Source organism: Pelomonas baiyunensis (genome assembly GCF_043555935.1).
Classification (GTDB): domain Bacteria; phylum Pseudomonadota; class Gammaproteobacteria; order Burkholderiales; family Burkholderiaceae_C; genus Pelomonas; species Pelomonas baiyunensis.
This window is the reverse complement of sequence record NZ_JBIGIB010000001.1, coordinates 458,671-514,740: the sequence shown is the minus strand read 5'-3', so window position 1 is coordinate 514,740 and position 56,070 is coordinate 458,671. Positions and strand designations below refer to the sequence as shown.

The window sequence follows — 56,070 nt, the reverse complement described above, 5'->3', positions numbered from 1 at the left end:
TCGGTGGTCTGACGCCCACCCGCCTGTTCCAGGCGGGCGTTCATGCCCGCCGCATTCACAACGTCTTCCTGGGTTCCCATGGACTTCGCCTCCATCGACTGGTCCGCTTGGCTTTCTCCGTGGGTGCTGGGCATCTTCGGCTTGTGCATCGGCAGCTTTCTGAACGTCGTGATTCACCGCCTGCCGCTGATGCTGGAGCGCCAATGGCTGCATGAGTCGGCCGCACAGCTGATCGAGGCGGACGTGATGGCGCGCGCCATCGGAGTGCCGCGCGCGGAGACCGAGAAGCTCGCGAAGGCCGTCGATGCGTATGGCACCAAGATCGAGGCCCTGGCCCCGTTGACGCTGTCCAAGCCGCGCTCGCGCTGCCCGCACTGCGGACATCAATTGCGCTGGCACGAGAACCTGCCCCTGGTCGGCTGGCTCCGGCTCGGCGGCAAATGCGCGGCCTGCAAAGCACCGATCTCGATGCGCTACCCCCTCGTGGAAGCCATCACCGGCCTCGCCTTCGCGGCGCTGTCCTGGCGCTTCGGGGCGCAACCCACCACCCTGCTCTGGTGCGGCTTCGTGGCCGCGCTGCTCGCGCTGGCCTTGATCGACTGGGACACCACGCTGCTGCCCGACGCTATCAACCAGCCACTGCTGTGGGCCGGCTTGATCGCAGCAGCCATGGGCTGGACCATCCCGCTGGACAAAGCCCTGTTCGGCGCCGTGGCGGGCTACATGTCGCTGTGGACCGTGGCCTGGCTGTACGAAAAGCTGCGGGGCCAAATCGGCATGGCCCCGGGCGACTTCAAGCTGCTGGCCGCGCTCGGTGCGTGGCTCGGCGCGTCGATGCTGCTGCCCATCATCCTGGGCGCGTCGGCGGTGGGTGCGGTGGTGGGCGTGGCCATGAAGGCCTCGGCCAGCTTGCGTGAGGGGCGCTACGTGCCCTTCGGCCCGTTCCTCGTGGGGGGCGGCTTGGTGGTGCTGTTTGCAGGCCCGGCCACGGTGATGGGTTGGCTCGGCTGGGCATGAGGATCGGCCTGACCGGCGGCATTGGCAGCGGCAAGAGCACGGTCGCCGGGTTCTTCCGGGAGGCAGGCGCTGCGTTGGTGGACACCGACGCCATCTCGCGACAGCTCACCCAAGCGGGCGGTGCCGCCATGGGCGCCATCGAGCAAGCCTTCGGCGCCGAGTTCATCGCCCCGGATGGTGCGTTGGACCGCGACCGCATGCGCACGCTGGCGTTCTCGGACCCTCTTGCCAAGCGTCGGCTGGAGGCGATTCTTCACCCGCTCATCTCCGAAACCGCACAACGGCAAGCCCAGCAAGCGCAAGCACCGCTGGTGGTGATGGATGTGCCCCTGCTCGTGGAATCGGGCCGCTGGCGCGCGCGGGTGGCGCGAGTGCTGGTGGTCGACTGCGCGGTGGACACGCAGATCGCACGCGTGCTGCAGCGCCCGGGCTGGGATCGCCCCCGGGTGGACGGTGCGATAGCCGCACAAGCGACCCGTGTCGCCCGCCGCGCCGCAGCAGATGTGGTGCTCGTGAACGACGACTTGCCGCTGGATGCGCTCAGAAAGGAAGTTCTGAGCCTGGCTGCGCGTTGGGGCTGTGAAACAATTGCAACGCCCTGACTGAAGATCGCGCTGTGGTCCTGTACGAATACCCGTTCAACGAAAGCATCCGGACGATGCTTCGCCTCGAACACTTGTTCGACCGCCTGGGCACCTTGATGTCCCGCGACATGGCGCTGGATCACCATTTCGCGCTGGTCACTTTGTTCGAGATCCTCGACGTGGCCTCGCGTGCAGACCTGAAGAGCGATCTGCTCAAGGAACTGGAGAAGCACAAGGCCCAGTTCAACGCCTACCGGGGCAGCCCGGGGCTGGATGAAGCGCGGCTGGACGAAGTCATCGCCCGCATCGACGGCGCCTTCCAGCGCCTGAATGCCCTCAGCGGCAAGACCGGCGCGGCGCTGACCGCCAACGACTGGCTGATGAGCATCCGCAGTCGCATCAGCATTCCGGGCGGCACCTGCGAGTTCGATTTGCCGGCTTATTTCCACTGGCAGCAGCTTTTGCCCGTGCGTCGCCGCAAGGACTTGATGCAGTGGGCGCAATCGCTCATGCCACTGGCGGAGGCCCTGCAATTGCTGCTGGGCCTGCTGCGGGATTCGGGCACGCCGCACAAGGTGGCGGCCACTGCGGGCCAGTTCCAGCAAAGCCTGTCGGCTGGCCGCACCTACCAACTGCTGCGCATGCGCATCGACCCGAGCCTGGGGCTGATCCCCGAGATCACTGGCCACCGGCTGATGGTGTCCATCCGCCTGATGCGCCAGGATGAAGAAAGCCGCCTCAAGCTGGCAGCCGAAGACACCAGCTTCGAGCTGACTCTCTGCGCATGAGTTCTCAGAAGCCTTCCTCGGGCCGCATCGTGCGCTGCCCGCAATGTGGCGGCGACAGCCTGTTCGAGCCCAGCAACCGCTGGCGCCCGTTTTGCAGCGAACGTTGCCGCCAGATCGACCTGGGCGCCTGGGCCAGCGAGAGCTTCCGGGTGCCGGCCACCCCGCCGCAGGACCCCGACGAATTCGGAGCGCCGGGCGAACCGGGCACCGTGCACTGACGCGTGGCCTGAGCCGCGGCGGTTCAGCCGTTCAGCAAGCGACGTGACACCAGTTCACGCCGCACGCTGGTCGCATCGGTGAACAGCACAGCTTGCCAATCGCGGGCCAGCGCGGCGGCGATGTTGGCCGGATGGTCGTCCAGGAACAGCAAATCTTGCGGGTCGCCGCCGAAGTGGCGCTCGGCCATTTGGTAGATCTCGGCGTGCGGCTTGCTCTGCTTGATGCGCCCGGAAAACAGCCCCGACGTGAACCACTCCGTCAGCGGGTAGCTGGCGCTCAGATGGTCGGCGTAGGGCTCCGGCATGTTGGACAGGTAGTGCAAGGTGTGGCCCGCGGCCAGCAGGTCGCGAATCAGCACCACGGTGGCCGGCACCGGCATCAATTCATCGGGTACGGCCCGCACCACCGCCGCCACTTCGCCCTGAGGCCAGCCGGTTCGGGCGGCGATGCGGCGCACCACCTCGTCGGCGCCGATCAACCCCTGGTCGAACAAGCCCCAATCGCCCTCGTAGTTCTGGAAGAACTGCGCGGCCACCTCGACGCCCTGCTCCAGGCTGCCCACGCGGTGCGGCCAAACGCGTGCCAGGAAGCTGGCTGGATGCCAGCGGAACACGACACCGCCGAAGTCGAAAACGATCCTCATGCCGACAGCAAGCGACTCAGCAGGCCAGCCGTGGATCCATCCAGACCCGCGGTGTCGCCCGACGCCAGGCGCGGCAGCAGTTGGTTGCACAAGGCCTTGCCAAGCTCCACGCCCCACTGGTCGAAGCTGTTGATGCCCCACAGCGCGCCGGTCACGAAGACCCGGTGCTCATAGAGCGCGATCAACGCACCCAGCGAGCGGGGCGTCAGGGCCTCCAGCAGCAGCGTCGTGCTGGGGCGATTGCCGGGGAAGCTGCGGTGGCGAGCCAGCACCTCGCGGTCCAGCGTGGCGGAGGCCGTCGGCGCCTTCTCGATCAAGGCCTCCGTGGCGGTCTTGCCTTGCATCAGCGCCTGGCTCTGCGCCAGGCAATTGGCCAGCAGCTTGCGGTGCTGGTCGGCCAGCTTCTCAGCCAACTCGCCGACAGCACCATGGTTCGGCCGCTTCACGGCGATGAACTCCACCGGGATCACATCGGTGCCCTGGTGCAGCATCTGAAAGTAGGCGTGCTGGCCGTTGGTGCCGGCTTCACCCCACACAACCGGCGATGTGCCAATGGTCAGCGCATTGCCGTCCAGGTCCACACCCTTGCCGTTGCTCTCCATCTCCAACTGCTGCAGGTATGCCGGCAGGCGACGCAACCCCTGGTGGTAAGGCGCCACGCTGCGGCTGCTGAAGCCGTGGAAGTTGCGGTACCAGATGTCGATCAGCCCCAGCAACACGGGCAGGTTTTGCGCCAACGGCGTGTTGGCGAAGTGCTGGTCCATCGCATGCGCGCCGGCCAGCAGCGCGCGGAACTGCTCGGCGCCCACGGCGATGGCGATCGGCAGCCCAATGACCGACCACAGCGAATAGCGGCCGCCCACCCAATCCCAGAACCCGAAGGCGGTGTCGATGCCAAAGGCCGCCGCCGCCGCGGTGTTGCTGCTGGTGGCCACGAAGTGCCGGGCGATGTCCGTGCCGCCTTGCGCCAGGAACCAGGCCTTTGCGGCCTGCGCGTTGGCGAGCGTCTCCTGGGTGGTGAAGGTCTTAGACGCGATGACGAACAGCGTGTGTTGCGCATCCAGGCCACGCAGCACCGGGGCCAGGTCGTGGCCGTCCACGTTGGACACGAAATGCAGCTTCAGGCCCGGCGCGCGGAAGGCCTCGAGCGCCTGCACCACCATGGCCGGGCCCAGGTCGCTGCCGCCGATGCCGATGTGCACGACGTCGGTCATGGCGCCGCGCTCGCCACGCCGCACGCTTTCAGCGAACGCCAGCATGGCGTCCAAGGAGGCCTGCACCTCGGCATTGAACGGGGCGGCGCTGCCTGCCGGCGCCCGCAACGCGGTGTGCAGCACCGCGCGGCCTTCGGTGTGGTTCACCGGGTCGCCACGCAGCAAGGCATCGCGGCGCGCCTCCAGCCCACAGTCCTGCGCCAGCTTCAGCAGCAGCGCCAGCGTCGGGGCATCGATGCGGTTCTTGGACAGATCCGCAAACACCTCCGGCGCCTCGAAGGACAGCGTCTGGAAACGGTTCGCGTCCGCCTGGAAGGCGGTGCGGATGTCGAAGCCGCGACCACCCGCGGCGCCGTCTTGGTCGAAATGGGCCTGAAGTTCGGCCCAGACGGGCGACTGGTCGCAGCGCAGCGTCATGCTCAGGCTTCCTGGATGAGCTTGTCGAGCTTGCCGGCGTCCACCGCGAACAGGCGGATGCCTTCGGCCAGCTTCTCAGTGGCCATCGCGTCCTCGTTGAGGGCAAAACGGAAAGCGGCTTCGTCCAGATGCACGCGCGGCATGGCGGGCGCTTTGGCGGCGTCGAGCGCGCGCTCCAGCTTCGCGTCGGTCGATTGCAGCTGGGCCAGCAGGTCGGGGCTGATGGTCAGCAGGTCGCATCCGGCCAGTGCCTGAATTTGACCGATGTTGCGGAAGCTCGCGCCCATGACTTCAGTGGCGATGCCGTGTTGCTTGAAGTACGCGTAGATCTGGCTCACCGACTTCACGCCAGGATCATTGACGCCGGCTTGCGCCGCTTCGTCCCAGCTGGCGCCCGCTTGCTTCTTGTACCAGTCGTAGATGCGGCCGACGAACGGCGAGATCAGTTGCACCTTGGCTTCACCACAGGCCACTGCTTGGGCAAACGCGAAGAGCAGCGTCAGGTTGCAGTGGATGCCTTCGCGCTCCAGTTCAGCAGCGGCCTGAATGCCTTCCCAGGTGGAGGCCAGCTTGATCAACACGCGGTCGCGCGAGATACCGGCCGCCTCGTACAGCGCAATGATGCGGCGCGCACGCGAGAGCGACGTGGCCTTGTCGAACGACAGGCGGGCGTCGACTTCGGTGGACACGCGGCCCGGCACCACCTTCAGGATTTCCAGGCCGAAGCGAACCAGCACGTGGTCCACGATTTCGTCCAGCGGCTTGCCGCGATGGGCGGCCACGGTTTCCTTCAGCAGCGGCGCGTAATCGGGCGACTGCACGGCCTTCAGGATCAGCGAAGGATTGGTCGTCGCGTCGCGCGGTGCGAACTGCGCCAGTTGCAGGAAGTTGCCCGTGTCGGCAACAACGGTGGTGAAGGCTTTGAGCTGGTCGAGCTGGTTCATGGTGGTGCGGTCCTCGGGTCGGACTGATTGACCCGGCGAAGAAACTGCTGCATAGTATTTCACGAAACTTAGTTACACAACGGTTAGCGCCAAGCAAGGACGCTGGCCTGGAGACCCCCGCAGATGTCTTTCGATCTCGTGTTCTTTGGTGGCACCGGCGACCTGACTTGGCGCAAGCTGATGCCCGCACTTTTCCAGGCCTTCCGGCACGGCAAATTGCCCGAAGGCGGTCGCATTCTCGCCGTGGCCCGTGACGAGCAGACGGACGAGCGCTACCGCGAATGGCTCAAGGAACGCTTCCGTGAGGTGGACGCTGGCAAGCGCCCGAGCGACGAAGAATTCGAGCGCTTCGCCGCCCTGGTGCACTACAAGCGCATGGACCTGTCGCAGCCCGAACATTACCAGGGCCTGAAGGACTGGTTGGATGCCCGCAATGCCGACACCGTCGTGCTGTACCTGGCCACCAGCCCGCACCTGTTCACCGGCATCTGCCAGCAACTGGGCGCCGTGGGCCTGAATCACGAAAAGGTGCGCGTGGTGCTGGAGAAGCCGCTGGGCCACGACCTGGCCAGCGCGCAAGAGATCAACCGCACGGTGCGCTCGGTGTTCCAGGAGCGCCAGGCCTTCCGCATCGACCACTACCTCGGCAAGCCGTCGGTGCAGAACCTGATGGCCCTGCGCTTCGGCAATGCGCTGTTCGAGCCCCTGTGGCGCCGCGAGAGCATCGCCAACATCCAGATCACGCTGGCCGAACAGCTGGGCGTGGGCACGCGAGGCGCCTTCTACGACGGCACCGGCGCGCTGCGCGACATGATTCAGAACCATGCGCTGCAACTGCTGACCATGATCGCCATGGAGCCGCCGGCCAGCAATGACGCCGACGCCATCCGCGATGAAAAGCTCAAGGTGCTGCGCGCGCTCAAGCCCTTCACGCCCGAGTCGGTCAGCCGCGACGTGGTGCGCGGCCAGTACCGCGCGGGCATGTGCGGCGGCCACGCCGTGCCGGGTTACCTGGAAGAAGTGAAGGTGCCGCAAGACAGCCAGTGCGAAACCTTCGTGGCGCTGCGCACCGAAGTGGAAAACTGGCGTTGGGCCGGCGTGCCGTTCTACCTGCGCACCGGCAAGCGCCTGGCCGCGCGCGATGCGCAGATCGTGGTGAACTTCCGCCCGGTGCCTCACCAGATCTTCCCGGGCGCGAGCCTGCCCAACCGTCTGGTCATCAAGCTGCAGCCCGAGGACGGACTGGAGCTGCAACTGCTGGCACAAAAGGGCACCGGCCACGGCGAACAACTGACGCCGGTGTCGCTGGACCTGGACTTTGACAAGGCCTTCTCCACGCAGCGCGTAGGCGCCTACGAACGCCTGTTGCTGGACGCGATTGCGGGCCGCCTGAATTTGTTCGTGCGCAGCGACGAGCAGGAGCAGGCCTGGCGCTGGGTGGAGCCCATCCTGGACGCCTGGACCGCCGACGGCAACGGCCCCCGCCCCTACGCCGCAGGCTCCTGGGGCCCGGCGGCGGCCAGTGCGCTGGTGGCGCGTGACGGCTACGCCTGGGCGGAAGAGCAATGAGCATCCTGGAACGCGTCAAGGCCGCGCTGCCCGCGCTGCCACCGGCCGAGCAGCGCGTGGCCAAGCTGTTGCTGGCCGACGCCCGCAGCTTCGCCAGCCTGCCGGTGAGTGAGCTGGCCGACCGCGCCCACGTCAGCAAGCCGACGGTGGTGCGCTTTTGCCGCAGCGTGGGTTATGACGGCCTGGCGGACTTCAAGCTCAAGCTGGCCGGCAGCGTGAACGAGGGCGTGCCCTTCGTGCACCGCGCGGTCGACGAAGACGACAAGCCTGCCGACATCATCGTGAAGGTGGTGGACAACGCGGTGGCCGCCTTGCTGCACTACCGCAACGACGCAGCCAGCCACGCGTTCGAGCGTGCCATCGACGCACTGTCCGATGCCGCCCGGCACGGGCGCCGCATCGAGTTCTACGGCGTCGGCAACTCCGGCATCGTGGCGCAGGATGCGCAGCACAAGTTCTTCCGGCTGGGCGTGAACACCGTCGCCACCAGCGACGGCCACGTGCAGCTCATGAGCGCCACGATGCTGCAGCCGGGCGACTGCGCGGTCATCATCAGCAACTCCGGCCGCAGCCGTGATTTGCTGGACGCCGCCGACATCGCCCGCAAGAAGGGCGCGACCATCATCATCATCACGGCCAGTGCGTCACCCTTGGCACAACTGGCGCTGGGCCCCAGCCAGATCCTGCTGGCGGTGGATCACCCGGAAGACTTCGACCGCTACAGCCCCATGGTGTCGCGCCTGCTGCACCTGATCGCCGTGGACATCCTGACCACCGGCGTGGCACTTCGCCTGGGGCAACACCTGCGGCCCGTGCTGCAGGAAATCAAGAAGAACCTGCGCGCCAAGCGCTACGCCGGCTGAACCTGAGACCGCTCCCGCGGTTTCAGGCGAGGCTCAGCGGCCCACAGGTTCCTGCACAGCTCAAGCGCTGGCGGCGGCAGTGGTGGCGGGCCAGAACAGCTCGGCCACGCCGTACACCCGGGCCAGCTCACGCAACTTCTCCGGGGCCGCCTCCAAGCGGAGCACAGCGCCCTGTTCACCGCACTGCCGCGCGGCCGACAACAGCAGGCTGAGCGCCGACGAGTCGAAATCCGTCAGCTCCGCCGCCGAGAGGCGCACCTCACGCCCTGCGGCAGCCAGCACCTGGGCAGCTTCGGCCCGCAATGCAGGCGACATCTGCGCCCAAGCGGCCTTGGCGCCGTCCATGCGCAGCCGCGCAGGCAACTTCAGGCCACTCAAGATCAGCCCTTGGCGGCCGCGCTGCTGGCCTTGGCGTTCTTGTCCGCCAGGCTCTTGATCAGGCCGTCAATGCCATTGGCACCGATCTCCTGCGCAAAGCTGTTGCGGTACTGATCGGCCAGCCAGATGCCCAGCACGTTGACGTCATAAATCTTCCAGACCTCACCGGCCTTCTCCAGGCGGTAGTCCAGCTGGATGGGGTCACCCTTGCCGCGGATCTCGGTCTTCACCACCACCTCGGTGTCCGTCGGCTGCGCGCGCAGCGGCTTCAGGCCGATGGTCTGATCCTTCACCTGCGTCAAGGCGCCGGCGTAGGTGCGCACGAGCAGCGTCTTGAACTCGGCCTGGAGCTTGCCTTGTTGCTCCGGCGTGGCCTGGCGCCAAAAACGGCCCACGGCCGAGGCGGTCATGCGCTGGAAATTGACGTGCGGCATCACCTTGGTGTCCACCAGGGCAATGATCTTGTTGATGTTGCCGCCCTGGATGTCCTTGTCCGACTTCACGGCTTCAATGGTTTCCAGCGACAGCTGGCGGATGAGTTGATCCGGCGCGCTGGCGTCGGCCGCGTGGGCGGCGTGCACCAAGCCCAGACCCAGAGTGGCCACTGTCAGCAGGCGGCGCAGGGGGTTCAGCAGGTTCATGAATGGCTTTCGTGTGTCAGAGGCAGGCACTCAACGCGCCTGACCCGGTTTTGGTTCACCGCGTCGCGTCCGAAGCGGGCTCCGCAGGCTTCTTGACTGAGGGAGCAGGTTCCGAAGCCGCTGGCTCGGGCGCCGACGCGGGGCTCCCGGGCACCAACACCTCCACCTCGTCATCGTCATCGAAGCTGCCGCGGCGCTGCAGGTAGGCGTCCCGGTAGAAGGTGTATTTGTCCAGCGCAATGCCTTCCAGCATCTGCCCCGCGCGCAGGAAATTGGCCCGCGTGTTGGTGATGTTCAAGCTGCTGATCAGCACCTTCTTGCGACCGTCGTCGTACACCACCGCGGGCGAGGCTTGCCAGTCCAGCGGCAGCGCCAGAGAGTCGCGCACCGACGACGGGCCGAACAGCGGCCAGACGATGTAGGCCCCGGTGCCCATGCCCCACTTGCCCAGGGTCTTGCCGAAGTCCTGGCTGTTTTTCTCCAACCCGGCTTCCGTAGCCACGTCCAACACGCCAGCAAGGCCGAGTGTCGAGTTCACCGCAAACCGCATGCCCTGCTCCACACCCGCCTTGAACCGCCCCTGCAGGAACAGGTTCACGGCCGACCATGCGTCGCCGATGTTGCCGAAGAAGTTGTCGATGCCGGTGCGGATGGGCGCCGGCACCAGCTCGGAATACGCCGTCGCCACGGGCTTGAGCACGGTTTCGTCGAGCTTTTCGTTGAACGCAAAGACCTTGCGGTTCCACGACTCCCAGGGGTCCAGCTTCTGGCCTTTGGAGCCCATCACCTTGTCCACCGCACGCTCCAAACGGGTGCCCACGCCCTTGACGGTCTGGCAACCCGCAAGGCCGAGCACCAGAGCCATCAGCGCCAATGCGCGCCACAAGCGACTCACGGCTTGGCTCCTGCGGCGGGTTGGGCACTGCCCATGTCCGACGCCTTGCTGTTGATGAACTGACCGATGAGGTTTTCCAGCACCACGGCGCTTTGCGTCTGACGGATCAGATCGCCCGCCGCGAGGTTCTTTTCGTCAGCCCCCGGCTCCAGGCCGATGTACTGCTCGCCGAGCAAGCCGGCGGTCAAGATCTTGGCCGAGCTGTCCTTCGGGAACAACGTGCCCTTTTGCAGGTTGATCACCACCTTGGCCTGGAAGGTCTTGTCGTCAAAGCTGATCGACTCGACCCGCCCAACCACCACGCCGGCGCTCTTCACCGCCGCGCGCGCCTTGAGGCCGCCGATGTTGTCGAAGCGCGCCGAGACCTGATAGGTGTCGTCAAAGTTCAGGCTCAGCAAGTTGCCAGCCTTCAGTGCCAGAAACAGCAGGGCCGCGCCGCCAAGCAGCACGAAGAAACCCACCCAAGCGTCATACCGAGAAGATTGCATCCTTCTCACTCCCTAAATCGAAAACATCAGCGCCGTCAGCATGAAATCCAGCGCCAGCACGGCCAAAGAGGCCAGTACCACCGTGCGCGTCGTCGCAGCCGAGACGCCTTCCGGCGTGGGGCTGCAGGCGAAACCTTGGAGCAGCGCCACGAACGTGACCGTCACCCCGAACACCACGCTCTTGATGACGCCGTTGCCGACGTCTGCAAAGACATCGACCCCGCCCTGCATCTGCGACCAGAAGGCGCCCGCATCGATCCCAATCAGCGGCACGGCCACCAACCAGCCCCCGAGGATGCCGATGGCGGAGAAAACCGCGGCCAACAAGGGCATGGCGATAAAACCGCCCCAAAAGCGCGGCGCCAGCACCCGCTGCACGGGATCCACGGCCATCATTTCCATGGCCGTCAATTGCTCGCCGGCCTTCATCAATCCGATTTCGGCCGTCAGCGAGGTGCCTGCGCGCCCTGCAAACAGCAGCGCGGCCACCACCGGCCCCAACTCACGCACCAAGCTCAACGCCACCAGCAAGCCCACGGCCTCGGCAGAGCCGTAGCGCTGCAAGGTGTAGTAGCCCTGCAGCGCCAGCACAAAGCCCACGAACAGGCCCGACACGCCGATGATCGACAGGGATCGATTGCCCAGGTAGTACACCTGCTCGCGAACCAGCGAAAAGCGGCTCAGGGCCTTCGGCGACCGGGCCAGCAGGTTGCCGAACAAGCGCGCGCCGGCCCCCACGTCGGCCAGGGTGTGGCGCACGCCGGCGCCCAAGCGATTGGCGAGCGCCTTCATGCCCTCACCCCAAAGTCGGCCGCCACGGGCTGGGCCGGCTGATGGAACCGCACCGGCCCGTCCGCTTGTGCGCCCACGAATTGACGCACCAACGGGTCATCGCTGTGGCGAAGTTCGTCCGGCGTGCCTTGCGCCACAACACGGCCGTTCGCCACCATGGCCACCTCGTCGGCGATCTCGAAGGTCTCGTGCAAATCGTGCGACACGATGACGCTGGTCAGGCCCAGCGCGTCGTTCAGGTCCCGAATCAAGCGCGCGGCCACGCCCAGTGAAATCGGGTCCAGGCCGGCGAACGGCTCGTCGTACAGCACGAGGTCCGGGTCCAGGGCGATGGCGCGCGCCAAAGCCACCCGCCGGGCCATGCCGCCGGAGATTTCACTCGGCATCAGGTCTCGCGCGCCCCGCAAGCCCACGGCGTTGAGCTTCATCAGCACCAGGTCGCGGATCATGACTTCAGGCAATTCGGTGTGCTCGCGCAGCGGAAACGCCACGTTGTCGAACACGCTCAGGTCGGTGAACAGGGCGCCAAATTGAAACAGCATGCCCATGCGACGCCGCACGGCGTACAGCTCCGACAAGCCCAGGGGGGCAAGGTCCTGCCCGTCGAACAGCACCTGCCCGTGCATGGGGCGAATCTGCCGCCCAAGCAGACGCAGGATGGTCGTCTTGCCCCCACCGGACGTGCCAATCAGGGCCAGCACCTTGCCGCGGGGAAGCCGCAGGTTCACGCCGTCCAGGATCACGCGGTCGCCGTAGCCGACGCTGACATTGCGCAGTTCGAGCAGAGGTTCAGGTGCGGAGGAATTCACACGGACAGGCCGGGGCCAGACGAAAGGAGGTGGCGATGATAGGGGAAACACCGAGGGCATCGCCGGCCGCCGGACATTGACCGTCAGGCTGCTGACAAAACCCGACAGCAGCACCTCGGGGTTCGCAGCATCGCCTCAATTCGTGCGGCAGTTCACGTTTGAGCTAACGCCACCGACCAGCGTGCCGTTGACGCCGACGAGCGGCACCTCGCGCAGCACGCCGGATTCCAAAATGATTCATCCCATTCTGTCCTCCGTGCCGCCATGCTCCGCAACCTCCGTCAGTCCCCTTCCCGCACCGTCAGTGGGTTCACGCTGATCGAACTGATGATCGCTGTGGCCATCATCAGCATCCTGGCTGCGGTGGCGATTCCTCAGTACCGCGATTACGTCACGCGAGGCCGTATTCCTGACGCGACGTCCGGGTTGGCCTCCAAGGCGGTGCTGCTGGAACAGTACTACCAAGACAACCGCACGTACGTGAACGCGCCCGCTTGCGCGAATGACACCACGACCAGCCGCTACTTTTCGTTCATTTGCACCGCAAGTTCGGCCACGGCATTCACTCTCACGGCAACAGGCACCGGTGCGATGGCCAATTTCACTTACACGGTGAATCAAGCGGGTGCAAAGGTCACAACGTCAGCTCCAACGGGTTGGGCCACCAATGCAACTTGCTGGGTGGCACGCAAGGACGGGACATGCTGATCCGCTCAGCACAACGGGGCTTCAGCCTCATCGAAACCATGGTGGTGGTGATCATCATGGGCTTGCTGCTAGCTGCGGCTGCACCCAATTTCGCCAGTTGGATCGCCGGGTCGCGCATCCGCGCGACCGCTGAGGGGATCTTGGCAGGCTTGCAATACGCCCGCAGCGAAGCAACCTCGCGCAATGCACAGGTGCGATTCCAGCTCACAACCTCACTGACCAACACGTGTACGCGCAGCACCACTGCCGCCAACTGGGTTGTCGACATGGTGGACGCGGTTGGCGGCGCTGCCGACTCGGTTGAGAACCAGTGCAATGCAGTTCCAAGCGACACCGTAGCGCCGAGCATTCTCCAAGTTCGGTCGGCTGCCGAAACCGGCAATGTCACCGTGACGTCCACGGCATCGCAGATCATTTTCGACGGCTTGGGGCGGCAAGTGCCGATTCCGCCTGCCGCAGCATCAGCCGTGGCAATTGACCTGACGCCCGGGGCAAACGGCGGCCAATGCGCAGCCACCGGTGGGCGAGTCACTTGCCTACGCATCGAAGTTTCCACTGCAGGGTTGGTGCGCATGTGCAATCCCGCCGCCCAAGCCGCCGACCCTCAATCATGCTGAACCTGCAACGCAAGCAATCCGGCGTCATGCTGCTGGAGGTGCTGATCTCGCTGCTTATCTTCGCCCTCGGTGTGCTCGGCCTCGTGGGACTGCAGGCCAATGCAGTGAAGCAATCCGGCCAGTCCAAGTACAGGACCGACGCAACCATGCTAGCCAATGAGTTGATCGGACAGATGTGGATGTCCAACCGCACATTTGCAACGCTCAGTGCCAATTTCGCGAGCGCCAACAACGGCGCGCCCTTCACGAACTGGCGAGCCAAGGTCCAAACCAATCTTCCAGGGGCAACGACATACCCCCCCACCGTGGTCGTCACGCAGATTCAGCCGCTTGACGCCATCATCGGTGCTGCGAGCGCTGTGCCCGTCGGCCTTACCCCGAGCAGCCGAGTCACCATCACTGTGCGCTGGAAGGCTCCCGGGGAACCCGCGGCGGACCCGGCTCACAGTTTCGTACTGATCAACGAGATCAAGTGATGTCACGCGCTACAACTTTGCGCCCGAATCGCGGCTTCACACTGGTTGAATTGATGGTCGGCATCGTGGTTGCGCTGGCCGCGGCCCTGGTCGTCACGGAAATATTCAAAGTTTCCGAGGGTCAACGCCGAGCCACCTCAGGCGGTGATGACGCGCAAACCACAGGCGCCATCGCCATAAGTCTCATGCAGCGCGACTTGCGACAAGCGGGTCAGGGTTTCAGCACCGCGAACCTGCTGGACTGCCAACTGGACTTAGGAAACAGCCGCACCTTCCCGGAACTCGCGCCTGTGTCGATCAACCCGCCAGGCATTGCAGCAGGGGATGCGGACACCGACGTGCTGGTTGTTGCCTATGGGTCGGGCTCGGGGCTGCCCGAGGGCACGCTGATCAACACTCAACCCGGCGCCGCGACGTATGCCGTGGCTGCCCCTCAAGCTTTTCGGCTTGGCGATCGCGTAGTCGCCGCTCCAGCCACGCGGGCAGCCTCCTGCGCGCTGAACCTCACCACCGTCTCGGCAAACCCGACTGCAACAAGCGTTCAGGTGGCCTTCGGAATGGCCAACGCTTCGAATGGCGTTTTGTACAACCTCGGCAACGCGCCGCGTTTCGTGGCGTATTCCGTTCGTGGAAGTCAGTTGACCGTCTGCGACTTCGCGACCCAGGACTGCACCAACAGCAGCTTGACCAACTGGACGGAGGTTGCAGATGGAATCGTCGGGTTGCGTGCTGAATATGCACGGGATACGTCTGTGCCCCGTGACACGATCGCTGACGTGTATGACCGCACTGCGCCAGCGACAGTTTGTGCTTGGTCCCGGGTCGTGGGGGTGCGGCTGGCTATCGTTGCCCGCAGCCGACAAGCCGAAAAGGCAAATGTCGCAGCAAGTGCTCCGAGTTGGTCGGGTTCCGCGCCACTCACGTTGAGCAATGTGAACGCAGATTGGCAGCGTTACCGCTACAAGACGTTCGAAACGACGATGCCTTTGCGCAATCTGCCTGGCGCAACAGATCCGAACTTCGCCGCATGCCCATGAACGCGCAATCTCACCTCTATTCCCGCCAGCAAGGCTTGGTGCTGGTCTTGGCGCTCATCGTGCTGGCCGCGATGTCGTTGGCGGCTGTCGGGCTAATGCGCGGCGTCTTGGGCAGCAATCGCGTCGCGGGCAACCTGGCCAATCAACAGGCCGCAGGGCAGGCTGCCGACGTCGGCGTCGAAACTGCGATCGCTTGGCTCGAGCAACGCACCCAGGAACTGGCCAGCAACGCCCCGCCGACACCAGCCAATCGCCTGTACAACAACATTGCCGTCGGTGCAGGGCAACCTTACGCGTACACAGCGACTCGTCAAGACCCCGTCGCTGGTCAAAGCTGGGAAGCGTTTTGGCAAACGCTTGTGACCAACAACTTGGTGAACACGCTGGCCACCGACGCAGCCGGCAACCGTGTTTCGTTTGTGGTCCACCGCCTTTGCGCCGCCACTGGCGATCCGACAGTGGCGCGGTGCGAAGCCTCGCCAGCGGTGCCGCTTTCGGTCCAAAACAGCAGCAAGTCCAGCTCGATCAAGTTGCGCCAAGCCAGCCAGGTGTACTACCGCATCACGGTTCGCGTGCAAGGCGCACGTAATGCGGCCAGCTTCATCCAAGCCATCGTCGCCATTTGAACGGCGCATCAACGCACTCCGACGAGGTTCCCATGTTCCAACACATGACCCGATTCCTGCCACGTTTTGTCTCAGCCATGCTGGGTGCCGTGATGCTGCAGCAAGCCATGGCAGCTGCAACAGACGTCTCGCAGGCCCCGTTGATTGTGGCAACGCCGAGCGCGGTGAAGCCCAATTTGTTGTTCATCCTCGACGACTCCGGCTCGATGAATTTCGACTTCCTGCCGGACCACATCAATGGCGACGGGTCGCCGGATCCGGCGCTTTGCCGAAGCAGCTCGGCGACTGCGTCCAACAGCGGCTCGTTCAACAACACGTGCTGCATCAACGGAAATTCCAGCAGCGCCTGCTGGCTGGGCGCTGCGCCGTTTGGTACCCGGCGTGGCCAGCCCCCTTACTTGGCTGCGGACTTCAACGGCCTCGCCTACGACCCGGACGTTTCTTATGTGCCCCCAGTCACCGCCAGCGGCAGCTCTTGGCCAAGTCAGACGTCGGCCAACACGGCAGGTTGGACTGCCGTCAAGAACGACGCGTACAACGTCCAGAACACAAACAGCATCGACCTCACATCGCAATACCCGGATACGGAGTGGTGCACTGACAACCTGTATACGGACTGCCTGCGGAACGACAACTACGTGCTGCCGGGGTACGTGAACGGCAAGAACTACGCCTTCTTCCGAGCCACGACAGCCTCTGGCAGCGGCCAAGTGGCTACCGGAGCGCCGGACAACCCCGGCACCGCGAACCGCAACTTCGGCCCTCACTACTACGTCATCAACGCCGCCGAGTACTGTGACGACGTCGATCTGCGGCGTTGCCGATCAACAGCCGGCAGTGGGTACACGTACCCGGCGCCCGTACGCTGGTGCAATTCGGATGCGAATGCACGGGCTGCCAGTCCACCGGATGCGTCCTGCCAGGCCACGCGCAACGGCACGTTTTCGTACGCGCGTTTCCCAACGAAGTTCTTCACATCGGGTTCCGGCGGGACAGCACCGAGCCGAGCCAGCGTTCAGTTCACGATTTCTTCGAACGCGTCGTGCTACGTCTCGGTGACTGCGGTCAACGTGAACAACGTCAACATCTTGGCCGCCCCCACAACGCCCGACTACACGCGCAACGGAATCGGACAGCAAATCGCAGCCCAGATCATGGCGCGTAGCAACGGCCTGACCCCAGGCGCCGCCACGGCGTACTCGGCGGTCACCTCGAACAGCGGGCGGACAGTCACGATTTATGCGCCCTGGGGCGTGAACATCAACTACCAAGTTACGTTCACGACCACCCCTTGCACGCCCAATTTCGACAACGCCACGCCCAGGTTCAGTGGCTACTCTGCAGGCACACCACCGACGCAAAACGGCACGTTTGCCGGTAGCTTCCAGCGTATCGACATCCTGCCGGGTGCCACGTTCAGCCGAGCCTCCACTCGCAAGGATTGCGTCGACATCGCCACCCGCAAGGCGGCAGGCACCTGCACCTATGACGAAGAGATGACCAACTTCGCCAACTGGTGGACGTACTACCACAGCCGCATGCAGTCAATGAAGTCGTCCGCCAGCTTGGCGTTCGGCGCCATCGGCAGTAACCGGCGCGTGGGTTACATGAGTATCAACAACAATACGTCGGCCGACTTTTTGAATTTGGGCATCTTCTCTGGAACGCAAAAGACCAATTGGTTCTCCAAACTGACTGCAGCGATTCCGAGCAACTCCACCCCCCTTCGCACCGCCCTCTCAACGGCCGGCCAACTCTACGCTGGACGATTCAACGGAACGACGCTGAACAGCGTGACGGTCACAGACCCTGTTGAGTACTCTTGCCAGAAGAACTTCACCATCCTGTCTACGGATGGCTTCTGGAACGAGAACGCCACGCCGACGCAGAAGGATGGCAGCACGGCCATCGGGGACCAAGACAGCGGCAGCAGTTTCAGGCCGCCGATTCAGGACGGGAATGCCACGTCCGACACCCTGGCGGACGTGGCGATGTACTACGCGTCTGCCGACCTCCGGACAGGGACGACCGGCTCGGCCGCATGCACCAGCGGCAGCGGCACGGGTGCGGACGTCTGTGGCAACAGCACCAACCTCGCGGTGACGCCGGACGAGAAGCAGGTCATGAAGACCTTCACGCTGGGCCTGGGTGCATCAGGCTACATGCAGTTCTCGCCGACTTACCTGACCGATACGCGCGGCGACTTCTACGACGTCAGCCAAGGGCGTACGCCCAACGCAAGCGCCGGGGTCTGCAGTTGGCAATCAAGCGGCGTTTGCACTTGGCCCATTCCGGCCAGCAACACCCTCACGACCATTGACGACCTCTGGCACGCCGCTATAAACGGGGGGGGCACCTATTTCAGCGCCTCCAATCCCACGACCCTGTACACCGGCCTGACGAGCGCGCTTCAGTCCATCGATGCCCAAGTGGGTGCTGCAGCAGCGGCAACCACCAGCAATCCAAACGTGTCCGCGGGAGACAACCAAGTGTTCGTCTCCAACTTCAAATCTTCGGAATGGTCAGGGGAGCTGCAAAGCCAGCGATTGGACGTCACCACCGGCATCGTTGATACCAACAATGTTGACTGGTCTGCACGGGACAAGCTCAATGCGAACGCTTCGCGAACTGTTTATATGTTCTCGTCGGCCAGCACCAACAACCGCAAGCCGTTCGAATGGAGCCAACTGACGAGTTCCGAGAAGGCGTACTTCACCGGCTCTGCCATTGCCTCTCTTTCGCAGTTTTGCGCTTACGGTGCCTACTGCCTTTCGTCGAGCGATCAAACTGCCGCAGCCGGCGAACCACTGGTGAAGTTCATTGCGGGCGACCGGACCAACGAGGGCGACCTGGCCACCGCCACCAAGTACTTCCGCAAGCGTGCGCACGTGTTGGGCGACATCGTCAACTCGGAAGCGGTCTACGTTAAGCAATCGCTCGTGAACTACGGGGACACCGGCTACGACGCGTTCAAGAACCTGCCCGCAGTAGCCAACCGCCAAGGCGTGGTGTACGTGGGCTCGAACGATGGCATGTTGCACGCGTTCAGCGCGGCAACCGGCGATGAGCTTTGGGCGTTCGTACCGACGGCCGTCCTGCCCAACCTGTTCAAGTTGGCTGACAAGCAGTACAGCACTCAGCACCAGTACTTTGTTGACGGCACGCCGGTCGTTCAAGACGTTTACGTCAATAGCCAATGGATCACGATGCTGGTGACGGGCCTGGGTGCAGGCGGCCGCAGCTATGTGGCCATCGATGTAACCGACCCATTGGATCCGAAGCCGATGTGGGAGTTCACCAACAACAACCTCGGCCTGACCATCGGCAAGCCTGAGATCGGCAAACTTGCCAATGGCACCTGGGCGGTGATCTTCGGGTCCGGCTACAACAACGGTGCCCTCGGCGATGGGAATGGTCGACTGTTCGTGTTGAACGCTGGCACGGGCAGCATCATCCGGACGCTGGAAACCAAAGCCCTGGGGCTGCCGGTTGGCAACTCCAGCACACCGTCCGGTCTGGCTCATATTCGGGCGTGGGTGGACAACAACGACAGCGACAACACGATTCAGCGGGTGTACGGAGGCGATAACCTGGGCAACCTTTGGCGCTTCGACGTCAATGACAACGTCGGCGCTCCCGGCTACGAAGCGCAGCGCATTGCCACGCTGAAGGACGGCGCGGGCAACTCGCAACCCATCACTTCTCGCCCTGAGTTGGGCGACGTCAATGGGATCGCAATGGTGTACGTGGGTACTGGGCGCTACCTCGGAACCACGGACCTGACCGACACCAGCCAACAGAGCATCTACGGCATCAAGGACCGTCTGAACACGATCGATATCGGCAACCCGCGACTGGTCACCAACTCGTTTGTCCAGCAGACGCTGACCGTCGGCACGTGTCCAGTCAATTCCAGCGCATGTTCATCGGGCCAGACCGTGCGCACGAGCACGTCAAACACGGTCAATCTGGCGACCGACGGTGGATGGTTCGTTGACCTGCCTCAAACCCGCGAACGGGTGAATACAGATCCGCAATTGGCGCTGGGCACGTTGGTGGTCAATTCGAACGTGATTGATCCGGGTAACCTGTGCAAGGTCGGCGGCAGCAGCTGGGCGAACTTCTTCGACTACCGCACGGGCGCTCCCATCAGCACAGCTCAGAACGTCACGAGCGTCTCGCTGGGTGACGCTGTCGCGACCCGCCCCTCGGTGGTCAAGTTGCCAAACAACAAGGTCATCAGTATCACGCGGCTGTCCAATGACCGGACAGTGTCCTCACCGACGCCAACAACGAGTCTGACTTCGCCGACCCGACGGCTGTCGTGGCGCGACCTGGTCGCCCAGTGAGTCTGGTCCGCAGGTGAAACGTGCCCACGGGCCCGCTGTCGCATGCATGCTGGTTGCAGCAGCCATGCATGCGATGCTGTTGGTTGGGCATCGCGTCCCGGGCACCCAACACCGGCTGACACATCCCCAACAAACGTCAGTGACGATTCGGTTGGAGGCTGCAGCGCTCGATACGGCTGTATCGAACCCTCCGCCGCTCGCAATGTCAGAGATGCCCCCGGCGACCACCACTGCGGAAGCGTCCGCTATCGCAGGCACTCCGACGGTGCCGCCGAGCAGCGCGGCGGCGCCCGATCAAGTACCGCTGGAGTTTCTAGGCGGACAGACACCCAGAATTTCAGCACCGGATGCGCCGCTGCCCGAAGAGGGCGGCGCTTTGCGGGCTTACATCGAAGTGGAAGACGACGGGACACCGAGCGAGGTGCACCTGACGCCTGCGCCAGGCACCGCCAATCTTCACGGTGCGTTCAGCACGCTCACGAGAGACGGGTTGATCAACGCCCGTCTTGCCCGCAAAGAAACCGCCGGCCCAGGCGCCTATTGCCTTCAGGTGGAGTTCGAGCCCGGCGCTCCCGCGCCGCAGCTGCGTTGGCTGGTGGGCGCAGCCAGCAGCGCAGCGCGCTGCCTGACCGGCCCAGCCGCGGTGGTGCGCGACCTGGGCCGCGCTGCGCCACCTTGAACCGCCGCGCTCAGCGCGGCAGCGTCGTCGAGCCCATCAAGAACTCGTCCACTGCGCGAGCGGCCTGGCGGCCTTCGCGGATGGCCCAGACCACCAGGCTCTGGCCGCGGCGCATGTCGCCAGCAGCGAACACCTTGTCGACGTTGGTCTTGTAGGCGGCAGCACCTTCCGTGCTGGCCTTGCCATTGCCCCGTGCGTCCTTGTCAACACCGAAGGCATCGAGGACGGTTGCCACCGGCGACACGAAGCCCATGGCCAGGAAAGCCAGGTCCGCCTTCAAGACCTGCTCGCTGCCCTCGACCTCGGTCATCTTGCCGCCTTCCCACTTCAGGCGAACCGTCTTGACGCCGGTGAGCTTGCCCTTCTCGCCGATGAACTCCTTGGTGGCGATGGCGAACTCGCGCTCGCAGCCCTCTTCATGGCTGGACGAGGTGCGCAGCTTGATCGGCCAGTAGGGCCAGGTCAGCGGGCGGTCTTCCACTTCGGGGGGCTGGGGCAGCAGTTCGAACTGCGTCACGCTCTTGGCCCCGTGGCGGTTGCTGGTGCCCACGCAGTCGGAGCCGGTGTCGCCGCCGCCGATGACGACAACATGCTTGCCGTCCGCACGGATCTGGCCCTTGAGCTTGTCGCCCGCGTTGACCTTGTTCTGCTGCGGCAGGAACTCCATCGCGAAGTGCACGCCAGCCAGGTCGCGCCCCGGCACGGGCAGGTCGCGCGACTGCTCGGCGCCGCCGGTCAGCAGCACGGCATCGAACTGGCTTTTCAGGTCGTCGGCCGACACGGTTTCCTTGGCCCAGTTGGTGACCTTGGACCCCTCGGGCAACGCAGCGACCATCACGCCGGTGCGGAACTCCACGCCCTCGGCCTTCATCTGCTCGACGCGACGGTCGATGTGGGACTTCTCCATCTTGAAGTCCGGGATGCCGTAGCGCAGCAGGCCGCCGACGCGGTCGTTCTTCTCGAACACCGTCACGCTGTGGCCGGCACGAGCCAATTGCTGCGCTGCAGCCAAGCCCGCCGGGCCCGCGCCCACGATGGCGACCTTCTTGCCGGTCTTCACCTTGGCCAGCTGCGGCTGCACCCAGCCCTCGGCCCAGGCGCGGTCGATGATGGCGTGCTCGATGGACTTGATGCCCACGGCGTCGTCATTGACGTTCAGCGTGCAGGCGGCCTCGCAGGGTGCGGGGCAGATGCGGCCGGTGAACTCGGGGAAGTTGTTGGTGCTGTGCAGCACAGTGATCGCGTGCTTCCAGTCTTCCGGCCGGCCCTTGTAGACCAGGTCGTTGAAGTCCGGGATCACGTTGTTCACCGGGCAGCCGTTGTTGCAGAACGGCGTGCCGCAGTCCATGCAGCGGGCGCCCTGCTGCTTCGCCTGCTCGACGTTCAAGCCGATGACGAATTCCTTGTAGTTCTTGACGCGCGCGGTGACGGGCTCGTAGCCCTCTTCCAGACGCTCGTACTCCAGAAAGCCAGTGACCTTTCCCATGGCTCGACTCCTTAGACCTTGGCGGCCGCAGGCGACTTCGCCTGGGCAATGGTTTGTGCAGCTTCCTTGGCGGCGTTCAGCTCACCCAGGGCGCGGCGGTACTCGTTCGGGAACACCTTGACGAACTTGGCACGCGACTCGGCCCAGTGGTCCAGGATGTCGCGGGCGCGTTGGCTGCCCGTCCAGCGGTGGTGGTCTTCCAGCAGCTTCTTGAGGATGACCTCGTCGGTCTGCGGCTCGCGGTCCACGCCATCCACGGCCTTGGTCTTGTGCCAGATGGCCTTGTCGACCGTGGCCTCTTGCTCGTGGGCGGGCAGCAGCTTCTCGAGCGACACCATGCTGGTGTTGCAGCGCTTGGCGAAGTGGCCGTCCTCGTCGAACACGTAGGCAATGCCGCCGCTCATGCCGGCGGCGAAGTTGCGGCCGGTTTTGCCCAGCACCGCCACGGTGCCGCCGGTCATGTACTCGCAGCCGTGGTCACCCGTGCCTTCCACCACCGCGGTGGCACCGGACAGGCGCACCGCAAAGCGCTCACCCGCCACGCCGCGGAAGAACGCTTCGCCACGCGTGGCGCCGTACAACGCCGTGTTGCCGACGATGATGTTCTTCGTGGCATCGCCGCGGAAGTCGATGCTCGGGCGCACCACCACGCGGCCGCCCGACAGGCCCTTGCCGGTGTAGTCGTTGGCGTCGCCAATCAGGTAGAAGCTGATGCCCTGCGCCAGGAATGCGCCGAAGCTCTGACCGCCCGTGCCTTCCATCTGGATGAACACGGTGTGATCCGGCAGGCCTTCGGGCTTGCGGCGGATCAGTTCACCCGACAGACGCGCACCGACCGAGCGGCGCACGTTCGTCACCTCTTGCATGAACTGCACCTTCTCGCCCTTTTCAAAGGCGGGCAGGCACTTCTCGATCAGCTTCACATCCAACGCACGGTCCAAGCCGTGGTCTTGCACGTCGTTGTGCAGGCGCGAGACGTCAGCAGCCACCGCCGGGCGGTGGAAGATGCGCGCGAAGTCCAAGCCCTTGGCCTTCCAGTGAGAAATGGCCTTCTTGGTGTCCAGCCAGTCACTGCGACCGATCAGTTCGTCGAACTTGCGCACGCCGAGCTGGGCCATGATCTGGCGGGCCTCTTCAGCGACGAAGAAGAAGTAGTTGACGACGTGCTCGGGGCGGCCGGTGAACTTCTTGCGCAGCACCGGGTCCTGCGTGGCCACGCCCACCGGGCAGGTGTTGAGGTGGCACTTGCGCATCATGATGCAGCCCTCGGCCACCAACGGCGCAGTGGCGAAGCCGAATTCATCCGCGCCCAGCAGCGCGCCGATGACGACGTCACGGCCGGTCTTCATCTGGCCGTCGGCCTGCACGCGGACGCGGCCGCGCAGACGGTTCAGCACCAGCGTTTGCTGCGCTTCAGCCAGGCCCAGCTCCCACGGCGTGCCGCAGTGCTTGATGGAGCTCCACGGCGAGGCACCGGTGCCACCGTCGTGGCCGGCGATGACGATGTGGTCAGCCTTGCACTTGGCCACACCGGTAGCGATGGTGCCCACGCCCACTTCAGACACCAACTTGACCGAAACGTCTGCCTTCGGGTTGACGTTCTTCAGGTCGTGGATGAGCTGCGCCAGGTCTTCGATGGAATAGATGTCGTGGTGCGGCGGCGGGCTGATGAGGCCCACGCCCGGCACCGAGTGGCGCAGGAAGCCGATGTACTCGCTCACCTTGCCGCCCGGCAGCTGACCGCCCTCACCCGGCTTGGCGCCTTGGGCCATCTTGATCTGGATCTGGTCGGCACTGACGAGGTATTCGGTGGTGACACCAAAGCGGCCCGACGCCACCTGCTTGATCTTCGAGCGCAGGGAGTCGCCGTCTTGCAACTCGTAGTCGGCCTCCATGATCTTGTGGCCCAGCACGTCGCCCACTTTGCTGCCGCCGACGATCTTGATGCCCTTGAGCTCGTTGCGGTAGCGGGCCGGGTCTTCGCCGCCCTCACCCGTGTTGCTCTTGCCGCCGATGCGGTTCATGGCCACGGCCAGCGTGGCGTGCGCTTCGGTGGAGATGGACCCCAGCGACATCGCGCCCGTGGCGAAGCGCTTCACGATCTCGGCAGCAGGCTCGACTTCGTCCAGCGGAATCGCCTTGCTCGGATCGAACTTGAACTCGAACAGACCGCGCAGCGTCATGTGGCGCTTGCTCTGGTCGTTGATGATCTGGGCGTATTCCTTGTAGGTCTCGAACTTGCCGCTGCGCGAGCTGTGTTGCAGCTTGGCGATGGCGTCCGGCGTCCACATGTGCTCTTCGCCGCGGGTGCGCCAGGCGTACTCGCCACCAGCGTCCAGCATGCTCTCCAGCAGCGGGTCGTCCCCGAACGCAGCCTCGTGCATGCGGATGGCTTCTTCTGCCACCTCGAACACGCCGATGCCGCCGACCTGCGTCGGCGTGCCGCGGAAGTACTTCTCGACGAAGTCCGCCTTCAGGCCGATGGCCTCGAAGATCTGCGCGCCGCAGTAGGACATGTAGGTCGAGATGCCCATCTTGGACATGATCTTGGACAGGCCCTTGCCCACCGCCTTGATGTAGTTGTAGCGGGCTTGCTCGGGCGTGAGCTTGGCCGGCAACTCATCGCCCATGGCCTCCAGCGTTTCCAGCGCGAGGTAGGGGTGAACAGCTTCAGCGCCATAACCGGCCAACACGGCGAAATGATGCACCTCACGCGCGGTGCCGGTCTCGACGACCAAGCCCGCCGTGGTGCGCAGGCCTTCCCGCACCAGGTGGTGGTGCACAGCCGAGAGCGCCAGCAGCGCCGGGATGGCGATGCGTTGAGCGCCCAGATGGCGGTCCGTAATGATCAGGATGTTGTGGCCGGTCTTGATCGCGTCCACGGCCGATGCGCACAGCGAGGCAAGTTGTGCCTCAACACCCTCCCGGCCCCACTCGCGCGGGTAGGTGATGTCGAGCTCGCAAGGCTTGAACTTGCCGTTCGTCGGGCCTTCGATGCTGCGCAGGCGCGCCATGTCGTCGAAGTCCAGGATGGGCTGGCTTACCTCCAGCCGCATCGGCGGGTTGATGGCGTTGATGTCCAGCAGGTTGGGCTTCGGGCCGATGAAGCTGTTCAGCGACATCACGATGTTTTCGCGGATCGGGTCGATCGGCGGGTTCGTGACCTGGGCAAACAGCTGCTTGAAGTAGTTGTAGAGCGGCTTGTTCTTGCTGGAGAGCACGGCCAGGGGCGAGTCGTTGCCCATGGAGCCGATGCCTTCTTCGCCGTTGGCGGCCATGGGCGCCAGCAGGAACTTGATGTCTTCCTGCGTGGTGCCGAAGGCCTGCTGGCGGTCCAGCAGCGAGGTCTCGAACGACGGGCGAGCGGTGTCGGGGACGGCGATGTCGTCCAGCTTGACGCGCACGTTCTCGATCCACTGGCGGTAGGGGCGCGCGTTGGCGAACTGGTTCTTCAGTTCTTCGTCATCGACGATGCGGCCCTGCTCCAGGTCGATCAGGAACATCTTGCCCGGCTGCAGGCGCCACTTCTTGACGATCTTGCTCTCGGGAATCGGCAGCACGCCGGACTCGGACGCCATGACGACGAGGTCGTCGTCGGTGATGCAGTAGCGCGAGGGGCGCAGGCCGTTGCGGTCCAGCGCGGCGCAGACCTGGCGGCCGTCGGTGAAGGCCATGGCGGCTGGGCCGTCCCACGGCTCCATCATGGCGGCGTGGTACTCGTAGAAGGCGCGGCGGCGCTCGTCCATGCCTTCATGCTGCTCCCAGGCTTCCGGGATCATCATCATCGCGGCGTGGGCCAACGGGTAGCCAGCCATCGTCAGCAGCTCGATGGCGTTGTCAAAGGTGGCCGTGTCGGACTGGTGCTCGAAGCTGATCGGGTAGAGCTTCTTCAGGTCGTCACCCAGCACCGGCGACTTCATGACGCCTTCGCGGGCGCGCATCCAGTTGAAGTTGCCCTTGACCGTGTTGATCTCGCCGTTGTGGCAGACCATGCGGTACGGGTGGGCCAGCGGCCACTCGGGGAAGGTGTTGGTCGAGAAGCGCTGGTGCACCAGGGCGATGGCGGAGGTGACGCGCTCGTCGGCCAAGTCCAGGTAGTACTTGCCCACCTGATCGGCGAGCAACAGGCCCTTGTAGATGACCGTGCGGCAGCTCATGCTGGGCACGTAGTACTCGCGGCTGTGCGTGAGCTTCAGGGCTTGGATGGCGCTGGAGGCCGTCTTGCGGATGACGTAGAGCTTCCGCTCCAGCGCGTCGGGCACGATGATGTCCGGACCGCGGCCGATGAAGATCTGGCGGATCACCGGCTCCTTTTCACGCACCGTGGGCGACATCGGCATGTCGCGATCCACCGGCACGTCGCGCCAGCCCAGCAGCACCTGGCCTTCGGCCTTGATGGCGCGAGCCAGTTCCTGTTCGCAAGCCAGACGCGAAGCAGCCTCCTTGGGCAGGAAGATCATGCCCACGCCGTACTCGCCAGGAGGCGGGAGTGAAATTCCCTGCTTGGCCATCTCCTCGCGGTAGTACTCGTCGGGAATCTGGATCAGGATGCCGGCACCGTCGCCCATCAGGGCGTCTGCCCCCACGGCACCCCGGTGGTCCAGGTTCTCCAGAATCTTCAGGCCCTGCTGCACGATGCTGTGCGCCTTGTGGCCCTTGATGTGCGCCACGAAACCCAGGCCGCAGGCGTCCTTCTCATTTGACGGGCGGTAGAGCCCGTGCTGGGCAAGGTCTTGGATCTCGGACTGAATCTGCGCGGCGTGGCTCATGGCGCCCTCCTGGAACACAATAGGCGCGAAGCGTACTGCACCGCAACATGAGCGGCAATCAAAATGAATTGGGGTCAGAGTAGATTAATTCAATTAAGCGTACTGACTCTATTTTTATTGGGGCCACAGTCAATCGGTCCCCGGCTCGGCCACCTTGCGCGGCCGCCCCCGGGGTCGCGCCACAGCGACGCGGGCATGCTCCTGCTGCAAAGAGGACTGAAGCGCTTCAGACACCACGGGGCGCCCGCGCAGCACGGCTTCGGTCAGCCGCTGATGCTCTGCGGACGTCAACCCTTGCTGCATCAGCTCCCGATAGCCGTGCTCTCGTTCGAAGGGCGTGTTGCCGAGTGCCCAATACAGCGGGTGCTCGGTGATCAGCGATTGGCGCGCCCGCCCCAGGTGATGCCCCGCGCTGGACCATGGCCAATCGGCGGGGTCCACCACCAGCCCGGCACGAACCGGATTGAGTTCGATGTAACGCAGGCAAGCGAGCACATGCCGCTCCCCTTCCACCAATCCCGCCCTGAACCGCCCTTCCCACAGCGTGCCGGTGCGGTGATGTCGGGCATTGAAGGCGCTCACATACCGCCGCCCCAAGGCCTGCATCATGCGGCTCAGGGCCTCAGCCTCGCCCGGCGTGACCAGCATATGCAGGTGGTTGTCCATCAGCACAAAGGCGTGAAGGGCGACTCCATAGAGCCGCGACACTTCCAACAGCACCTGCAGCATCCGGCGCCGGTCGTCGTCGTCGACAAAGATGGCCTGCCGGTTGTTGCCGCGCAGGATGACGTGGTGGGCCTGTCCGGCCAAGATGAGTCGGGGGAGTCGCGCCATGGGGAGCCTCGGGATCAAGGTGCCAGGATATCCGTCTCCGACCCCATTTATAGCGGAATATCTGCTGGCTCGTTGAGTCGGCTCCGCGCGGCGCGCAGTTTGGCCACGCTGAGCGGCTTCAGAACAGCTGTTGTCCCGTCAGGCGCTGGTGCTCTCGGATGGCGAACCGATCCGTCATGCCGGCGATGTAGTCCGCGCAGGCGCGCGGCAGGTCGGGCCGCTGGGCAAAGTCTGGGGGCAGTTGGGTCGGGTCCGACTGGTAGATCGAGAAGAGATCGCGCAGCACCGTCTCGGCCCGGGCGCGCGTCTGCTGTACTTGCGGGTGGCGGTACAGGTTGGCGAAGAGGAAGCGCTTGAGGGCGGTGCTGCGCGCGCGCATGTCCGCGCTGAAGCGGATGAGCGGATGGCTGTGAGCGCGCACCGCATCCACATCGGCAGGCGCCACCTCGACCAAAGCCGCCCGCGAAGCATCGATCACGTCATAAACCTGAGCCGACAGCATGCGGCGGATGGTTTCGAACAGCAGCCGCTTCCCCGTCAGCTGCGGATGTTCCCGTCGCGCATCGTCACAGTGCTCACGCACGAGGTCGACGGCCAGCAGTTGTTCCAGTCCGATCAGCCCGGAGCGCACGCCGTCGTCCACATCGTGGGCGTTGTAGGCCACTTCGTCGGCGAGGTTGCAGAGCTGCGCCTCCAAACTGGGCTGGCCGCCACGCAAGAACCGCGACGCAATGCCGCCGGGCTCCTGTGCATCGATCAACTCTGCATTGCGCCGCGAGCAGTGCTTGAGCACCCCTTCGCGTGTTTCAAAGCACAGATTCAGGCCATCGAAGGCTGGGTAGCGCTGCTCCAGGTGGTCGATCACCCGAAGGGATTGCAGGTTGTGTTCGAAGCCACCGAAGGGCTTCATGCATTCGTCCAACACATCCTGACCTGCATGACCGAACGGGGTGTGGCCCAGGTCGTGCGCCAGCGCCACGGCCTCCACCAGGTCTTCGTCCAGCGCGAGACTGCGCGCGATGGAGCGCCCCAACTGCGCCACCTCGATCGAGTGGGTCAGACGGGTGCGGAACAGGTCGCCCTCGTGGTTGAGGAATACCTGCGTCTTGTAGACCAGCCGCCGAAAGGCCGTGCTGTGGATGATGCGGTCGCGGTCTCGCTGGAACTCGCTGCGTGTCGGCGCCGAAGGCTCATGAATCCGGCGCCCCCGGCTGCGACCGGGCTGGGCGGCATAGGGTGCATGAGCCTGCATGAGCATCAGCCCGCGCCGTGATCGCGGAGCACTGCGGCGATCAGGTCGTCTGGCACCGGACGCAGCCCCGCGCACCCCACGCCCTCGATGACGACAAAGCGGATGTCGCCGGCCTCCGCCTTCTTGTCGACGCGCATCAGCTGCAAGCAACGCTCGACTCCAAGTTGCGGCGGCTGGACAGGCAAGCCAGCGCGCTGAATCAGGCTCCGCAGCCGCTCAACGAAAGCTTGCGGCACGAATCCCAGCCGACAAGACAGATCAGCGGCCAGCACCATGCCGCAGGCCACGGCTTCGCCGTGCAGCCACTCGCCGTAGCCCAAGCCCGCTTCAATCGCGTGGCCGATGGTGTGGCCGAAATTGAGAATCGCGCGGAGTCCTTGCTCGCGCTCATCCTGGCCCACCACGTCGGCCTTGATCTCGCAGCTGCGCCGCACCGCGTATGCCAACAGCGCTTTGTCACGACTCAGCAGGCCGGCGAGGTTGTCCTCGATCCAGTCCAGAAACGCAGCATCGGCGATCGGGCCGTATTTGATGATTTCAGCCAGCCCGGCGCGCAGTTCGCGGTCCGGCAGCGTGTCCAAGGTGTCCAGATCCGCCAACACGCGAACCGGCTGGTAGAACGCGCCCAGCATGTTCTTGCCCAGCGGGTGGTTGATCGCGGTTTTGCCGCCCACCGACGAGTCCACCTGCGCAAGCAAGGTGGTCGGCACTTGCACGAAGGGCACGCCGCGCATGTAGGTGGCGGCGGCAAAGCCGGTCATGTCACCGATCACGCCACCGCCCAAGGCGAAGAGCACCGTCTTGCGGTCCAACGCTTCCTGCAGGAGGTGGTCGAACACACGATTCAGCGTGGGCCAGTCTTTGAACGACTCGCCGTCCGGCAGCGCAACGACGTCCACGCGGGCATACACGGCAGCGAGTTGCTCACGCAGTCGCTCGGCATACAGCGGCGCCACCGTTTCGTTGGTCACGATGACCGCGGCCGAAGCGCGCGGCAAACCGGCCCAAGAAGCCGACTGACCGAGCAGCCCGGCGCCAATCCGGATTTCATAGTCCCGCCCTTCAGGCAGCGGGATGCGAACAACGTCAGGCAATTGCATCAACCCAGTTTACGAGCCGCCACGCGGCCGGACCTCCGCAGGTCGGCAAGGCCTCGTCAACGCCGCTCAAACCGGCTCGGCGCCCACCGTGGCAGCCACGCGCCCCGGATCCAGCAATCCAGCCAGCTCCAGTTGCATCAGCGCCATGTTGACGAGCGCATGCACCGACGGCCGCGCACTCTCCAGCACGAAATGCGCGCAGCGCCGATACAGCGGATCACGCTGGTGATGGAGCTCGCGCAACTTGGCCAGCGGGTCACGCACCTGCAGCAACGGCCGCGTCGTGTCATGCCGCAGCCGGCGGAACAAATCTTCGGGTGTCGAGCGTAAATACAGGACGGTCGCCCCGCGGTGCAACACGTCACGATTGATTTCCCGCAACACGGCCCCGCCTCCGGTGGCCAGGATTCGGTCCCCCGGCTCGGCGACCAGATCAGCGATCACCTGGCTTTCCAAATCCCGGAAAGAGTCCTCGCCGTGCCGATCGAAAAACTCGCGCACGCTGGTACCAGCACGCCGCTCAATTTCATGGTCGGAATCAAAAAAAGGCACGCCGATTTGGCGTGCCAGTTGTTTGCCGACGGTGGACTTTCCACCGCCAGGCATGCCGACGAGGGCGATCACAAGCGGCTTCAGTTGAAACCTCCAGCGAGTATCAGTTGGGGCTGGTGCACAAGCTCGAAGTGCCATACGGGCTGAAGACAAACGGCGGAGCGCCCTCTGCCTTCACCACGGAAAAAGGCACACCTGTCGTCATCGCCACACCGGTGAGGGATGTCAGCGAATAACCAGGGCTGGCAATGCGCCCAAACCAAGCTGGCGGACTCACCACACCCGCGGCCGTTACTCGGATCGAATACTCCACCCAACTACCGTAGCTCATCGGATATTCAATGCGCACGACCGCAGTGCCGTTGACGTCTGTCTTCGTCGACCCAACCATCGCAACCGACACATCGGACTTGCGCGGGTCCAATTGGCCATTGCCGTTGATGTCTTCCGAGACGCCCGCCGAAGTTCGCTCGATTGTCCCGTTCCGGAAACCAATCGGCGAGCTGTCTTCAGCAATGCAAGTGGCGGCCACATTTTGAAGCCATTGCTTGAGGTCGGAGTTGTAAACGTAAAAACCTTTCGCATACGTCGGCAAATCCAACAAAGGTGTCAGTTGCACATCGGGCTTCGGAAGGCCAGCAGCATCAACCACCAACACGGTGAATTTCTGCGTATAGGTGAGCCCGTTTGCTCCCGTTCCAATAAGGTTGTCTGTGCCAATCGTGATCGACAGCGGCTGTTCAACGACGGTTAAGGCAACGGAGCGCAACCGATCTGCCGGGCAAGCTGCTATCGACTCAACTTGATCCGTCTTACCGAAGCAAGCAAAAACAATAACCTGCTCCGTCGAACTCGCACGCTGGCCGGGAATAAAACTGGAAACTGCAACGCCGTTTGCGTCGGATGTCACCAGCACGTCCTTACCAGTGCCAATATCCCCATCGGTTCCCGATGCATTCGCACCCAGACCCACACGCACTCGCACGTTCGGCACTGGCACGTTGTTCTCAGTCAAGAACAAGAAACGCAGCTCAGCACGGTTGTCCTTAGAACCGACCGCATTGACACTGACCACCGATTGCGAGGCCGTAAACGTGGCCGACGCAATGTTTGTCTGAGCCGGAACATCAGCCAACTTGGCATCCACCTGAACCATGCTCGTGATTGAGGCTCCGCCGGCTTGTCCCGCAATCTGCATCGCACCAGAGCCGAAGGCTACGTAGCTATACAAATACTGGCCACGGCTGTCTGTGACACCCGTCGCACTCAGCGCGTCACCCGGACCTTGCACCTTGACGACCGCACCCACCATGGGATTGGAGTTCACATCCGTCAGGGTGTATTGAACTTGTCCGGACTCGCCCACCTTCAACGTCGCGGGCTGCAGCGTCGCCTGGAGTTTGGCACCCGTTACCCGGAATGAAGCTTGACGGGAGAACGTGCCACTCTTGGCTGTCACCGTCACCAAACGATTGGACCGATCCGCCCCGATGGTGACCGTCGCTTTGGCAGTACCGTCGGCCGCCGTCTTGGAGTTGCCGACCACCAAGACCGCGTTCGAGTCAACGCTGAACGTAACGTCAATGTCCTTGACCGCATTTCGGCTCGAATCAACTGCAGTGACCGTGACGGCCACTTGATCGCTGCCACCGTTGCCGACCGTCGCCCGATCCAATGCGATCGACATGTCCGCTGCGGTGGGCGTGACTGCTGCGGAATCCACCACATCAAAGCTAACTTGGCGAGACACCGTCCCGCTAGTCGCTGTGACCTTGACGGTTCGGTTGGACAGATTTGCGCCCAACGATACCGTTGCTTTCAATTGACCCGAAGCCGAATCAGTCGCTGTGGCGCCACCGGAGACGACGACAAAGGCTGACTTGACGGGATCATCGACCGCAAAGGTGAGTGGGACTCCACCCGCCGCGCCGCGGGACGAATCTAGCGTCGTTGCCGTGATCGTCACCGATTGCGTGCCGTTGTTCGGCAACGTAGCCCGGTCCGTCACGAGAGAGATGTCAGCCACCTTGCTGCCCGTGACGCTATCCACGACGTTGAACGTGAAGGTTTGCGTGATGCTGCCGCTGGTGGCCGTCACCGTCACAGGGCGGCTGGTACGGTCCGTCAGGCTAACCGATGCACTGAGAGCACCATCGCTCGAACCCGTCGTGTTACCGGCTGCCGTGATGACTGCTCCGCTGGACACGGACAAGGTCACCGGCACCGTTTTGCCGACGAGGGCAGCGTTGCCCGTAGTGAGCGCCGTGACCTTCACGGCCAAGGTGTCGGTTCCGTTGTTTGCCAGAGTGCTATTGCCGGAGATTGACAAACCGGTGAGGTTCGGAGTCTCGGTACCACCTGGGAACACTGAAGTTCCAGCTGAACCGCCACCGCCTCCGCAAGCGACCAGGGCCGCAGTCATTCCGAGCCCAATCACCGACTGGACGATTCGACGCCAGCCCTGAATGGCATTGGATTGAAAAAACATGCTCAAACTCCGGTGAATATCTCGCGCCTCAGCGCAGGGTCGCTCGCTCGGTGACCACCTTCGGGGTCAGGAAGATCAGCAACTCGGTCTTCGATGTCGTACGCGTCTTGTTCTTGAAAAGGTTGCCAAGCACAGGGACATCACCCAGCACCGGAACCTTGTTGACTGTTTCACCCTCGTCCTGGGTGTAGATGCCACCAATCACGACCGTGCCGCCGTTCTCAACAAGAACCTGCGTGGCCACGTGCTTGTTGTTGATGGCGTAGCCCTGCGGGGTCAGCGTGCCGCGGCTGTCTTTGTTGACATCCACGGTCATGATGACGCCACCCTCGGGCGTGATTTGCGGGGTCACTTCGAGCTTGAGCACCGCTTTTTTGAACGACACGGAGGTTGCGCCGCTGGACGTCGCCTGCTGGTAAGGCAACTCTTCACCCTGCTCGATGATGGCCTTGGTTTGATCGGCCGTCACAACACGGGGGCTGGAAACGATCTTGCCCTTGCCATCGGATTCCAACGCCGACAGTTCAAGATTCAAGAAACGGTTGGCTGTTGCGCTAAACAAAGTCAGCGCCACGTTGGTGGCGGTCGCGCCAGCAAAGCTGTCCGCCGACACGTTGGCCGGCAAATTGATGAACTGGGTGTTGCTGTACGCAGCGCCAGCGCCCTGGTTCGTTTGCGAGCCCACGGCGTTGTAGTTACCACCCAGCGTCACGTAGTTGCCACCGCCCACGCCGTAACCCGGAATGCCCCCCTGTTGACCGCGCAAATCGTTGGCGCCCAACTTCACACCCAGGGCGCGGCCGAACTTGTCGTTGGCTTCAACAATGCGCGCTTCGATCAACACCTGGCGAACCGGAATGTCGATCTTGGCGATCATGCTTTGAATTTCTTCCAGCTTGCTCGGCGTGTCCGACACAAACAGCTGATTCGTGCGCGGCTCGAAGATCACGCTGCCGCGGGACGACAGGATGCGAGTCGCGTTGCCAGAACCGCCGCCGCTGGACCCGGTGCTTTGCCCCGTCAGCCCCTTGGCAATGTCCTCGGCCTTCACGTAATTGAGCTGGAAGGACTGGTTGCGCAGCGGTTCCAGTTGCGCAATGGCAGCCTTGGACTCCAGTTCCAGCTTTTCCTTGGCTGCGAGTTCATCCTTCGGCGCAATCCACAAGACGTTGCCGGACTTCTTCAGGCCCAAACCCTTGGCCTGCATGATGATGTCCAGGGCTTGATCCCACGGCACATCCTTCAAGCGCAGGGTTACGGTGCCCGTAACCGTGTCGCTGGTCACCACGTTGAAGTTGGTGAAATCTGCAATGACCTGCAGCAGTGCGCGAACTTCGATGTTCTGGAAATTCAGCGACAGCTTGTCTCCGGCGTACCCCGGCCCTTGCGTCAGCTTGTTCGGATCGACCTTTTGCGGGCGAACCTCCAGCACGAATTGGTTGTCGCTTTGGTAGGCGCTGTGCTCCCAATTGCCCTTGGGCTCGACCACCATGCGCACGCGGTCGCCGACCTGAGAGGTCGTGATCATCTGCACGGGCGTCCCGAAATCGACCACATCCACGCGGCGACGCAGGTTCTCCGGCACGCTCGACCGCAGGAACTCAACGACCAGGTTGGGACCCTGCTGCTGGATGTCCACGCCGACCTGGTTGCTCGGCAGGCTGACCACCACACGACCCGATCCTTCAGCCCCCCGGCGGAAGTCGACATCGCGCAGCGCCAGCGGCGTTGCATTCAAGCTCTGTGCAAAGTGGACAGGCTCACCTGCTGCTTGTGCCGGAACACCCGCAGCATCCAGCACCAAAACCAGCGCATTGCCCTCCAGCTTGGCCTTGTAGCCCGACGCGTTGCGAAGGTTCAGCACGACGCGCGACCGATCACCGGCTTGGGCAACATTCGCGGAGCGCAGGTTGCCCTGGTTGATATCCACTTGATTACGGCCGATGGCGTTGGTCACCCCCGGCAGATCAATGGCAATGCGCGGCGGCGCCTGCACGGTGAACCCGGCAGGCAAGGCGCTCAGAGGCTCGCTCAGCTCAATCCGAACCACATCCACACCGGCCTGCTGGCTGGCGTTGATGGCGCGAATTTGCGCTTCAGCCCAGGCGGCGGGCGTGGCGAGCAACGCGAGTGCAAATCCCAGCATCCGGCTCAGGCCCATCGACTTGTTCTCCTGCGTTGTCCTTTTCATCGTCCCTTCTCCTGTAGCTGGAGCGTACTGATGCGCTCGATCCACTCGCCCGCAGCATCTTGGACGACTTCTCGCAAACTGATTTCGGTTTCGGTGATCTTCGTGATGCGCCCGAAGTTCTGCCCGAGGTAGTCCCCGGCCTTGACCTGGTAGAGCAGGTTATCGACGCGAAGCAAAGCGAAACGCTTGTTGTCACGCGTCAAGCTGCCCACCATGGACATGGTGTCCAGCGGATAGGCTTCCAGCGGCTCCTTGCGGCGGCTCATTTCGGCCGTGAGCAACGAGTTGGGCTGCGCCGCTTCCTGCTTGATCCCAACGCTCAGCTTTTGCGGGCTGAACGGGTCCACACCCGCAGCTGCTTCGTAAGGTTGGGGCAAAAACTTCTTGGGCGGGACCAGAGGCGAAACCGTCGGTTTGGCCTCCTTGCGTTGCTGGTCCATCCATTGACGGAGCTCGTCGATGTCGCCGCCACACGCGGACAGCAACGAGCACAGGGCCAGGGGTGCGATCAAGCGCTTCATTTCTTGACCCCCGCCTTGGCTGCGGCCTTGCGTTGCTCGGCCACTTCGGTCGCGTCGAGGTAGCGATAGGTGCGCGCCGTGGCTTCCATCGTCAAGGCACCCGACGTGTCCTTGTTGGCCGGCGGGTTCAACACGATCAAGTTGTGCAACGTCACGATGCGCGAGAGGTTCGACACATCCGCCGCAAAGGCACCGATGTCGTGATACCGACCCGAGACCTTCACCGCAATCGGCAGCTCCGCGTAATAGTCTTTGATCAGCACCTGACCGGGCCGGAACAACTCGAACTGCAAGCCACGACCAACACCGGCGCTGCTGATGTCAGACAGCAGGGAATCGATGTCGGCTTTGCCCGGCAGTTGCTTTTCCAACTGCGTCACATATTCCTCGACCTGGCTCTTTTGCTTGCGCAGCTCGGGCAGGTTGATGGCTTGGGTGAGCTTGGTCTGGTAATCGGCGCGCAGTTGCGGCTCGCGATCGCGCTCGGCGTCGAGCGCCGTCTGTACATCCGACAGCACCAACACGTAGCCAGCGCCGACGGTCAGCGCCATCACGAACAGTGCCGTCGCCAACTTCGGCAGCAACGGCCATTGGCCGGGCTCCTTCGGATCCAGGCCTTCGAACTGGCTCGAAACGCCAGCGAACCAGACGTTCAAGTCGATTTTGGATAGAGACGTCGCCATGGTCGCTCAGCTCTTCTTGGGCGCGGACGCCGATTGCTCAGCCTCTCGCGGCGGCGCCTTGATGGACACCTTCATCGAGAAATCGAGCAGGCGCCGCGCGTCGCGCGAGTTCGTCGTCACGGCTGCCAGCTTCACTTCGATGAGGTCGGGCTTGTCGAGCCACTCCGAGCCACGAGAAACGTTGCGCAAGTACTCGGACACACGCTCGTTCGTCTGCGCAATGCCACTCAGCGTGACCACCTTGCCCTCTTGGCGGATGGCCGTCAGGTACACCCCCTCCGGCGCCAAACGGGCCAAGTCATTCAGCAACTGAACCGGCGTGTTGCGATCCGTCTGCAGGTCTTCGACCGCGCGTTGCCGCGCTTGCAGTGACTCGATCTCGGTCTTGAGTTCCGCGATGTCCTTGATTTGAGATTCCAGGCGACCGATCTCGGTCTGGATGTACTGGTTGTGCGCCTGTTGCTCCGTGGTCAGGAATTGCAGCAGCAAGTAGCCGGCAGCGACGATGCCGACGCCCAACACGGCCGAGAACCCCAGACCTGCAAAAAATGCGGCTTTGCGCCGTTTGCGCCGTTCTTCGCGATACGGCAGCAGGTTGATCAGGATCACTGGTAGAACCTCCGCATCGCCAGACCGCAGGCCGTGAGATACGACGGCGCTTCACGACGCAACTTGGACTCTCGGACGGCGGCGCCCATGCCCATGTTCTCGAACGGATTGACCACCATGCAGGCGAAGCCCGTCAGGTCCGTCACCCGTTCCTTCAAGCCCGGCAAGGTGGCCGTACCGCCCGCCAGCATCACGTAGTGCACCTTGTGGTGCGGCGTGCTGGTGAAGAAGTACTGCAGCGCACGCCCGATTTCCTGGGACAGGCTGTCCACAAACGGGTTCAGCACGCTGGTGTCGTAGTCTTCCGGCAGGTCGTTGTTGAGCTTTTTCTGCTCGGCCTCCTCGAAAGAGAAGCCGTACTGGCGCGAGATGAGTTGCGTCAGCTGCGAGCCGCCGAACGACTGGTCCCGGTCGTAAAGCAACTCATCGTCTCGCAGCACCTTGAGGCTGGTGGTGTCCGCCCCAATCTCGAACAGTGCCACCAACGCGTCTTTGCCCTCGCTGGGCAACGCGGCAATCAGGCGGCTCATGGCCATGCGTGAGGCGTGCGACTCGATGTCGAGCACCACGGGCTTCAGGCCTGCGGCCTCGGCGAGACCTTGGCGGTCTTGCACACGGTCTTTTCGAGACGCGGCGATGAGCACTTCCACGTCACCCACGGAAGTCGGGCTGGGGCCGATGACGCAGAAGTCCAGGCTCACTTCGTCCAGCGAGAACGGGATGTACTGGTTGGCCTCGGCCTCGACCTGCAACTCCAGCTCTTCCTCGCGAAGGCCAGCGGGCAGCATGATTTTCTTGGTGATGACGGCCGACTGAGGCATGGCCAGCGCCGCATCGCGGATGCGGCTGCCGCTGCGGGCCACCACGCGGCGCACCGCGTCAGCCACTTCGTCGAACTTCTCGACCTGGCCGTCGATGATCCAGCCTTTTTCGAACGGCTCGCTGGCAAAGCGCTCCAGCACGAGCTCACCCGTTTTCGTCTGGCTCAATTCCACCAGCTTGACGCTGGATGAGCTGATATCCAGCCCAATGAGCGGTGGGTGCTTGCGACCCAGCAGTGCGTCAAGTATTCCCATGCCCTTGGTTCCCGGCACGCCAGGGGGTGCCGACTATTAATAAGTTACTTGAATGCTAGCAGCAAAGCCGTTGACGCCGAAGGCGAAATCGGCCCGAGCTCGTAACGCCACGTTGCTAAACATACACGATTGCGGCAGGGGCGGCGCTCATGAAAAACGCCTGGGCGGCGGGTGTTTTACACAGGGTTTGGGGCCCCGATCCCGCCGAATGTCAAAGGGATACCCCTTCCTATAATCCGCCGCCTCTTCGCAACGCGCCTTCAGCGCGACCCGCCGGCTCATGAACGACACGCCTCGATCCGCAGCGTCCACCCCGTCAACTGCCGGCCCCGCCCCCAACGCCCGCCCCATGAGCGCTCGCCTGACCCGCTGGGGCTTGTGGATGCTGGGCCTGATCGCGGGCGGGGTGTTCGCGGTGGTTCTGCTGGTAGGTCTGGCCCTCTCGCTGGCCTACCCCAACCTGCCCGACATCGGGGGGCTGACCGAGTACCGGCCCAAGCTGCCCATGCGCATCCTGTCGTCCGACGGCATCCTGCTCGGCGAGTTCGGCGAAGAACGGCGCAGCTACCTGCCCATCCAGCAGATCCCCAAGGTCATGCAGGAAGCCGTGCTGGCCATCGAGGACGCACGCTTCTATCAGCACGGTGGCGTGGACTACCTGGGCGTGATTCGCGCCGGCCTGGCCAACGTGGGCGAGTCCCGCAGCCAGGGCGCCTCCACCATCACCATGCAGGTGGCGCGCAACTTCTACCTGTCCACCGAGAAGACCTTCACACGCAAGATCTACGAGATCCTGTTGGCGCTGAAGATCGAGTCCGCGCTGTCCAAGGAGAAGATCCTCGAGATCTACATGAACCAGATCTTCCTGGGGCATCGGGCGCACGGCTTTGCGGCCGCCAGCGAGGTGTACTTTGGCAAACCCCTCGACAAGATCAGCGTGGCCGAAGCCGCGATGTTGGCCGGCCTGCCCAAGGCGCCGTCCGCGTACAACCCGATCAACAACCCGCGCCGCGCCACGATTCGGCAGCAGTACATCATCGAGCGGATGTACGAGACGGGCTACATCACCGAAGAGCAACGCGACGCGGCCAAGGCCGAGAAGCTGCGCATCCGCCCGGCCACCGAATCGGCCTCACATGCCGAATTCGTGGCCGAAGCTGCACGGCAACTCATCTTCAATCAGTACGGCGACGAGGCCTACTCCCGCGGGCTGAACGTGTACCTCACCCTGAACAGCGGTGAGCAAAACAGCGCCTATCGCGCGCTGCGTCGGGGCATCCTGGACTACGAGAAGCGCCAGGTGTATCGCGGCCCCGAGGCCTACGTCGACCTGCCCGCCGAACCGCGCGAGCTGGATGCTCGTGTCGCCGTGGTGCTGGCCGACCACCCGGCCAACGACGAATTGCTGGCCGCCGTGGTGCTGGATGCCGACCCGAAGAAAGTCGTGGCCGTGCTGCAAAGCGGCGAGTCCATCCAGGTGTCCGGCGAAGGCCTCAAGCCAGCCACCTCCGGCCTGTCTGACAAAGGCAACCCCAAGACCCGCATCCGGCGCGGTGCCGTGATTCGGGTGGTGAAAGGCGTAAAGCAAAAGGACGGCAACGAGTGGACGATCACGCAACTGCCGGAGGTGGAAGGTGCGTTCGTTTCGATGGACCCGCGCACCGGCCAGGTTCGCGCGATGGTGGGCGGCTTCGACTACGCGAAGAACAAGTTCAACCACGTCACCCAGGCCTGGCGGCAGCCGGGCTCCAGCTTCAAGCCGTTCATCTACTCGGCAGCCCTGGAGAAGGGGTTCACGCCCGCCACCGTGGTGAACGACGCGCCGCTGTTCTTCGACGCCGGCACCACCGGCAGCCAGCCGTGGGAGCCCAAGAACTACGACGGCAAGTTCGAGGGCCCGATGCCGCTGCGCACGGCGCTCGCCAAGTCCAAGAACATGGTGTCGATCCGGGTGCTGCACTCCATCGGCGTGAAGTACGCGCAAGACTGGATCACGCGCTTCGGCTTCGAGGCCGAGAAGCACCCCGCGTACTTGACCATGGCACTCGGGGCCGGCTCCGTCACCCCGATGCAGATGGCCCAGGGCTATGCCGTGTTTGCGAATGGTGGCTACCGGGTCAGCCCGCAGCTGATTGCCAAGATCACGGATAACAACGGCCGACTGCTGTACGAGGCTGCGCCGGCGTCGCTGTCGGACGACGCCCGCGCCTTGGAGCCGCGCAACGCCTTTCTGATGAGCAGCTTGCTGCAAGAAGTGACACGCAGCGGCACGGCCGCCCGCGCCCAGGCCACACTGAAGCGCCCAGACGTCTACGGCAAGACCGGCACGACGAACGACTCCATGGACGCCTGGTTTGCCGGCTACCAAAAAGACCTGGTGGCGATCGTGTGGATCGGCTACGACCAGCCGCGCAAGCTGGGCGACCGCGAAACCGGTGGCGGCCTGAGCCTGCCGGTGTGGATCGAATACATGAGCTACGCGCTCAAGGGCAAGCCGGTGGATGAGATCACCCCGCCGGAGGGCGTCATCAACGTGAACGGCGAGTGGTTCTACGAGGAATTCACCTCGGGCAACGGCGTGCGCGAACTGTCCAACGAGCCCAACGTGCCGGCCACTGCGTCGGACGACGAAAAGAAGTCCATCCTGGACCTCTTCAAACGCTGATGGCGTGCGGCTGCGTCAGGCCTTGAAGGTCAAGGCCTGACCCGCCTGCTCGCTCACGCTGCGAGACAGGCGCTCGCAAAACTCCTCGCCCTCACGATTCACCCAGTTGGCGCCGTCCCACTTGAAGTGGTAGCCGCCGGAGCGTGCCGCCACCCAGATCTCCTGCAGCGGTGGCTGGGTGTTGATGACGATCTTGCTGCCGCCCGGCAGGCTCAACTCCAGCAGGCCGCCGGTTCGGTGGGTGTCGATGTCCACGACATCGTCATCCAGCCAAGTGTCGATCTGGGCCTCAATGCGGGCCAGCAGGTCGTGGGCTTTGGCAAGGTATTCGGCGTCGGGCAGGGGCATACACTGAAGCGATGAAGAAAAACGCCGTCAGTGTAGGGGGGTGCTTGGCCGCCCTCAGCATCACCCTTGCAGCCCTTGCGGGTTGTGGGCAAAAGGGGCCCTTGACCCTGCCCAAACCGAGCGCCGCCGCATCCGCGCCCGCCGCTCCAGCGGCCAGCAGCACCGCGCGGTGATCCGGGGCTGATCAGGGCGCCCGCCCCTCCTCCACCGCGTGGCAGGCCACCACGCGAATGCCGCCCAGGCTCCGAAGCGCGGGCCGCTCCGCCTTGCAGCGCTCATTCGCCAAAGGGCAGCGCGGGTGAAAACTGCACCCGCTCGGCGGGTTCAGCGGGTTGGGCACCTCGCCCTGCACCGGGGTGCGGGCCCGGCCGGTCATGTGGATGTCGGGAATCGCGTCCAGCAGCATCCGCGTGTAGGGGTGCCGGGGGCTGGCAAACAAGTCCTGCTTGGCTGCCACTTCCACCAACCGCCCCAGGTACATCACGCCCACCTGGTCCGCCACGTGGCGCACAACAGCCAGGTTGTGGGAGATGAACAGGTAGGTCAGCCCCTGCTGCCGCTGCAGGTCCTTCATGATGTTGAGCACCTGCGCCTGCACGGACACATCCAGCGCAGAGGTCGGCTCATCACACACGAGGAACTCGGGCTGCGTGGCCAGAGCCCGGGCAATTGAGATGCGCTGGCGCTGCCCGCCGGAAAACTGGTGCGGAAACTTCGCGGCATCGGCCGGGTTGAGGCCCACGGAACTCAGCAGTTCGCCCACACGTGCACGGGCCTGGGCATCGTCACGCACCAGGCCGTGCTCGCGCAACGGCTCCGCCACGATGTCCAGCACCTTCCAGCGTGGGTTGAGCGAGGCGTAGGGGTCCTGGAAGATCATCTGCATGCGCCGGCGCAACGCCAGCGCACCGGGCCCCGCCAGGGTCTGGGCGATGTCCTGCCCATCGAAGCGCACCGCGCCGCGGCTGGCGCCGTACAACCCCACCAGCAAGCGCGCCACCGTGCTCTTGCCGCAGCCGCTCTCACCCACCAAGGCCAAGGTGCTGCCACGGGCGATGCTGAAGCTGACGCCATCGACGGCATGAACAAACGCCTTGGGCTTGCGCTCCACCACCCGGTTCAGCCACGGCGGCGAGACGTCGAACACCTTGGCCAGGTCGTGCACTTCCACCAACGGCTCGCTCATGCGGACTCTCCGTGCGACACGGGCAACCAGCACGCGGCATGCGTCGCACCGGTGGCCGTCAGTTCCGGGCGCTGCGCACGGCAGCGATCGACCGCCCGACCGCAGCGTGGGTTGAACGCACAGCCGGCTGGAATCGCGTTGAGGCGCGGCATGGCACCGTCAATCTGGAGCAAGCGCTCGCGGTCTTCGTCCATGGCCGGAATGGAACCCATCAAGCCCAGGGTGTAGGGGTGCGCCGGGCGGTGGATGACGTCGGCCACCGGGCCGATCTCGGCCACACGGCCGGCATACATCACTGCAACGCGGTCGCAGGTTTCAGCAATCACGCCCATGTCGTGGGTCACCAGCATGACGGCGGCGCCCTGCTCTCGGCACACGCGCTTGAGCAAGGCAATGATCTGCGCCTGGATGGACACATCCAGCGCGGTGGTGGGCTCATCCGCCACGATCAGCTTGGGGTTGGCCGCGAGCGCCAGTGCAATCACCACGCGCTGCCGCATGCCGCCGGAGAACTGGTGGGGGAAGTGATCGACACGGGCCTCGGGTGCCGGAATGCCGGTTGCCGCCAGCAGCTCGATGGCGCGGGCTCGAGCCTGCGATGCGGTCAAGCCGAGATGCGTGGTGATGGTCTCGACCAACTGGCGCCCCACGGTGTAGAGCGGGTTGAGCGATGTGAGCGGGTCCTGAAACACGGCGCCGATCTCGCGTCCGCGAATGCGTCGCATGGCGTCGTAGGGCAGGTTGTCGATGCGCTGGCCGCCCAGGCGGATCTCGCCGGCCGCAATGCGGCCCGGCGGGTCCAGCAGGCCGATGATGGCGGCACCCGTCAGCGATTTGCCGGCGCCGGACTCACCCACCACGCCCAACACCTCGCCCGGGGCGATCTCGAACGACACATCATCCAGCGCACGCAAAGTGCCATGGCGCGTGGGGAACTCCACCCGCAGGTGGCTCACTTCAAGAACGGGCGCAGTCATCGCAGGCGAGGGTTGAGGGCATCACGCAGCCAGTCGCCCAGCAGGTTGACGCTCAGCGTGATGAGGATCAGCGTGAGGCTGGGCCATGCAGTGATCCACCATTCACCGGAGAACAGGTAGTCGTTGCCGTTGCGAATCAAGGTGCCCAGCGAAGGGCTGGTGGCCGGCACCCCTACCCCCAGGAACGACAACGTGGCCTCGGTGATGATGGCCGAGGCAATCTGGATCGTGGCCAGCACCAACACCGGGCCCAGCACGTTGGGCAGCACGTGGCGCCGCATGATGCGCAAGCTGGGCACGCCAATCACCCGGGCGGCCTGCACGTATTCCTTGTTGCGCTCCACCAGCGTGGAGCCTCGCACCGTGCGGGCGTACTGCACCCAGCCGGTCAACGCAATCGCCAGCACCAGCACCACGAACGCCAGCGCATCCGGCGCATGCGGGAACAGGCTGCGGCCCACCCCACTGATCATCAAGGCCACCAGGATGGACGGGAACGACAGCATCACGTCGCACACGCGCATGATGAAAGCATCCGTTCGGCCGCCAACGAAACCCGCCAACAAACCCAGGCTCACGCCAATCAGGATGGACAGCAGCACCGACGCCACGCCCACCAGGAGCGAAATGCGGGCGCCGTACATCAGCGCTGACAGGATGTCCCGCCCCTGACCGTCCGTGCCCAGCAGGTATTTCACCTCGCCCCCGGCCACCCAAGCGGGCGGCTTCAGCGAATCGAGCAGTTCCAGCGTCGCCAGGTCGAACGGGTTGTGCGGCGCCACCCACTCGGCAGCCATCGCGCAGACGAACACCAGCACCGCCACGGTGGCCGCCACCATGGCTACGGGTGACGTCCGGAAGGAATACCAGACGTCGCCGTCGAAGAAGCGCCGCAGCGCCGAAGAAGAGGAAGTCACGTCGGCCGCCATGCTCAATGCGCCTTGCCCTCGACGCGCAGGCGCGGGTCGACGGCGAAATACAGCAGATCCACGCCCAAGTTGATAACGACGAAGATCAACGAGATCAGACACAGGTAGGCGGCCATCACCGGGATGTCTGCGAACTGCACGGCCTGGATGAACAGCAGCCCCATGCCCGGCCACTGGAACACCTGCTCGGTGATGATGGCAAACGCGATCAGCGAGCCCAGCTGCAAGCCCGTGATGGTGATCACTGGCACCAGCGTATTCTTCAAAGCGTGGCTGAAGTACACGCTGCGATCCGTGAGGCCGCGGGCCCGCGCAAAGCGGATGTAGTCGGTGCGCAGCACTTCCAACATCTCGGCGCGCACCAGCCGCATGATCAAGGTCAGCTGAAACGCCGACAGCGTGCAGGCCGGCAAGATCAAGTGCAGCAGCCCGTCACGCGTCAGCAGGCCCGAGGTCCAGCCGCCCAGGGCCACCACGTCACCGCGACCAAAACTGGGCAGCCATTTCAGTTCAACCGCAAACACCCAGATCAGCACGATGCCGATGACGAAGTTCGGCAGGCTCACGCCAAACAGCGTGCCGGTCATCAGCAGTTGGGCACTGGCCCGGCCGCGGCGCAAGGCCGCGTAAACACCCAACGGAATGCCCAGCCCCAGGGCGATCAGCCCGGCTACCACGGCCAGTTCCAAGGTTGCCGGGAAGCGCTCGCCGATCAGCGACGACACCTTGCGGCCTTGCCGAAGGCTGATGCCGAACTCGCCCTGCGCGGCATTGGCAGCAAAGCGCGCGAACTGAACCGGAAACGGTTGGTCCAGCCCGAGGTCTTTGCGCAGCGCCACGCGCTGCTCCTCGGTGGCATCCTGCCCCAGCAAGTTCGTGACGGGGTCGCCGACGTACTGGAACAACATGAAAGCGATGAAGGCCACCGACAGCATGACCACCAGCGCCTGCACCAAGCGTCGAAGAATGAATACCAGCATGAAGCCTTGAAACCACGCAGGACGCGTTGAACGAAGCGCCCATGATGGCGAAACGCGCCCACGCCAAACGTCCGGGAAAGTCCTTGGGCAGGACATACCCCGACGAGCAGGCTGAAGCCCAAAAGCAAACGGGCCGCTTGAGCGGCCCGTGCAAGATGCAAAAGCGGGGGCAAGCCCCGCCGCATGATCAGAAGCGGTGACGCACGCCCACCATGGCGCCGCCGCGCTTGCCAGCGCCGTTGGCGAACAGCACTTCGCCGCTGGTCTTGGTGTAGTCGACTTCCAGGTAAGCGTCGGTGCGCTTGGAGAAGGCGTAGTCGAACACCACGGCGAAGAAGTCCGCCTTGGACTTGACGTTGGCGTTGGTCGACATGCCGGTGCTGGCAGCCAGGGCAGCAGCAAACGGAGCGGCCAGGTTTTGGGCCGTGCCGTAGTGCGTTTGCTCGGTCAGCCACACGTTGGCACCCACGTTCAGCTGAGGCGTCAGCTGGTAAGTGGCGCCGAACATGACCATCGTGCGCTTCTTGATGTCAGCCGAGTCGGCGTTGAACACGTTGGCGCCCAGGATGCCGCTGGTGTACGCACCGCGGGTGGTCAGGGCGATGTTGGCGGCAGAACCGGCTGCAGCCGACGCGCCGAAAGCGGCAGCGCTGGACTGGTTCAGCAGGGTGAAGGGGTTCTCGAACTTGTTCTCACCCCACGAGGCGTGAACGTACAGCGGACCGTCCGTGTACGACGCGCCGAACACCGTGGCCTTGATCTTTTTGCCGGTTTGCTCGGTGGCTTGCAGGTAGGCACCGCCCGCGCCGAACTTGCCGTCGCTGTAGCGAACCAGGCCGCCGATGGTCTTGTTGGGCAACGCGGCTGCAGCACCCGACTGACCTTCGCCAGCACTCATTTGCAGTTCGCCATACACGTTGCCGAACTGAACCAGGTACTTGACCATGTTGTCTTGGCGCGCCGCCATGGCCATGCCGATTTCGGGCTTGTAAGCCTCGATGTACGGCGAGTAGCGGAAGGACGCGAAGGTCGAGGTGTACAGGTCAAACAGGATGTTGTACTGACGGCCCAGTCGGATTTGGCCGAACTCATTCGACTGCAGACCCACCCAGGCTTGGCGCCAGAAGTCCGTGCCCGACGAAGCAGCGCCGGTGTCGGAGTTCAGGCGGTGCTCCATGTTCACCAGAGCCTTCAGGCCGCCACCCATGTCTTCGGTGACGTTCACACCCAGACGGCTTTGCGACATGCCGCCAGGAGTCATGGTCTTGGTGCTGGTGCCGGCGTTGGCATTGCTCGTGTAGCGCAAGCCTGCATCGACGATGCCATACAGCGTGACGCTGGATTGAGCCCAGGCAGCAGAGGTGCTGGCGGCCAGGACAGCGACGGCCAAGGTGGCTTTTTTCATCAAGGTTGTCTCCTGCTAGGAAAGTGAACGAACTGATTCTCTGCCAAGCCGTCCCGCAATCGCGCTTTCGTGTTGTGGAATGTCCACAGCGCTTGCCCTGTCTCGCGCGAGACATAAAAAAAGCCGCCCGATGGGCGGCTCGACCTGATCTCAAGCGGCCGGAGCCGCCGGGCGTCAGAAGCTGTGACGGATACCGACGTCGAAGCCCGTGGACTTTTGACCGTTGGCCGTCGCGGCCGGGGCGCCGCCCAGGATGAAGCGCGTCGTGCCGTCGTTCTTCAGTTCAGCCACAGTCGTGTACAGCGCGGTGCGCTTGGACAGGTTGTGGATGTAACCCAGAGCGAACAGCTTCGGGGTACCGACGGTGGCGAAACCGGTTTCGCCGCTGGTCTTGGCGGACGAGTACGACGCCCACAGTTGGCCTTGCGTGCCCACCGGCGCCGTAGCCGACACCGTCATGATTTCCTGCTTGCGCGCCATGTACTTGTTCTCGGTGTACGAGAACGAAGGACGCACCACGCCGAAGTCATAGGCGGCGCCGATCGAGGTCAGCTTGAACTTGCTGGTGTCGCCAGCGTTGGACGTGTTGGCGTAGGCGCCGGACACGTGCAGCGGACCGTTCTTGTAGCCCAGACGGAAGGACTGGCCCTTGTTGGTGCCCGTGCCTTCGCCGGCCGACAGGTCAACGCCGCCGTAGAAGCCGTTCAGGTTGCCCGGCAGAGAGTACGACACCAGGTTGTCGGCACGGCCGAACGAGGTGCTGTTGCCGCTGCCCAGGTTGTTGAACAGCACGCTGACGCTGCCCAGGCCCGTGAAGGACGTCGGGTCGAACTCTTCAACGTGCAGGCGCGACACGGTCTTGTTGCGACCCAGACGCACTTCACCGAATTCGCCGCTGAGGCTCACCGTGGCGCGACGGCCCCAGAAAGCGCCGCCGTTGGCAGCCAGACCGGTGTCGGTACCGACTTCGGATTCCAGCCAGAAGCCAGCCTTCAGGCCGCCACCGAGGTCTTCCGTGCCGCGCACGCCGAAACGGCTGGTGTTCAGGCCGGAGGAATCCAGCTTGTTCATCGAAGCACTGCCGGTCTTGACGTACTTCATGTCGGCGTCAACGATGCCGAACAGAGTGACAGACGATTGCGCAACGGCAGCGCCGCCGGTCAGACCGAGGACGGCCAGGGCAATCAGAGCTTTTTTCATTCGATACTCCTAGGTATTCATCCGAGCCGGCGCTGAAAAGCACAGCAGCTCACCTCCTGTGCGGAAGTGGGCGTATTCCACCAGAGCCCGAGGGCTTCGGGAATTCACGGATATGAAATTATGTGTTGCCGTTGCGGAGCGACAACGACACGCACCGTTCACGGTTTCTTCATCGAAACACGGTCTTAACAAACCCGATGCACACCTCAGTTCCCCACGGCTCGCAGCCAAGATTGAGCAACATGGATCGGTGGCTTTCCGCGCTCGACCACGGTCTGCGCACGGTCTTTGCGCCGGCACGAGCGGCACGGCGCTCGCCGGCGGCTGCGGTCGAGGACGTAGACCTCACGCCAGCCGAAAAAACACTGTCGGCTGCTTTGATGCGCGTGAACCACGTGGGTGAGATTTGCGCCCAGGCGCTGTACCAGTCGCAGGCGCTTTTCAGTCGCACGGAAGACCTGCGCACGCACTTCCAGAAGGCGGCGCAGGAGGAACTCGACCACCTGGCCTGGACGGAGGCACGCATCCGGGAGCTCGGCGGCCACACCAGCCACCTGGCGCCCGCCTGGTGGGCTGGCGCGTTTGCCTGGGGCAGCTTGGCCGGCATCGCCGGCGATCGGTGGAGCCTGGGTTTTGTGGTGGAAACGGAGCGCCAAGTGGAGGCGCACCTCGCATCGCACCTGGACCGACTCCCGCCTGAAGACGCGCCGTCACGCGCCATCGTGGACCAAATGCGTGCGGAAGAAGCCGCCCATGCCGATGAAGCGCAAGCCGCAGGCGCCGCTTCGCTGCCTTCGCCCATCCCTCAGGCGATGCGGCTGGCAGCCAAGGTCATGACGACCGTCGCCCACCGCATCTGAAACCTGCGTCCTCAGACCTCCACGACCTCGAAGGAGGTGGTGATGGCCGAGGTCTTGGCCAACATGGCCGTGGCGGAGCAGTACTTGTCGTGCGACAGCGCCACGGCACGCTCCACGATGTCCGCCTTCAGCCCCTTGCCGCTGACGACGAAGTGGAAGTTAATGGCCGTGAACACCTTCGGGTCGCTGGTGGCGCGCTCGGCTTTCATGGCGACCTCGCAGCCGCGCACATCGTGGCGCCCGCGCTTGAGGATCAGCACGACGTCATACGCCGTGCAGCCTCCCGTGCCGGCCAGCACCATTTCCATGGGTCGCGGCGCCAGATTGCGGCCGCCGCCGTCCGGTGCGCCGTCCATGGACACGACGTGCCCACTGCCGGTTTCCGCGATGAAACTCATGCCACTGGGGCCTTCAGCCCCCAACCAACTGACGGTGCATTCCATGGGCGTCTCTAGAGGCAAAGCTCCAATTTGTTCACACAAAAATATTGCGGCGCAGCATAACCCGGGGCTACACTGAAAGCTCAGCGAAAGCGTTTTCGCACCGATTGTCTCCTCCACCGCCTCCATGGTGGATTCAACCCGAGCTTGCAAGAGCTCGGGTTTTTTTTCGCCGAAGGCACGGCAGGCGGGCGCGCCAGGGGGCTCCCCTATCATGCGGCGCTGCAACATCACTGCCTGGAGACCCGATGAGCCCCGCCCGGCCGCCCTCGCGACGCACGCCTTCCCGCAAGGCGGCTACGCCGGTTCCGAGCATGCTGCCGCCGGGCAGCAGCTACCTCCAGCGCATTCTGAACGCCCGCGTCTACGAGGTCGCCCGCGAAACCTCGCTGGACGCCGCGCCCAAGCTCTCCCGCCGGCTCGGCAACAAGATCTGGTTCAAGCGCGAAGATGAACAAGCCGTGTTCAGCTTCAAGCTGCGCGGTGCGTACAACAAGATGGCGCACCTGTCGCCCGAGCAACGGGCCGCGGGCGTGATCTGCGCGTCGGCCGGTAACCATGCGCAAGGTGTGGCGCTGTCGGCCAAAAAGCTCGGCTGCCGCGCGGTCATCGTGATGCCGGTGACCACCCCCCAGGTCAAGATCGACGCGGTGCGCGGGCACGGCGGTGAAGTGGTGCTGTTCGGCGAAAGCTTCACCGACGCCTACGGCCACGCCAAGGAACTGGAGCGCGATCATGGCCTGACCTTCGTGCACCCGTTCGACGACCCGGACGTCATCGCCGGCCAGGGCACCATCGCCATGGAATTGCTGCGCCAGCACCCGGGCCCGATCGATGCCATCTTCGTGGCCATCGGCGGCGGCGGCCTGATCTCCGGCGTGGCGGCCTACGTCAAGGCGCTGCGCCCGGAGATCAAGGTCATCGGGGTGCAAACCACCGACTCCGACGCCATGCTGCGTTCGGTCAAGGCCGGCAAGCGGGTCACCTTGAACGACGTGGGCCTGTTTGCTGACGGCACCGCCGTGAAGCTGGTGGGCGAGGAAACCTTCCGCATCACGCGCGAGCTGGTGGACGACTTCATCGTGGTGGACACCGACGCCGTGTGCGCCGCCATCAAAGACGTGTTCGAGGACACGCGCTCCATCCTGGAGCCGTCCGGCGCCATGAGCGTGGCCGCGGCCAAGCAATACGTGGCCCGCACCGGCGCCAAGGGGCAAAACCTGGTCGCCATCACCTGCGGCGCGAACATGAACTTTGACCGGCTGCGCTTCGTGGCCGAGCGGGCCGAGGTGGGCGAGCAGCGCGAGGCTCTCTTCGCCGTGACGATCCCGGAAGCCCGCGGCAGCTTCAAGCGATTCTGCGAGTTGCTCGGGCCGCGCAGCGTGACCGAGTTCAACTACCGCATCGCCGATGCGCAGGTCGCTCACATCTTCGTCGGCATCGCCATCTCCAAGCCTGACGAAGCCGCCAAACTGGCACGCACCTTCACCAAGGCCGGCTTCCAGACGCTGGACCTCACCAACGACGAACTGGCCAAGCAGCACATCCGCCACATGGTGGGCGGGCGCAGCGAGCTGGCGCGCAACGAGCGGCTGTACCGCTTCGTGTTCCCGGAGCGGCCCGGCGCGCTGATGCGCTTCCTGTCGAGCATGCATCCGGACTGGAACATCAGCTTGTTCCATTACCGCAACCAAGGGGCCGACTACGGACGAATCCTCGTCGGCATCCAGGTTCCCAAGGGCGATTCCGCCGCCTTGAAGGAATTTCTCGGCAGTTTGAACTATCCATTCGAGGATGAAACGGCCAACCCGGTCTATCGCTTGTTCCTGGGTTGAGTTGAAATGCAGGGGTTCGTCACCCCGTGCACCATGTCCGTCGCCCAACAGTCGCTGATCTCCCCCACTGCCAATCCGGAGCTGGAAAAAGCCCTCCGGGATCGCGTCGACCGGCGGTCCGCCATCGCAGGCGCCCTGGGTGAACTGGAACCCCTCGCCGTACGGCTGGGCCTCGTGCAAAACAGCCTGACCCCGCGTTTTCGCGACCCGGTGCTGGGCCTGTTCGCGGCGGACCACGGCATCGTGGTGGATGGCGTCGGCGCCCAATGGGGCCGTCCCACGCGTGACCAAGTTCAGATGGCGCTGCACTCGCAGTTGCCCGTGTCCGTGTTTGCGCGGCTGCAGGGCCTGCACCTCACGGTGGTTGACTGCGGCGTGGCGGAGAACCTGCCGCCGCACGCCCGCTTGCTGGCCCGCAAGGTGGCCCACGGCACGCGCAACGCGCGCACCGCTCAAGCCATGAGCGCGGAACAGGCCCACGCCGGCGTGCGCGTCGGCATGGAAATCGCCGACAACCTGCCCGGCAACGTGCTGGCCTTTGCGGGCATGGGCCAAGGCTCGCCGGAATGCGCCGCGCTGGTGCTGGCGCGGCTGGCCGAGCAGCCGGTGCGGGACTTCGTCATCTCCGGCCCCACCATGCGCCAGGACGACCTGGTGCACCTGCTCGATGTCCTGCACGGCGCACTCGCCCGACACCGCGACGCCCGCGAGCCCATGGATGTGCTGGCCGCGTTCGGCGGCCATGAAATCGCCGTGATGGTGGGCGCCATGCTGGTGGCCGCCAGCAAGCGCAGCCTGATCATGGTGGATGGCATCACCGCATGCGCGGCGCTCAAGGTCGCATCCTTGATCTGCGCGCCGGTCACCGACTACGCCGTGTTCTGCCGCAGCCACGTGCACCGTGGGCTGGATGAAGCGCTGGCCTTGTTCCAGGCGTCTGCGCTGCTGGAACTGGGCATGGACAGTGCCGATGGCACCGGAGCGGCCCTGGCCTGGCCCATGATTCGCGCCGCTGCCGCACTGCTGACCGACCTGCACGAAGTGGCCGAAGCCCGTGTGGCGATGCGGCCCGCGCCGGGCGCTCAGGTGCCCACGCTGCGGGTCTGATCCTCAGGTCCGGACACCGCCAACCGCGCGCTTTGGGCGCACGCCCGACTTCAACCCAGGCAATTCAGCGCGGGCGCTTCAACGCTGAGTTTGTGCCGCGTCCGTGGATGCACCGGGCGCAGGCTGCACGACCGGTGAGCCGTACACCACGGGCGGTGCGCTTTGCACCGGCGCAGGCATCGGATTGGCCGGCACCGGATTGCCGCGCATCGGCATGCCCGGCGTCACCGCGGCGCCCACGGGGTTGCCCCCCAGCACCACATTGGACGGCGACGCCGCCGGCAGCGTGCCGGTGGCCGGCGCATCGGGCGGGCTGATCTGCAGCACCTGGCTCGGCGCCTGCCCCGGGCGGCCCAGGCTGGCGCTTCGGGCATCCACCCGCACCAATTGCAAGTCACCGTCCACCACCGCGCCAACGCGCACCGTTCGCGCCACGCCGTCCACCTCGATCAGCGCCACGCCCTCGCCAGCCTCAGCTGCGCGCGGATTCTTGGGGGCCACGACGCCCAGCAAACGCAGACGGCTGGACGTCGGCGCCTCCGCAGGCGCGGCGGCTTCCGCCGGCGTCACACCCAGCAGGCGCGCCAGATCGACGCGGGCCGCGCGCGCGTCACCGGCCGGCAGCACCGACGCGGGCATCGGCACCGGCCGCGCGAACAGCTGCAGACCCCAGTACGCCGCCGAGCCACCCAGCAGCAACCACACGGAAAACGCCATCAATCGAGCAAGCATCGCCCCATTATGATCGCCCGCTCCTTGCACTCCGTGCCCCCACGAATCCAGCCATGCGTCGCTTTCCCATCGCCCGTGCCGCTGCCCGCGGCTTCACGCTGATTGAACTGCTGGTGGTGCTCGTCATCATCGGCGTGCTGGCGGCACTCGTCGTGCCGAACGTGCTGGACCGCGCCGAAGACGCCCGCGTCACCGCCGCCCGCACCGACGTGAACAACCTGATGCAGGCGCTCAAGATGTACAAGCTGGACAACCAGCGCTACCCGAGCTCCGAGCAAGGCCTGGACGCGCTGGTGCACAAGCCCACCACCGGCACGCCCCCGCCGAACTGGAAGCCCTACCTGGAAAAGCTGCCCAACGACCCCTGGGGCCACCCCTACCAGTTCGCCAACCCCGGCGTGAAGGGCGAGGTGGACGTGTACAGCTTCGGCGCCGACGGCCGCGCCGGCGGTGAAGGCCGCGACGCCGACATCGGCTCCTGGCAATAAGGCGCTGTGCGCTGCGCCGGCGCGCCGCGGACCGCCCGACGGGCGGCTGCCGCGGGGTTCACGCTGATTGAACTGCTCGTGGTGGTGGCGCTGATCGCCATCACCAGCGCCACCATCAGCCTCGCCCTGCGCGACCCGGCCGAGCAACAGCTGCAACGCGAAGCCCAGCGCCTGATCGCCTTGCTGGAAACCGCCCGCGCCGAAAGCCGCGCCTCCGGGCTGACCGTGCGCTGGCTGCCCAGCGCGGTGAAGACGGGCGACGACTTCCGCTTCGAAGGCCTGCCCCGCAGCCTCACCCTGCCGACCCGTTGGCTGGGCGACCCCGTCGCCGTGCAGATCGAAAACACCACCGCCACCAACCCGGGCCTGACGCTGGGCCCCGAGCCCATCATCCCGGCGCAGCGCCTGCGGCTGCAACTCGGCGGCCAGCGCCTGACCCTGGCCACGGACGGCCTGGGGCCGTTTGACGTGGTCAACACGCCATGACCCCACAGCGCGGCTTCACCTTGATTGAAGTGCTGGTGGCGCTGGTGATCGTGGCCATCTCGCTCGGTGCCGGCGTCAAGGCGGCCGGCGCGCTGGCCAACAACGCCGAACGGCTCGCGCAAGTGAGCGCCGCCCAGTGGTGCGCCGAAAACCAGCTGACCGAACTGCGCCTGACCCAGCAGCGCCTGGACATCGGCGAATCCGCCTTCAGCTGCGAGCAACTGGGCCGCAGCTATGTGGGCAAGCAGCGCGTGAGCCCCACGCCCAACCCCAACTTCCGCCGGGTGGACGCCGACATTGCCGACAGCCAGGGCGTGCCCGTGCTCAGCCTGTCCACCATCATTGGCAACTTCTGAACATGCGCAGCCGCGGATTCACGCTGGTGGAAGTGCTGGTGGCTCTGTTGGTGATGGCCACGCTGGCCGGCATGGCCTGGCGCGGCATCGACGCCCTGACCCACGCGCGAGAAATCGCGCAGGCCCGCCTGGCCCAAACCGCACGGCTGCAAACCGTGCTGGCGCAATGGGAGGTGGACCTGCGCGCCGTGCAAGACAGCCATAGCACCGTGCCGCCGGTGTCGTTTGACGGCGGCAACCTCGTACTCACCCGCCAAGCCACCAACGGCTTGCAGGTGGTGGTGTGGAGCCTGCGCGAGGGCAGCCTGTGGCGTTGGGAGAGCCCGGCGCTGCGCACCATTCAAGACCTGGACGACCAGCGCCAGCGCGGCCTGCAACAACTCGCCCAGCGCAACCCGGCCCTGCGGGCGTTCGACGGCGTGGGCGCCTGGCAGTTCTACTGCTACTGGGGCAACGCGTGGGCCAACTGCCAGTCCACCGGCAACCAGAACAACCCCAACGGCCCGCAGCGCGGCACCGTGGCGCCGCCGGCGGGCCTGCGCATCGCGCTGCAGTTCGCGGAAGGCAGCGGCCTGAACGGCACGCTCACGCGCGAGCTGGAGGTGACGGTGCGATGACCCGCCGCCCCACCCAACGCGGCGCGGCCCTGCTGACCGCGCTCATCATCGTGACGCTGATTGCCAGCTTGGCCGCCGGCATGGTGTGGCAGCAGTACCGGGCCGTGCAGATCGAAGCTGCCGACCGCGCCCGTGCGCAGAGCACCTGGATCTTGCAAGGCGCGCTGGACTGGGCTCGGCTGATCCTGCAAGAAGACGCCAAGCAAAACCGCAATAAGGCCGTGGATCACCTCGGCGAGCCCTGGGCCGTGCCGCTGGCCGAGGCCCGGCTGTCCACCTTCCTGGCGGCCGACAAGACCGTGGCCACCGATGACGCCGGCCCTGAGGCTTTTCTGTCCGGCAGCATCGAAGACGCGCAGAGCCGCTACAACCTGCGCGGCTTGCTGGGCGGCGCCAAAGCGCCCGAGCTGGAATTGCGCGTGCTGGAGCGCCTGTGCAGCCAAGCCAACGCCGCGCCGGGCACCGCCACGGTCATCGCGGCCGGTCTGCGCCAAGCTTTCCCGGCGGCAGCCAGTGGTTCGGGCAACGGCACGGGGTCCGGCGGCGCCAGCGGGCCCGCCAGCGACAGCGGCCCGCTGCAGCCCGCCGGGCTGGACCAGCTCTCCTGGCTGGGGCTAGATGCCGACACGATCAAGCGCCTGCAGCCCTTCGTCGTGCTGCTGCCCAAGGCCACGCCGGTGAACCTGAACACAGCGCCCCGCGAGGTGATTGCCGCGCTGTTCGATGGCGTCGACCTGGCCACGGCCGAGCGCCTGGTGCAGGCCCGCAAGGCCAAGCCGCTGCAAGACGTGGCCGCCGATGCCGCGGCCTACCTGCCCGCCACCGCGCTGGCCCAGGCCACCACCGCGCGCGTGGCGGTTGCGTCCTCGTTTTTCATCGTGACCGGGCGGCTGCGGCTGGATGAACGCCAGCTCGAGCAGCGTTCTCTGATCGAACGCGAAGGCCTGACGATGAAGGTGCTGGCCCGCGAACGCATCAACCAGCTGCTGGATCGGTGATGTTGCGAACTCGAACCCGGCGACACCTCGTCACCCTCTGCCCCGCCACGGCCACGGAAAGCGGCCCACCCCCTCCTAGAATGCGCCGCGCCTGAGCCCACCCCCTATGAGCACCCTGCTGCTGTTCCTGCCCCCGCGAGTGCGCCT

General features: G+C 64.7%; 55 protein-coding genes (2 of these 55 cut by a window edge). 25 read left to right on the top strand and 30 right to left on the bottom strand.

The window, feature by feature from the left end; genetic code table 11:
* From ACG01O_RS02235 to ACG01O_RS02215, 5 genes are all read left to right on the top strand, one after another.
* Positions 1–12: the 3' end of a type II secretion system F family protein gene (locus ACG01O_RS02235; RefSeq protein WP_394380894.1), read on the top strand. It extends 1,212 nt beyond the left edge of the window; only the last 12 of its 1,224 coding nucleotides appear in the window; the start codon falls outside the window, past its left edge; the stop codon is at positions 10–12.
* A 66-nt stretch (positions 13–78) separates the two neighbouring features.
* Complete coding sequence (locus tag ACG01O_RS02230) at positions 79–1,017, top strand: prepilin peptidase (protein WP_394380891.1); 939 nt, start codon at positions 79–81, stop codon at positions 1,015–1,017.
* Positions 1,014–1,619, top strand: coding sequence for a dephospho-CoA kinase (coaE, locus tag ACG01O_RS02225; RefSeq protein ID WP_394380888.1), 606 nt, complete (start codon positions 1,014–1,016; stop codon positions 1,617–1,619). The genes ACG01O_RS02230 and coaE overlap by 4 nt, the downstream gene beginning before the upstream one ends.
* Before the next feature lie 14 nt (positions 1,620–1,633).
* The gene (zapD, locus tag ACG01O_RS02220) at positions 1,634–2,389 is read left to right on the top strand and encodes a cell division protein ZapD (protein WP_394380886.1); all 756 of its coding nucleotides are present in this window, start codon (positions 1,634–1,636) and stop codon (positions 2,387–2,389) included.
* Positions 2,386–2,607 (top strand): DNA gyrase inhibitor YacG, encoded by a 222-nt coding sequence (locus tag ACG01O_RS02215; RefSeq protein ID WP_394380883.1) that lies wholly within the window; start codon positions 2,386–2,388, stop codon positions 2,605–2,607. The genes zapD and ACG01O_RS02215 overlap by 4 nt, the downstream gene beginning before the upstream one ends.
* Before the next feature lie 23 nt (positions 2,608–2,630).
* Here the strand turns inward: ACG01O_RS02215 and ACG01O_RS02210 are convergent, their stop codons facing one another.
* The 3 genes from ACG01O_RS02210 to tal are packed head-to-tail and all read right to left on the bottom strand — an operon-like array spanning position 2,631 to position 5,826.
* Positions 2,631–3,251, bottom strand: coding sequence for an HAD family hydrolase (locus tag ACG01O_RS02210; protein WP_394380880.1), 621 nt, complete (start codon positions 3,249–3,251; stop codon positions 2,631–2,633).
* Entirely contained in the window at positions 3,248–4,882 is a 1,635-nt protein-coding gene (gene pgi / locus ACG01O_RS02205) for a glucose-6-phosphate isomerase (protein ID WP_394380877.1), read from the bottom strand. Before pgi ends, ACG01O_RS02210 begins: the two co-directional genes overlap by 4 nt.
* A 2-nt stretch (positions 4,883–4,884) precedes the next feature.
* On the bottom strand, positions 4,885–5,826 hold the full coding sequence (gene tal, locus ACG01O_RS02200) for a transaldolase (RefSeq protein WP_394380874.1): 942 nt from the start codon (positions 5,824–5,826) through the stop codon (positions 4,885–4,887).
* Between the two features lie 123 nt (positions 5,827–5,949).
* On the opposite strand from tal, the gene zwf reads away from it, so the two are divergent.
* Together zwf and ACG01O_RS02190 are read left to right on the top strand one after the other, a co-directional pair.
* A complete protein-coding gene (gene zwf / locus ACG01O_RS02195; protein WP_394380871.1) occupies positions 5,950–7,395 on the top strand; it encodes a glucose-6-phosphate dehydrogenase in 1,446 nt (481 codons plus the stop codon).
* Between the two features lie 2 nt (positions 7,396–7,397).
* A complete protein-coding gene (locus tag ACG01O_RS02190) occupies positions 7,398–8,258 on the top strand; it encodes a MurR/RpiR family transcriptional regulator (protein ID WP_394382474.1) in 861 nt (286 codons plus the stop codon).
* Between the two features lie 60 nt (positions 8,259–8,318).
* On the opposite strand, the gene ACG01O_RS02185 is transcribed toward ACG01O_RS02190, so the two are convergent.
* The 6 genes from ACG01O_RS02185 to ACG01O_RS02160 are packed head-to-tail and all read right to left on the bottom strand — an operon-like array spanning position 8,319 to position 12,261.
* Positions 8,319–8,636 carry an STAS domain-containing protein gene (locus ACG01O_RS02185; protein ID WP_394380868.1) on the bottom strand — a complete coding sequence of 106 codons (318 nt, stop codon included), beginning with the start codon at positions 8,634–8,636 and terminating at the stop codon, positions 8,319–8,321.
* 2 nt (positions 8,637–8,638) lie between these two features.
* Positions 8,639–9,277, bottom strand: a complete 639-nt coding sequence (locus ACG01O_RS02180; protein WP_394380865.1) for an MlaC/ttg2D family ABC transporter substrate-binding protein — start codon at positions 9,275–9,277, stop codon at positions 8,639–8,641.
* Between the two features lie 55 nt (positions 9,278–9,332).
* On the bottom strand, positions 9,333–10,172 hold the full coding sequence (locus tag ACG01O_RS02175; protein WP_394380862.1) for an MlaA family lipoprotein: 840 nt from the start codon (positions 10,170–10,172) through the stop codon (positions 9,333–9,335).
* The gene (mlaD, locus tag ACG01O_RS02170) at positions 10,169–10,660 is read right to left on the bottom strand and encodes an outer membrane lipid asymmetry maintenance protein MlaD (RefSeq protein WP_394380860.1); all 492 of its coding nucleotides are present in this window, start codon (positions 10,658–10,660) and stop codon (positions 10,169–10,171) included. The genes ACG01O_RS02175 and mlaD overlap by 4 nt, the downstream gene beginning before the upstream one ends.
* A gap of 12 nt (positions 10,661–10,672) precedes the next feature.
* A complete protein-coding gene (gene mlaE, locus ACG01O_RS02165) occupies positions 10,673–11,452 on the bottom strand; it encodes a lipid asymmetry maintenance ABC transporter permease subunit MlaE (protein ID WP_394380857.1) in 780 nt (259 codons plus the stop codon).
* A complete protein-coding gene (locus ACG01O_RS02160; RefSeq protein WP_394380854.1) occupies positions 11,449–12,261 on the bottom strand; it encodes an ABC transporter ATP-binding protein in 813 nt (270 codons plus the stop codon). Before ACG01O_RS02160 ends, mlaE begins: the two co-directional genes overlap by 4 nt.
* A 264-nt stretch (positions 12,262–12,525) precedes the next feature.
* Between ACG01O_RS02160 and ACG01O_RS02155 the strand changes: the two genes are divergently transcribed.
* The 7 genes from ACG01O_RS02155 (at position 12,526) to ACG01O_RS02125 (ending at position 20,753) form a co-directional block, all read left to right on the top strand.
* Complete coding sequence (locus tag ACG01O_RS02155; protein WP_394380851.1) at positions 12,526–12,969, top strand: type IV pilin protein; 444 nt, start codon at positions 12,526–12,528, stop codon at positions 12,967–12,969.
* Positions 12,963–13,586, top strand: a complete 624-nt coding sequence (locus ACG01O_RS02150) for a GspH/FimT family pseudopilin (RefSeq protein ID WP_394380848.1) — start codon at positions 12,963–12,965, stop codon at positions 13,584–13,586. The genes ACG01O_RS02155 and ACG01O_RS02150 overlap by 7 nt, the downstream gene beginning before the upstream one ends.
* Positions 13,580–14,062 (top strand): type IV pilus modification protein PilV, encoded by a 483-nt coding sequence (pilV, locus tag ACG01O_RS02145; RefSeq protein ID WP_394380845.1) that lies wholly within the window; start codon positions 13,580–13,582, stop codon positions 14,060–14,062. Before ACG01O_RS02150 ends, pilV begins: the two co-directional genes overlap by 7 nt.
* Positions 14,062–15,099, top strand: a complete 1,038-nt coding sequence (locus ACG01O_RS02140; protein ID WP_394380843.1) for a PilW family protein — start codon at positions 14,062–14,064, stop codon at positions 15,097–15,099. Before pilV ends, ACG01O_RS02140 begins: the two co-directional genes overlap by 1 nt.
* On the top strand, positions 15,096–15,725 hold the full coding sequence (locus ACG01O_RS02135; protein WP_394380840.1) for a PilX N-terminal domain-containing pilus assembly protein: 630 nt from the start codon (positions 15,096–15,098) through the stop codon (positions 15,723–15,725). The genes ACG01O_RS02140 and ACG01O_RS02135 overlap by 4 nt, the downstream gene beginning before the upstream one ends.
* A gap of 32 nt (positions 15,726–15,757) precedes the next feature.
* Entirely contained in the window at positions 15,758–20,074 is a 4,317-nt protein-coding gene (locus ACG01O_RS02130) for a pilus assembly protein (protein ID WP_394380837.1), read from the top strand.
* 64 nt (positions 20,075–20,138) lie between these two features.
* A complete protein-coding gene (locus ACG01O_RS02125; RefSeq protein ID WP_394380834.1) occupies positions 20,139–20,753 on the top strand; it encodes a hypothetical protein in 615 nt (204 codons plus the stop codon).
* Between the two features lie 10 nt (positions 20,754–20,763).
* Here the strand turns inward: ACG01O_RS02125 and ACG01O_RS02120 are convergent, their stop codons facing one another.
* The 12 genes from ACG01O_RS02120 to ACG01O_RS02065 form a co-directional block, all read right to left on the bottom strand.
* On the bottom strand, positions 20,764–22,239 hold the full coding sequence (locus tag ACG01O_RS02120; RefSeq protein ID WP_394380831.1) for a glutamate synthase subunit beta: 1,476 nt from the start codon (positions 22,237–22,239) through the stop codon (positions 20,764–20,766).
* 11 nt (positions 22,240–22,250) lie between these two features.
* Entirely contained in the window at positions 22,251–27,008 is a 4,758-nt protein-coding gene (locus ACG01O_RS02115; RefSeq protein ID WP_394380829.1) for a glutamate synthase-related protein, read from the bottom strand.
* Between the two features lie 129 nt (positions 27,009–27,137).
* A complete protein-coding gene (locus ACG01O_RS02110; RefSeq protein WP_394380826.1) occupies positions 27,138–27,842 on the bottom strand; it encodes an REP-associated tyrosine transposase in 705 nt (234 codons plus the stop codon).
* A gap of 118 nt (positions 27,843–27,960) precedes the next feature.
* Positions 27,961–29,100 (bottom strand): deoxyguanosinetriphosphate triphosphohydrolase, encoded by a 1,140-nt coding sequence (locus tag ACG01O_RS02105; RefSeq protein ID WP_394382471.1) that lies wholly within the window; start codon positions 29,098–29,100, stop codon positions 27,961–27,963.
* Positions 29,100–30,194 carry a 3-dehydroquinate synthase gene (gene aroB, locus ACG01O_RS02100; RefSeq protein ID WP_394380823.1) on the bottom strand — a complete coding sequence of 365 codons (1,095 nt, stop codon included), beginning with the start codon at positions 30,192–30,194 and terminating at the stop codon, positions 29,100–29,102. Before aroB ends, ACG01O_RS02105 begins: the two co-directional genes overlap by 1 nt.
* 66 nt (positions 30,195–30,260) lie before the next feature.
* The gene (locus ACG01O_RS02095; RefSeq protein WP_474102196.1) at positions 30,261–30,800 is read right to left on the bottom strand and encodes a shikimate kinase; all 540 of its coding nucleotides are present in this window, start codon (positions 30,798–30,800) and stop codon (positions 30,261–30,263) included.
* A gap of 49 nt (positions 30,801–30,849) precedes the next feature.
* Positions 30,850–33,234, bottom strand: coding sequence for a hypothetical protein (locus tag ACG01O_RS02090; protein WP_394380817.1), 2,385 nt, complete (start codon positions 33,232–33,234; stop codon positions 30,850–30,852).
* 28 nt (positions 33,235–33,262) lie between these two features.
* Positions 33,263–35,425 carry a type IV pilus secretin PilQ gene (locus ACG01O_RS02085; protein ID WP_394380814.1) on the bottom strand — a complete coding sequence of 721 codons (2,163 nt, stop codon included), beginning with the start codon at positions 35,423–35,425 and terminating at the stop codon, positions 33,263–33,265.
* The gene (locus ACG01O_RS02080; protein ID WP_394380812.1) at positions 35,422–35,946 is read right to left on the bottom strand and encodes a pilus assembly protein PilP; all 525 of its coding nucleotides are present in this window, start codon (positions 35,944–35,946) and stop codon (positions 35,422–35,424) included. The genes ACG01O_RS02085 and ACG01O_RS02080 overlap by 4 nt, the downstream gene beginning before the upstream one ends.
* A complete protein-coding gene (locus tag ACG01O_RS02075; protein WP_394380809.1) occupies positions 35,943–36,629 on the bottom strand; it encodes a type IV pilus inner membrane component PilO in 687 nt (228 codons plus the stop codon). The genes ACG01O_RS02080 and ACG01O_RS02075 overlap by 4 nt, the downstream gene beginning before the upstream one ends.
* Positions 36,630–36,635: 6 nt before the next feature.
* Positions 36,636–37,238: a PilN domain-containing protein gene (locus ACG01O_RS02070; RefSeq protein WP_394380806.1), complete on the bottom strand. Its 603-nt coding sequence runs from the start codon at positions 37,236–37,238 to the stop codon at positions 36,636–36,638.
* The gene (locus ACG01O_RS02065) at positions 37,235–38,314 is read right to left on the bottom strand and encodes a pilus assembly protein PilM (protein WP_394380804.1); all 1,080 of its coding nucleotides are present in this window, start codon (positions 38,312–38,314) and stop codon (positions 37,235–37,237) included. Before ACG01O_RS02065 ends, ACG01O_RS02070 begins: the two co-directional genes overlap by 4 nt.
* Before the next feature lie 349 nt (positions 38,315–38,663).
* On the opposite strand from ACG01O_RS02065, the gene ACG01O_RS02060 reads away from it, so the two are divergent.
* Positions 38,664–40,979, top strand: coding sequence for a penicillin-binding protein 1A (locus ACG01O_RS02060; RefSeq protein ID WP_394380801.1), 2,316 nt, complete (start codon positions 38,664–38,666; stop codon positions 40,977–40,979).
* Positions 40,980–40,994: 15 nt separating this feature from the next.
* On the opposite strand, the gene cyaY is transcribed toward ACG01O_RS02060, so the two are convergent.
* Positions 40,995–41,327, bottom strand: coding sequence for an iron donor protein CyaY (cyaY, locus tag ACG01O_RS02055; RefSeq protein ID WP_394380799.1), 333 nt, complete (start codon positions 41,325–41,327; stop codon positions 40,995–40,997).
* 11 nt (positions 41,328–41,338) lie between these two features.
* On the opposite strand from cyaY, the gene lptM reads away from it, so the two are divergent.
* On the top strand, positions 41,339–41,500 hold the full coding sequence (lptM, locus tag ACG01O_RS02050) for an LPS translocon maturation chaperone LptM (protein WP_394380796.1): 162 nt from the start codon (positions 41,339–41,341) through the stop codon (positions 41,498–41,500).
* A gap of 11 nt (positions 41,501–41,511) precedes the next feature.
* On the opposite strand, the gene ACG01O_RS02045 is transcribed toward lptM, so the two are convergent.
* The 6 genes from ACG01O_RS02045 to ACG01O_RS02020 form a co-directional block, all read right to left on the bottom strand.
* The gene (locus tag ACG01O_RS02045) at positions 41,512–42,513 is read right to left on the bottom strand and encodes an ABC transporter ATP-binding protein (protein WP_394380793.1); all 1,002 of its coding nucleotides are present in this window, start codon (positions 42,511–42,513) and stop codon (positions 41,512–41,514) included.
* A complete protein-coding gene (locus ACG01O_RS02040; protein WP_394380789.1) occupies positions 42,510–43,490 on the bottom strand; it encodes an ABC transporter ATP-binding protein in 981 nt (326 codons plus the stop codon). The genes ACG01O_RS02045 and ACG01O_RS02040 overlap by 4 nt, the downstream gene beginning before the upstream one ends.
* Positions 43,487–44,419, bottom strand: a complete 933-nt coding sequence (locus tag ACG01O_RS02035; protein ID WP_394380786.1) for an ABC transporter permease — start codon at positions 44,417–44,419, stop codon at positions 43,487–43,489. The genes ACG01O_RS02040 and ACG01O_RS02035 overlap by 4 nt, the downstream gene beginning before the upstream one ends.
* A 2-nt stretch (positions 44,420–44,421) precedes the next feature.
* A complete protein-coding gene (locus tag ACG01O_RS02030; protein ID WP_394380784.1) occupies positions 44,422–45,399 on the bottom strand; it encodes an ABC transporter permease in 978 nt (325 codons plus the stop codon).
* A gap of 187 nt (positions 45,400–45,586) precedes the next feature.
* Positions 45,587–46,804, bottom strand: a complete 1,218-nt coding sequence (locus tag ACG01O_RS02025; RefSeq protein ID WP_394380781.1) for a porin — start codon at positions 46,802–46,804, stop codon at positions 45,587–45,589.
* 174 nt (positions 46,805–46,978) lie between these two features.
* Positions 46,979–48,004: a porin gene (locus ACG01O_RS02020; protein ID WP_394380778.1), complete on the bottom strand. Its 1,026-nt coding sequence runs from the start codon at positions 48,002–48,004 to the stop codon at positions 46,979–46,981.
* Positions 48,005–48,246: 242 nt separating this feature from the next.
* Between ACG01O_RS02020 and coq7 the strand changes: the two genes are divergently transcribed.
* The gene (gene coq7, locus ACG01O_RS02015) at positions 48,247–48,864 is read left to right on the top strand and encodes a 2-polyprenyl-3-methyl-6-methoxy-1,4-benzoquinone monooxygenase (protein ID WP_394380775.1); all 618 of its coding nucleotides are present in this window, start codon (positions 48,247–48,249) and stop codon (positions 48,862–48,864) included.
* An 11-nt stretch (positions 48,865–48,875) separates the two neighbouring features.
* Here the strand turns inward: coq7 and ACG01O_RS02010 are convergent, their stop codons facing one another.
* Complete coding sequence (locus tag ACG01O_RS02010; protein ID WP_394380772.1) at positions 48,876–49,307, bottom strand: OsmC family protein; 432 nt, start codon at positions 49,305–49,307, stop codon at positions 48,876–48,878.
* 311 nt (positions 49,308–49,618) lie between these two features.
* Here ACG01O_RS02010 and ilvA point away from each other — a divergent pair, with 311 nt between their 5' ends.
* The gene (gene ilvA / locus ACG01O_RS02005; protein ID WP_394382468.1) at positions 49,619–51,139 is read left to right on the top strand and encodes a threonine ammonia-lyase, biosynthetic; all 1,521 of its coding nucleotides are present in this window, start codon (positions 49,619–49,621) and stop codon (positions 51,137–51,139) included.
* Between the two features lie 33 nt (positions 51,140–51,172).
* Positions 51,173–52,246, top strand: coding sequence for a nicotinate-nucleotide--dimethylbenzimidazole phosphoribosyltransferase (locus tag ACG01O_RS02000; protein ID WP_394380769.1), 1,074 nt, complete (start codon positions 51,173–51,175; stop codon positions 52,244–52,246).
* A 78-nt stretch (positions 52,247–52,324) separates the two neighbouring features.
* On the opposite strand, the gene ACG01O_RS01995 is transcribed toward ACG01O_RS02000, so the two are convergent.
* Complete coding sequence (locus ACG01O_RS01995; protein ID WP_394380766.1) at positions 52,325–52,978, bottom strand: type II secretion system protein N; 654 nt, start codon at positions 52,976–52,978, stop codon at positions 52,325–52,327.
* 53 nt (positions 52,979–53,031) lie between these two features.
* Between ACG01O_RS01995 and gspG the strand changes: the two genes are divergently transcribed.
* The 6 genes from gspG to gspL all read left to right on the top strand — a co-directional run.
* Positions 53,032–53,466 (top strand): type II secretion system major pseudopilin GspG, encoded by a 435-nt coding sequence (gene gspG, locus ACG01O_RS01990; RefSeq protein ID WP_394380763.1) that lies wholly within the window; start codon positions 53,032–53,034, stop codon positions 53,464–53,466.
* A gap of 6 nt (positions 53,467–53,472) precedes the next feature.
* A complete protein-coding gene (locus ACG01O_RS01985) occupies positions 53,473–53,952 on the top strand; it encodes a Tfp pilus assembly protein FimT/FimU (protein WP_394380760.1) in 480 nt (159 codons plus the stop codon).
* Positions 53,949–54,308, top strand: coding sequence for a type II secretion system minor pseudopilin GspI (gene gspI / locus ACG01O_RS01980; protein WP_394380757.1), 360 nt, complete (start codon positions 53,949–53,951; stop codon positions 54,306–54,308). Before ACG01O_RS01985 ends, gspI begins: the two co-directional genes overlap by 4 nt.
* Before the next feature lie 2 nt (positions 54,309–54,310).
* Positions 54,311–54,925 (top strand): PulJ/GspJ family protein, encoded by a 615-nt coding sequence (locus tag ACG01O_RS01975; protein WP_394380754.1) that lies wholly within the window; start codon positions 54,311–54,313, stop codon positions 54,923–54,925.
* Positions 54,922–55,923 carry a type II secretion system minor pseudopilin GspK gene (gspK, locus tag ACG01O_RS01970; RefSeq protein ID WP_394380751.1) on the top strand — a complete coding sequence of 334 codons (1,002 nt, stop codon included), beginning with the start codon at positions 54,922–54,924 and terminating at the stop codon, positions 55,921–55,923. Before ACG01O_RS01975 ends, gspK begins: the two co-directional genes overlap by 4 nt.
* A gap of 106 nt (positions 55,924–56,029) precedes the next feature.
* Positions 56,030–56,070, top strand: partial view of a type II secretion system protein GspL gene (gene gspL, locus ACG01O_RS01965; protein WP_394380748.1) — the start only. The gene runs 1,204 nt beyond the window's last position; 41 of the gene's 1,245 nt are visible here — the first part of the coding sequence; the start codon lies at positions 56,030–56,032; its stop codon lies off the right edge, out of view.

Bases quoted from the DNA above. Each gene is read 5' to 3' on its own strand.
- ACG01O_RS02025 (WP_394380781.1), bottom strand. From the start codon at position 46,804: ATGAAAAAAGCCACCTTGGCCGTCGCTGTCCTGGCCGCCAGCACCTCT.
- coq7 (WP_394380775.1), top strand. From the start codon at position 48,247: ATGGATCGGTGGCTTTCCGCGCTCGACCACGGTCTGCGCACGGTCTTT.
- ACG01O_RS02090 (WP_394380817.1), bottom strand. From the start codon at position 33,234: ATGTTTTTTCAATCCAATGCCATTCAGGGCTGGCGTCGAATCGTCCAG.
- cyaY (WP_394380799.1), bottom strand. From the start codon at position 41,327: ATGCCCCTGCCCGACGCCGAATACCTTGCCAAAGCCCACGACCTGCTG.
- aroB (WP_394380823.1), bottom strand. From the start codon at position 30,194: ATGCAATTGCCTGACGTTGTTCGCATCCCGCTGCCTGAAGGGCGGGAC.
- ACG01O_RS02215 (WP_394380883.1), top strand. From the start codon at position 2,386: ATGAGTTCTCAGAAGCCTTCCTCGGGCCGCATCGTGCGCTGCCCGCAA.
- ACG01O_RS02135 (WP_394380840.1), top strand. From the start codon at position 15,096: ATGAACGCGCAATCTCACCTCTATTCCCGCCAGCAAGGCTTGGTGCTG.
- ACG01O_RS02045 (WP_394380793.1), bottom strand. From the start codon at position 42,513: ATGAGCGAGCCGTTGGTGGAAGTGCACGACCTGGCCAAGGTGTTCGAC.
- pgi (WP_394380877.1), bottom strand. From the start codon at position 4,882: ATGACGCTGCGCTGCGACCAGTCGCCCGTCTGGGCCGAACTTCAGGCC.
- gspI (WP_394380757.1), top strand. From the start codon at position 53,949: ATGACCCCACAGCGCGGCTTCACCTTGATTGAAGTGCTGGTGGCGCTG.
- mlaE (WP_394380857.1), bottom strand. From the start codon at position 11,452: ATGAAGGCGCTCGCCAATCGCTTGGGCGCCGGCGTGCGCCACACCCTG.
- ACG01O_RS02080 (WP_394380812.1), bottom strand. From the start codon at position 35,946: ATGAAGCGCTTGATCGCACCCCTGGCCCTGTGCTCGTTGCTGTCCGCG.
- ACG01O_RS02035 (WP_394380786.1), bottom strand. From the start codon at position 44,419: ATGGCGGCCGACGTGACTTCCTCTTCTTCGGCGCTGCGGCGCTTCTTC.
- lptM (WP_394380796.1), top strand. From the start codon at position 41,339: ATGAAGAAAAACGCCGTCAGTGTAGGGGGGTGCTTGGCCGCCCTCAGC.
- ACG01O_RS02065 (WP_394380804.1), bottom strand. From the start codon at position 38,314: ATGGGAATACTTGACGCACTGCTGGGTCGCAAGCACCCACCGCTCATT.
- ilvA (WP_394382468.1), top strand. From the start codon at position 49,619: ATGCTGCCGCCGGGCAGCAGCTACCTCCAGCGCATTCTGAACGCCCGC.
- ACG01O_RS02000 (WP_394380769.1), top strand. From the start codon at position 51,173: ATGTCCGTCGCCCAACAGTCGCTGATCTCCCCCACTGCCAATCCGGAG.
- gspG (WP_394380763.1), top strand. From the start codon at position 53,032: ATGCGTCGCTTTCCCATCGCCCGTGCCGCTGCCCGCGGCTTCACGCTG.
- pilV (WP_394380845.1), top strand. From the start codon at position 13,580: ATGCTGAACCTGCAACGCAAGCAATCCGGCGTCATGCTGCTGGAGGTG.
- ACG01O_RS02155 (WP_394380851.1), top strand. From the start codon at position 12,526: ATGCTCCGCAACCTCCGTCAGTCCCCTTCCCGCACCGTCAGTGGGTTC.
- ACG01O_RS02230 (WP_394380891.1), top strand. From the start codon at position 79: ATGGACTTCGCCTCCATCGACTGGTCCGCTTGGCTTTCTCCGTGGGTG.
- ACG01O_RS02110 (WP_394380826.1), bottom strand. From the start codon at position 27,842: ATGGCGCGACTCCCCCGACTCATCTTGGCCGGACAGGCCCACCACGTC.
- ACG01O_RS02095 (WP_474102196.1), bottom strand. From the start codon at position 30,800: ATGCCTGGCGGTGGAAAGTCCACCGTCGGCAAACAACTGGCACGCCAA.
- ACG01O_RS01975 (WP_394380754.1), top strand. From the start codon at position 54,311: ATGCGCAGCCGCGGATTCACGCTGGTGGAAGTGCTGGTGGCTCTGTTG.
- ACG01O_RS02040 (WP_394380789.1), bottom strand. From the start codon at position 43,490: ATGACTGCGCCCGTTCTTGAAGTGAGCCACCTGCGGGTGGAGTTCCCC.
- ACG01O_RS02060 (WP_394380801.1), top strand. From the start codon at position 38,664: ATGAGCGCTCGCCTGACCCGCTGGGGCTTGTGGATGCTGGGCCTGATC.
- ACG01O_RS02010 (WP_394380772.1), bottom strand. From the start codon at position 49,307: ATGGAATGCACCGTCAGTTGGTTGGGGGCTGAAGGCCCCAGTGGCATG.
- mlaD (WP_394380860.1), bottom strand. From the start codon at position 10,660: ATGCAATCTTCTCGGTATGACGCTTGGGTGGGTTTCTTCGTGCTGCTT.
- ACG01O_RS02105 (WP_394382471.1), bottom strand. From the start codon at position 29,100: ATGCTCATGCAGGCTCATGCACCCTATGCCGCCCAGCCCGGTCGCAGC.
- ACG01O_RS02085 (WP_394380814.1), bottom strand. From the start codon at position 35,425: ATGAAAAGGACAACGCAGGAGAACAAGTCGATGGGCCTGAGCCGGATG.
- coaE (WP_394380888.1), top strand. From the start codon at position 1,014: ATGAGGATCGGCCTGACCGGCGGCATTGGCAGCGGCAAGAGCACGGTC.
- ACG01O_RS02210 (WP_394380880.1), bottom strand. From the start codon at position 3,251: ATGAGGATCGTTTTCGACTTCGGCGGTGTCGTGTTCCGCTGGCATCCA.
- ACG01O_RS02075 (WP_394380809.1), bottom strand. From the start codon at position 36,629: ATGGCGACGTCTCTATCCAAAATCGACTTGAACGTCTGGTTCGCTGGC.
- ACG01O_RS02125 (WP_394380834.1), top strand. From the start codon at position 20,139: ATGCATGCGATGCTGTTGGTTGGGCATCGCGTCCCGGGCACCCAACAC.
- ACG01O_RS02150 (WP_394380848.1), top strand. From the start codon at position 12,963: ATGCTGATCCGCTCAGCACAACGGGGCTTCAGCCTCATCGAAACCATG.
- ACG01O_RS02030 (WP_394380784.1), bottom strand. From the start codon at position 45,399: ATGCTGGTATTCATTCTTCGACGCTTGGTGCAGGCGCTGGTGGTCATG.
- tal (WP_394380874.1), bottom strand. From the start codon at position 5,826: ATGAACCAGCTCGACCAGCTCAAAGCCTTCACCACCGTTGTTGCCGAC.
- ACG01O_RS02120 (WP_394380831.1), bottom strand. From the start codon at position 22,239: ATGGGAAAGGTCACTGGCTTTCTGGAGTACGAGCGTCTGGAAGAGGGC.
- ACG01O_RS02115 (WP_394380829.1), bottom strand. From the start codon at position 27,008: ATGAGCCACGCCGCGCAGATTCAGTCCGAGATCCAAGACCTTGCCCAG.
- ACG01O_RS02180 (WP_394380865.1), bottom strand. From the start codon at position 9,277: ATGAACCTGCTGAACCCCCTGCGCCGCCTGCTGACAGTGGCCACTCTG.
- ACG01O_RS02020 (WP_394380778.1), bottom strand. From the start codon at position 48,004: ATGAAAAAAGCTCTGATTGCCCTGGCCGTCCTCGGTCTGACCGGCGGC.
- zwf (WP_394380871.1), top strand. From the start codon at position 5,950: ATGTCTTTCGATCTCGTGTTCTTTGGTGGCACCGGCGACCTGACTTGG.
- ACG01O_RS01995 (WP_394380766.1), bottom strand. From the start codon at position 52,978: ATGCTTGCTCGATTGATGGCGTTTTCCGTGTGGTTGCTGCTGGGTGGC.
- ACG01O_RS02140 (WP_394380843.1), top strand. From the start codon at position 14,062: ATGTCACGCGCTACAACTTTGCGCCCGAATCGCGGCTTCACACTGGTT.
- ACG01O_RS02130 (WP_394380837.1), top strand. From the start codon at position 15,758: ATGTTCCAACACATGACCCGATTCCTGCCACGTTTTGTCTCAGCCATG.
- gspK (WP_394380751.1), top strand. From the start codon at position 54,922: ATGACCCGCCGCCCCACCCAACGCGGCGCGGCCCTGCTGACCGCGCTC.